Origin of the sequence: Leptospira ilyithenensis, assembly GCF_004771005.1 — a bacterium.
Taxonomy (GTDB): domain Bacteria; phylum Spirochaetota; class Leptospiria; order Leptospirales; family Leptospiraceae; genus Leptospira_A; species Leptospira_A ilyithenensis.
On record NZ_RQHV01000002.1, the window covers coordinates 57,672 to 115,342 of the forward strand.

56 protein-coding genes (2 of these 56 cut by a window edge) are annotated in these 57,671 nt (G+C 39.7%); 35 read left to right on the forward strand and 21 right to left on the reverse strand.

Features of this window, described 5'->3' with window-relative positions; translation table 11 throughout:
• The 3 genes in view from EHS11_RS00620 to EHS11_RS00630 are tightly spaced (at most 33 nt apart) and all read left to right on the forward strand, a layout consistent with a single transcriptional unit that may run on beyond the window.
• On the forward strand, nt 1-823 hold the 3' end of the coding sequence (locus tag EHS11_RS00620) for a protein meaA (RefSeq protein ID WP_135762486.1). Its footprint begins 1,196 nt before the window's first position; the window shows 823 of its 2,019 coding nt (coding positions 1,197-2,019); its start codon lies off the left edge, out of view; the stop codon is at nt 821-823.
• A 33-nt stretch (nt 824-856) separates the two neighbouring features.
• Nucleotides 857-1,981: a SpoIIE family protein phosphatase gene (locus tag EHS11_RS00625; RefSeq protein ID WP_210413598.1), complete on the forward strand. Its 1,125-nt coding sequence runs from the start codon at nt 857-859 to the stop codon at nt 1,979-1,981.
• Complete coding sequence (locus tag EHS11_RS00630) at nt 1,981-2,964, forward strand: P-loop NTPase family protein (protein ID WP_135762488.1); 984 nt, start codon at nt 1,981-1,983, stop codon at nt 2,962-2,964. Before EHS11_RS00625 ends, EHS11_RS00630 begins: the two co-directional genes overlap by 1 nt.
• Here the strand turns inward: EHS11_RS00630 and EHS11_RS00635 are convergent.
• The 7 genes from EHS11_RS00635 to EHS11_RS00665 form a co-directional block, all read right to left on the reverse strand.
• Nucleotides 2,957-3,379 carry an acyl-CoA thioesterase gene (locus EHS11_RS00635; RefSeq protein WP_135762489.1) on the reverse strand — a complete coding sequence of 141 codons (423 nt, stop codon included), beginning with the start codon at nt 3,377-3,379 and terminating at the stop codon, nt 2,957-2,959. The two genes, EHS11_RS00630 and EHS11_RS00635, sit on opposite strands and share 8 nt — an antisense overlap.
• Complete coding sequence (locus tag EHS11_RS00640) at nt 3,380-5,020, reverse strand: glycerol-3-phosphate dehydrogenase/oxidase (RefSeq protein ID WP_246047470.1); 1,641 nt, start codon at nt 5,018-5,020, stop codon at nt 3,380-3,382. It abuts the gene before it with no gap.
• Nucleotides 5,021-5,029: 9 nt separating this feature from the next.
• On the reverse strand, nt 5,030-5,947 hold the full coding sequence (locus tag EHS11_RS00645) for a diacylglycerol/lipid kinase family protein (protein WP_246047474.1): 918 nt from the start codon (nt 5,945-5,947) through the stop codon (nt 5,030-5,032).
• A 2-nt stretch (nt 5,948-5,949) separates the two neighbouring features.
• The gene (locus EHS11_RS00650; RefSeq protein ID WP_135762491.1) at nt 5,950-6,600 is read right to left on the reverse strand and encodes a TetR/AcrR family transcriptional regulator; all 651 of its coding nucleotides are present in this window, start codon (nt 6,598-6,600) and stop codon (nt 5,950-5,952) included.
• On the reverse strand, nt 6,601-8,220 hold the full coding sequence (locus EHS11_RS00655; RefSeq protein WP_135762492.1) for an FAD-binding oxidoreductase: 1,620 nt from the start codon (nt 8,218-8,220) through the stop codon (nt 6,601-6,603). It abuts the gene before it with no gap.
• 203 nt (nt 8,221-8,423) lie between these two features.
• Nucleotides 8,424-8,879, reverse strand: a complete 456-nt coding sequence (locus EHS11_RS00660) for a VanZ family protein (protein ID WP_135762493.1) — start codon at nt 8,877-8,879, stop codon at nt 8,424-8,426.
• Nucleotides 8,880-8,939: 60 nt separating this feature from the next.
• Nucleotides 8,940-9,248, reverse strand: a complete 309-nt coding sequence (locus tag EHS11_RS00665; protein ID WP_109022414.1) for an HU family DNA-binding protein — start codon at nt 9,246-9,248, stop codon at nt 8,940-8,942.
• A gap of 154 nt (nt 9,249-9,402) precedes the next feature.
• Between EHS11_RS00665 and EHS11_RS00670 the strand changes: the two genes are divergently transcribed.
• From EHS11_RS00670 to EHS11_RS00675, 3 genes are read left to right on the forward strand one after another with little or no spacing between them, the layout of a single operon-like run.
• The gene (locus EHS11_RS00670) at nt 9,403-10,326 is read left to right on the forward strand and encodes a diacylglycerol kinase catalytic domain-containing protein (protein ID WP_246047476.1); all 924 of its coding nucleotides are present in this window, start codon (nt 9,403-9,405) and stop codon (nt 10,324-10,326) included.
• 10 nt (nt 10,327-10,336) lie between these two features.
• Complete coding sequence (locus EHS11_RS20045; RefSeq protein ID WP_246047478.1) at nt 10,337-10,702, forward strand: STAS domain-containing protein; 366 nt, start codon at nt 10,337-10,339, stop codon at nt 10,700-10,702.
• 3 nt (nt 10,703-10,705) lie between these two features.
• Entirely contained in the window at nt 10,706-11,212 is a 507-nt protein-coding gene (locus tag EHS11_RS00675; protein ID WP_135762494.1) for a hypothetical protein, read from the forward strand.
• On the opposite strand, the gene EHS11_RS00680 is transcribed toward EHS11_RS00675, so the two are convergent.
• A complete protein-coding gene (locus EHS11_RS00680; RefSeq protein WP_135762495.1) occupies nt 11,163-11,696 on the reverse strand; it encodes a hypothetical protein in 534 nt (177 codons plus the stop codon). The genes EHS11_RS00675 and EHS11_RS00680 overlap by 50 nt on opposite strands.
• An 86-nt stretch (nt 11,697-11,782) precedes the next feature.
• On the opposite strand from EHS11_RS00680, the gene EHS11_RS00685 reads away from it, so the two are divergent.
• Together EHS11_RS00685 and EHS11_RS00690 are read left to right on the forward strand one after the other, a co-directional pair.
• Complete coding sequence (locus tag EHS11_RS00685) at nt 11,783-13,285, forward strand: HDOD domain-containing protein (protein WP_135762496.1); 1,503 nt, start codon at nt 11,783-11,785, stop codon at nt 13,283-13,285.
• Nucleotides 13,286-13,294: 9 nt separating this feature from the next.
• Nucleotides 13,295-13,546: a hypothetical protein gene (locus tag EHS11_RS00690; protein WP_135762497.1), complete on the forward strand. Its 252-nt coding sequence runs from the start codon at nt 13,295-13,297 to the stop codon at nt 13,544-13,546.
• Here the strand turns inward: EHS11_RS00690 and EHS11_RS00695 are convergent.
• Entirely contained in the window at nt 13,543-13,989 is a 447-nt protein-coding gene (locus EHS11_RS00695) for a Crp/Fnr family transcriptional regulator (RefSeq protein ID WP_135762498.1), read from the reverse strand. The two genes, EHS11_RS00690 and EHS11_RS00695, sit on opposite strands and share 4 nt — an antisense overlap.
• Before the next feature lie 110 nt (nt 13,990-14,099).
• Between EHS11_RS00695 and EHS11_RS00700 the strand changes: the two genes are divergently transcribed.
• Entirely contained in the window at nt 14,100-15,167 is a 1,068-nt protein-coding gene (locus tag EHS11_RS00700; RefSeq protein ID WP_135762499.1) for an acyltransferase family protein, read from the forward strand.
• Here EHS11_RS00700 and EHS11_RS00705 read toward each other — a convergent pair.
• The 4 genes from EHS11_RS00705 to EHS11_RS00720 are packed head-to-tail and all read right to left on the reverse strand — an operon-like array spanning nt 15,133 to nt 18,011.
• The gene (locus tag EHS11_RS00705) at nt 15,133-15,738 is read right to left on the reverse strand and encodes an NADPH-dependent FMN reductase (protein ID WP_135762500.1); all 606 of its coding nucleotides are present in this window, start codon (nt 15,736-15,738) and stop codon (nt 15,133-15,135) included. The genes EHS11_RS00700 and EHS11_RS00705 overlap by 35 nt on opposite strands.
• Nucleotides 15,735-16,385 carry a DUF1569 domain-containing protein gene (locus EHS11_RS00710; protein WP_135762501.1) on the reverse strand — a complete coding sequence of 217 codons (651 nt, stop codon included), beginning with the start codon at nt 16,383-16,385 and terminating at the stop codon, nt 15,735-15,737. The genes EHS11_RS00705 and EHS11_RS00710 overlap by 4 nt, the downstream gene beginning before the upstream one ends.
• A 14-nt stretch (nt 16,386-16,399) precedes the next feature.
• Nucleotides 16,400-17,101: a ParB/RepB/Spo0J family partition protein gene (locus EHS11_RS00715; protein ID WP_135762502.1), complete on the reverse strand. Its 702-nt coding sequence runs from the start codon at nt 17,099-17,101 to the stop codon at nt 16,400-16,402.
• Nucleotides 17,085-18,011, reverse strand: a complete 927-nt coding sequence (locus EHS11_RS00720; protein WP_135762503.1) for a ParA family protein — start codon at nt 18,009-18,011, stop codon at nt 17,085-17,087. Before EHS11_RS00720 ends, EHS11_RS00715 begins: the two co-directional genes overlap by 17 nt.
• A gap of 129 nt (nt 18,012-18,140) precedes the next feature.
• On the opposite strand from EHS11_RS00720, the gene EHS11_RS00725 reads away from it, so the two are divergent.
• The 4 genes from EHS11_RS00725 to EHS11_RS00740 are packed head-to-tail and all read left to right on the forward strand — an operon-like array spanning nt 18,141 to nt 21,668.
• Nucleotides 18,141-19,181 carry a putative porin gene (locus EHS11_RS00725; protein WP_210413599.1) on the forward strand — a complete coding sequence of 347 codons (1,041 nt, stop codon included), beginning with the start codon at nt 18,141-18,143 and terminating at the stop codon, nt 19,179-19,181.
• Between the two features lies 1 nt (nt 19,182).
• A complete protein-coding gene (locus tag EHS11_RS00730) occupies nt 19,183-19,893 on the forward strand; it encodes a M48 family metallopeptidase (RefSeq protein ID WP_135762504.1) in 711 nt (236 codons plus the stop codon).
• Between the two features lie 6 nt (nt 19,894-19,899).
• A complete protein-coding gene (locus tag EHS11_RS00735) occupies nt 19,900-20,400 on the forward strand; it encodes a low molecular weight protein-tyrosine-phosphatase (protein ID WP_135762505.1) in 501 nt (166 codons plus the stop codon).
• An 11-nt stretch (nt 20,401-20,411) separates the two neighbouring features.
• Entirely contained in the window at nt 20,412-21,668 is a 1,257-nt protein-coding gene (locus EHS11_RS00740; protein WP_135762506.1) for an NAD(P)/FAD-dependent oxidoreductase, read from the forward strand.
• Between the two features lie 15 nt (nt 21,669-21,683).
• Here EHS11_RS00740 and EHS11_RS00745 read toward each other — a convergent pair whose 3' ends face one another.
• Both EHS11_RS00745 and EHS11_RS00750 read right to left on the reverse strand, forming a co-directional pair.
• On the reverse strand, nt 21,684-21,869 hold the full coding sequence (locus EHS11_RS00745) for a hypothetical protein (RefSeq protein WP_135762507.1): 186 nt from the start codon (nt 21,867-21,869) through the stop codon (nt 21,684-21,686).
• Nucleotides 21,870-21,937: 68 nt separating this feature from the next.
• Nucleotides 21,938-22,372, reverse strand: a complete 435-nt coding sequence (locus tag EHS11_RS00750) for a hypothetical protein (RefSeq protein ID WP_246047480.1) — start codon at nt 22,370-22,372, stop codon at nt 21,938-21,940.
• A gap of 96 nt (nt 22,373-22,468) precedes the next feature.
• Here EHS11_RS00750 and EHS11_RS00755 point away from each other — a divergent pair, with 96 nt between their 5' ends.
• The 11 genes from EHS11_RS00755 (at nt 22,469) to EHS11_RS00805 (ending at nt 36,333) form a co-directional block, all read left to right on the forward strand.
• On the forward strand, nt 22,469-23,317 hold the full coding sequence (locus EHS11_RS00755; RefSeq protein ID WP_135762508.1) for an alpha/beta fold hydrolase: 849 nt from the start codon (nt 22,469-22,471) through the stop codon (nt 23,315-23,317).
• Nucleotides 23,318-23,367: 50 nt separating this feature from the next.
• The gene (locus EHS11_RS00760; protein WP_135762509.1) at nt 23,368-23,910 is read left to right on the forward strand and encodes a PaaI family thioesterase; all 543 of its coding nucleotides are present in this window, start codon (nt 23,368-23,370) and stop codon (nt 23,908-23,910) included.
• The gene (locus tag EHS11_RS00765) at nt 23,907-25,226 is read left to right on the forward strand and encodes an LIC20035 family adhesin (protein WP_135762510.1); all 1,320 of its coding nucleotides are present in this window, start codon (nt 23,907-23,909) and stop codon (nt 25,224-25,226) included. The genes EHS11_RS00760 and EHS11_RS00765 overlap by 4 nt, the downstream gene beginning before the upstream one ends.
• On the forward strand, nt 25,217-26,197 hold the full coding sequence (locus EHS11_RS00770) for an AAA family ATPase (protein WP_135762511.1): 981 nt from the start codon (nt 25,217-25,219) through the stop codon (nt 26,195-26,197). Before EHS11_RS00765 ends, EHS11_RS00770 begins: the two co-directional genes overlap by 10 nt.
• Before the next feature lie 6 nt (nt 26,198-26,203).
• On the forward strand, nt 26,204-27,028 hold the full coding sequence (locus EHS11_RS00775) for a DUF58 domain-containing protein (RefSeq protein WP_135762512.1): 825 nt from the start codon (nt 26,204-26,206) through the stop codon (nt 27,026-27,028).
• Nucleotides 27,025-27,879, forward strand: a complete 855-nt coding sequence (locus tag EHS11_RS00780; protein WP_135762513.1) for an LB_053 family protein — start codon at nt 27,025-27,027, stop codon at nt 27,877-27,879. Before EHS11_RS00775 ends, EHS11_RS00780 begins: the two co-directional genes overlap by 4 nt.
• A gap of 4 nt (nt 27,880-27,883) precedes the next feature.
• Entirely contained in the window at nt 27,884-28,837 is a 954-nt protein-coding gene (batA, locus tag EHS11_RS00785; RefSeq protein WP_135762514.1) for a VWA domain-containing protein BatA, read from the forward strand.
• On the forward strand, nt 28,834-30,516 hold the full coding sequence (gene batB / locus EHS11_RS00790) for a VWA domain-containing protein BatB (RefSeq protein ID WP_135762515.1): 1,683 nt from the start codon (nt 28,834-28,836) through the stop codon (nt 30,514-30,516). Before batA ends, batB begins: the two co-directional genes overlap by 4 nt.
• Nucleotides 30,491-32,092: a BatD family protein gene (locus EHS11_RS00795; RefSeq protein ID WP_135762516.1), complete on the forward strand. Its 1,602-nt coding sequence runs from the start codon at nt 30,491-30,493 to the stop codon at nt 32,090-32,092. Before batB ends, EHS11_RS00795 begins: the two co-directional genes overlap by 26 nt.
• 12 nt (nt 32,093-32,104) lie before the next feature.
• Nucleotides 32,105-33,940, forward strand: coding sequence for a molecular chaperone HtpG (htpG, locus tag EHS11_RS00800; RefSeq protein WP_135762517.1), 1,836 nt, complete (start codon nt 32,105-32,107; stop codon nt 33,938-33,940).
• 68 nt (nt 33,941-34,008) lie between these two features.
• Nucleotides 34,009-36,333 (forward strand): sensor histidine kinase, encoded by a 2,325-nt coding sequence (locus tag EHS11_RS00805; RefSeq protein WP_135762518.1) that lies wholly within the window; start codon nt 34,009-34,011, stop codon nt 36,331-36,333.
• On the opposite strand, the gene EHS11_RS00810 is transcribed toward EHS11_RS00805, so the two are convergent.
• The gene (locus tag EHS11_RS00810; protein ID WP_135762519.1) at nt 36,320-37,126 is read right to left on the reverse strand and encodes a magnesium and cobalt transport protein CorA; all 807 of its coding nucleotides are present in this window, start codon (nt 37,124-37,126) and stop codon (nt 36,320-36,322) included. The genes EHS11_RS00805 and EHS11_RS00810 overlap by 14 nt on opposite strands.
• 89 nt (nt 37,127-37,215) lie before the next feature.
• Between EHS11_RS00810 and EHS11_RS00815 the strand changes: the two genes are divergently transcribed.
• Both EHS11_RS00815 and EHS11_RS00820 read left to right on the forward strand, forming a co-directional pair.
• Nucleotides 37,216-38,418: an AZOBR_p60025 family cell surface glycopolymer formation protein gene (locus EHS11_RS00815; RefSeq protein ID WP_135762520.1), complete on the forward strand. Its 1,203-nt coding sequence runs from the start codon at nt 37,216-37,218 to the stop codon at nt 38,416-38,418.
• Nucleotides 38,415-39,251, forward strand: a complete 837-nt coding sequence (locus EHS11_RS00820; protein ID WP_135762521.1) for a 1,4-dihydroxy-6-naphtoate synthase — start codon at nt 38,415-38,417, stop codon at nt 39,249-39,251. Before EHS11_RS00815 ends, EHS11_RS00820 begins: the two co-directional genes overlap by 4 nt.
• Here the strand turns inward: EHS11_RS00820 and EHS11_RS00825 are convergent.
• The 4 genes from EHS11_RS00825 to EHS11_RS00840 form a co-directional block, all read right to left on the reverse strand.
• Nucleotides 39,234-41,744, reverse strand: a complete 2,511-nt coding sequence (locus EHS11_RS00825) for a discoidin domain-containing protein (protein WP_135762522.1) — start codon at nt 41,742-41,744, stop codon at nt 39,234-39,236. The genes EHS11_RS00820 and EHS11_RS00825 overlap by 18 nt on opposite strands.
• A gap of 47 nt (nt 41,745-41,791) precedes the next feature.
• Complete coding sequence (locus EHS11_RS00830; protein ID WP_246047482.1) at nt 41,792-42,706, reverse strand: helix-turn-helix domain-containing protein; 915 nt, start codon at nt 42,704-42,706, stop codon at nt 41,792-41,794.
• A gap of 340 nt (nt 42,707-43,046) precedes the next feature.
• Nucleotides 43,047-43,871, reverse strand: a complete 825-nt coding sequence (locus EHS11_RS00835) for a ParB/RepB/Spo0J family partition protein (RefSeq protein WP_135762523.1) — start codon at nt 43,869-43,871, stop codon at nt 43,047-43,049.
• The gene (locus EHS11_RS00840; protein ID WP_109022446.1) at nt 43,855-44,607 is read right to left on the reverse strand and encodes a ParA family protein; all 753 of its coding nucleotides are present in this window, start codon (nt 44,605-44,607) and stop codon (nt 43,855-43,857) included. The genes EHS11_RS00835 and EHS11_RS00840 overlap by 17 nt, the downstream gene beginning before the upstream one ends.
• A 198-nt stretch (nt 44,608-44,805) precedes the next feature.
• On the opposite strand from EHS11_RS00840, the gene EHS11_RS00845 reads away from it, so the two are divergent.
• The 9 genes from EHS11_RS00845 (at nt 44,806) to pyk (ending at nt 56,925) form a co-directional block, all read left to right on the forward strand.
• Entirely contained in the window at nt 44,806-46,140 is a 1,335-nt protein-coding gene (locus tag EHS11_RS00845) for a helix-turn-helix domain-containing protein (RefSeq protein WP_246047484.1), read from the forward strand.
• Between the two features lie 2 nt (nt 46,141-46,142).
• Nucleotides 46,143-47,144: a hypothetical protein gene (locus EHS11_RS00850; protein ID WP_135762524.1), complete on the forward strand. Its 1,002-nt coding sequence runs from the start codon at nt 46,143-46,145 to the stop codon at nt 47,142-47,144.
• Between the two features lie 658 nt (nt 47,145-47,802).
• Nucleotides 47,803-48,171, forward strand: a complete 369-nt coding sequence (locus EHS11_RS20435; RefSeq protein ID WP_425460522.1) for a phosphatidylinositol phospholipase — start codon at nt 47,803-47,805, stop codon at nt 48,169-48,171.
• A gap of 848 nt (nt 48,172-49,019) precedes the next feature.
• Nucleotides 49,020-49,238 (forward strand): hypothetical protein, encoded by a 219-nt coding sequence (locus EHS11_RS00860; RefSeq protein ID WP_109022477.1) that lies wholly within the window; start codon nt 49,020-49,022, stop codon nt 49,236-49,238.
• Nucleotides 49,239-49,357: 119 nt separating this feature from the next.
• Nucleotides 49,358-50,875 (forward strand): MBOAT family O-acyltransferase, encoded by a 1,518-nt coding sequence (locus EHS11_RS00865; protein ID WP_135762525.1) that lies wholly within the window; start codon nt 49,358-49,360, stop codon nt 50,873-50,875.
• Complete coding sequence (locus tag EHS11_RS00870; RefSeq protein ID WP_210413601.1) at nt 50,875-52,413, forward strand: hypothetical protein; 1,539 nt, start codon at nt 50,875-50,877, stop codon at nt 52,411-52,413. Before EHS11_RS00865 ends, EHS11_RS00870 begins: the two co-directional genes overlap by 1 nt.
• 37 nt (nt 52,414-52,450) lie before the next feature.
• A complete protein-coding gene (asd, locus tag EHS11_RS00875) occupies nt 52,451-53,503 on the forward strand; it encodes an aspartate-semialdehyde dehydrogenase (RefSeq protein ID WP_135762526.1) in 1,053 nt (350 codons plus the stop codon).
• Between the two features lie 11 nt (nt 53,504-53,514).
• A complete protein-coding gene (locus tag EHS11_RS00880; RefSeq protein ID WP_135762527.1) occupies nt 53,515-55,485 on the forward strand; it encodes a hypothetical protein in 1,971 nt (656 codons plus the stop codon).
• 6 nt (nt 55,486-55,491) lie between these two features.
• The gene (gene pyk / locus EHS11_RS00885; RefSeq protein WP_135762528.1) at nt 55,492-56,925 is read left to right on the forward strand and encodes a pyruvate kinase; all 1,434 of its coding nucleotides are present in this window, start codon (nt 55,492-55,494) and stop codon (nt 56,923-56,925) included.
• A gap of 68 nt (nt 56,926-56,993) precedes the next feature.
• Here pyk and EHS11_RS00890 read toward each other — a convergent pair whose 3' ends face one another.
• Nucleotides 56,994-57,671: the 3' portion of a pirin family protein gene (locus tag EHS11_RS00890; RefSeq protein WP_135762529.1), read on the reverse strand. 30 nt of this gene lie beyond the right edge of the window; 678 of the gene's 708 nt are visible here — the last part of the coding sequence; its start codon lies beyond the right edge, outside the window; it ends in the stop codon at nt 56,994-56,996.

A 57,671-nucleotide genomic window follows, 5' to 3' on the forward strand; every position in this document is an offset into this window, starting at 1 on the left:
AAGGCTTTCTAAAATCAATTCGAATGAATTGATCATTGTAGGAAAGAACCGTTGGACTGAAGGAATCAAATCTCCTCTGATGACTGACGCAGACGGTGGTGTCTTTAAAGTAGATCCCAAATCAGCAGAACAAACATTAGGTGTTCTTGCGGAAGCAAAAACAAGAAGGGATTCAGTACTTGCCGAAAAAACTTTGGAAGATTTGAAACAAGCCGCAAAAGACGGAAAAAATCTAATGCCTTATTCCGTAGCATGTGCGAAAGCTCTGGTAACTACAGGCGAATGGGCGGATGCCCTTCGGGAAGTTTACGGAGAATACAATCCTCCCACAGGTGTGGAAGGCCAAAAACTTTTCTTATCGGAAGATAAAGTGGTGAATGTTCGTTCCAAAGTGGAAACATTTACCAAAACAAGAGGACATCGACCGAAAATCGTTGTGGGCAAACCGGGACTGGACGGGCATTCCAACGGTGCTGAAATGATCGCCGTATCTGCAAAACATGCAGGTTTTGATGTGATTTATTCGGGCATCAGACTTTCTCCGGAAGACATCGTTCAATCTGCCGTCGAAGAAAACGCGGATGTGATAGGAATCTCGATTCTTTCCGGGTCTCATAAGGAGATCGTCCAACAGTTGTTTGATGAACTGGCCCATTATAAGGCGAAAATCCCCGTTGTGATCGGAGGAATTATACCGGAGTCGGACTTTGATGAACTAAGAGCAATGGGAATTAAGGAGATCTTTACACCTAAAGATTATGATTTAATGTCTATCATGAACAAAGTGATCGATATTATTTCTACTGAACCAGCTCTCGCTTAAAACATCGTGAACCATAATGAGTTTAAAATTCTTGTGGTTGAGGACAACCTACTCAACCGCAAGATGATCACTCACATTCTCAAAAAAAATGATTACCAGGTAGATGAAGCGGATAACGGCAAGATCGCCCTGGAAAAAATAGACTCTTGGAAACCTGACTTAATACTACTCGACATCATTATGCCGGAAATGGACGGTTTGGAAGTTTTGCAAATCATCCGATCCAAACTCACACAAGTAGAACTTCCTGTTATTCTTGTCACTGCCATGCAAGATTCCGAGGATATAGTAAGAGGGTTGCAACTCGGAGCCAATGATTATTTACCCAAAAATTTTAATACGGAAGAACTCTTTGCAAGAGTGAATACCGCGCTCGAAATCAGAAGATACCACAACCTACTCAAACAACGGAACAAAACAATTGAAAGGGAATTGGACATTGCAAGGCTGATCCAAAAAAAACTACTTCCAACAAACGAACCGTCTATTCCCGGTTATTTGATCCATAGCACTTACGAGCCAGTTGACAAAGTAGGTGGGGATTATTACGACTTCAATGAAATGAAAGATTACTGCGATTTTTTTATGGCGGACGTTTCAGGGCATGGAGTCCCCGGAGCATTTATAGCCTCCATCTTAAAGATGACAACACAGTATACAAACCAATTCAATTATAACCTTTCCGAAATTCTAAGAATCATGGATCAGGCCGTCGCCGAACGGGGAGCAAATGGAATGTTCGCTACCGCAGTCATTTTAAGACTTTATCCCGAGAAAGCATTGATTCGATATGCAAGTGCAGGCCATCCTCCTATTTTAATTCACCGTCGTTCTAAGAACGAATTTATCGAACTAAGTACGAAAGGAGCCCCTCTCGGGATCAATTATGATTTCAAGAAAAAACCTTTTGAAGAAGGAGAATTCTCTCTTGTCAAAGGAGATAGAATCATTTTGTTTACGGATGGAATTACTGAAACGGAAAATGAAATAGGGATTCCCTATGAAAACACAGAATGGAAAAAATTTTTGATTCATAATAGAGAAAACCCGTTGGTATCTCTTTCTTTGCAATTGATTGAGAGTCTGAAAAAATTCTCAAACAAAAACAAATTTGAAGATGATATTACTTGGGTTGTGATAGATTACACGGGAACGTAATGGAAAAAGATTTATTAGAACTGATAGACTCCGCATATTTGGGGGAAAAATACCCGATCGCAAGGATCATTTCAAAAATCGAAACAAAGGAAAATTTAGAATTTAGGAAGCAGTTATTCTCCGAACTGACAATAAGAAACCAAGGAAAGGAAGAAGGGCTTACCATCGGAATTACAGGCACTCCCGGTGCAGGTAAATCTTCCCTACTCGGCGAGATTTGCAAAGATTTCCTTTCCGCAGCACCTAATAAAAAAATGGCGATCGTAGCTATAGACCCGTCTTCCAATATCAGCGGTGGTTCGATTCTCGGAGACAGAACCAGAGTGGTGCTGCCCCGTAGGGAAAATCGAATTTATTTCAGGTCGCAGCCATCACAACTGGAATTAGGTGGTCTAAACCCGTATACCTATCATGTGATTCGTTTCTTGAGAAATATATTTGATTATGTCTTTGTGGAGACCGTAGGAATCGGACAAAATGAAATCGCAGTGTCTCTGATTTCGGACGTATCCTTTTTGGTTATGCAGCCATTAGGTGGTGACCAGGTTCAGTTTATGAAAAGCGGGATTATGGAAGTACCGGATGCATTTATCATCAATAAGTGCGATGAAGAATCTCTCGCCAATTCTAGTTATTATATGCTGCAAACCACACTTGAGTTTATCAAAGATATACTTCCCGATCAGAACCTGCCTCCTATTTTCAAAACATCCGTTGTTAAGCGTACAGGGGTGAAGGAATTGCTTTCCTTTATTTTAAGTTATACTAAAAGAAAAGATAAAAACTACGAAATGAAAACACAATTGAAAAAATGGCTCATTGCCGAATTCGGACATTGGGGGCTTCGCGTTTGGAATGAAGCAAACAAATCTCCCAACCAAACCATTCGTTTGGGGAATATTTTGGAAAAAGCACAATCGAAGATTTTATATGAGGAAGAAGAAGATAAAATCTTACAACTGGTGCAAAGTCATATTAAATAAATCTTTTTAAAAAACCAGCGGGGACCTCGGCAGGTTTCCTATGTTCATAATCGAAAAAAACAATTCCAGTTTTGGCACAAGCGATTTCTTTTTCGTCCCCTACTCTTATGATTCGATAATAGATATCACAGCCTTTTTTGGTAAATTCCGTTACGGACAAATCGAAACGCAAAATATCACGAAAGAATGCTTCGTTCGAATAAGTAATCACCACATCAGCAACTACGATTCCTTTGCCTTCCACATCCAATTCTCCCCAACCGTTATCATGAAAGAGAAGAGCTCTCGATTCATGGACAAGGGAAAGAATTGCATCATGAGCAAGATGTCCAGCAAAATTAATATCTCCGATCCGAATGTTGATGATCGTGGAAAAATGCCAAGCTTCGGGAAGATCTAATTTAACCCGCGCCACTTAGCCTTTTGCCCAAATATATCTTTGAGCCACAAGTTTTGCTTCCAATGCGGTCCTCTTCTTATCCCAAGACAGTTGTTTGGCGATTCGAGCGAGCAGCAATAGATTGTCTTTTGGATCCAGTGCGCCTACTGTACCTACTCCTGATCTCCTGAAGTAAAAATCCGTAGCGGACACAATGTCATCATTTTCCAGAATATGGAATATTTCTTCTTCAAAGATCCACTCCCCGTTGGATAATTGGAAATTGGCACCGGACTTATTTTGTAAAATTTTAAAAGCCAATGAGCCGTAACGATTGGCAATCTGTTCAATCTTCAATCCGTCCGCCTTAGTAAATTTTTTTTCCAATGCGGATGTAAGTGTTTTCAAATTATCGTAATGCCCACCAAGCAACGGTTCCAAATGAGTGGAACATGGTCTGACCATATTTGGCAGATATTCGGCGATCTGATCGACTAACGATTCGGCTACGGAACGACTAGTGGTATATTTACCACCTAAAGCCGAAAAGAAACCGGGAAATCCTTCTCCTGCATAATGCATGATTTCCGATTTTCTCGAGGCGGAATAGGTTTCTGATTTTTCAGTAGGATCTTCCACAAGCGGCCGAAGTCCTCCGTAATAATAATCGACATCTTTCAGAGTCAATGTGGAAAATCCGAAACTACGGTTCACTTCCTCAAGTAAATCAAGGATTTCGGATTCTTTCACGGTAAACCTGTTCGGATCTTCCTCGTATTTCGTATCCGTAGTCCCTATAATAGTTTTATTCCTCCAAGGAATTACAAATAGATGTGATCCGTCTTTCTTTTGTAAGATGATACATTCTTTACTACAGATATTTCGGACAACAGCATGAATCCCTTTGGATCGGACTAATTTTTTTTCTTGAGTAACACCTGCAATGGATTCTATTAAATCCGCCCAAGGGCCGGCGCTATTAACTACAGTCTTGCAAAGAATCGTTTTTTCTTTACCCGTTACTTTATCATGAACTCCGATGATATAACCAGCTTTGTTTTGTTTTCTGATAAATTTCACTTCCGCATAATTAAAAGCCTGTCCGCCGCGTTCTTTGGCGGAAGAAATGAATTCGGAAGTGTGTCTTTCGGGATTTATATTCGCATAATCATAGTATTGATAAGAACCGATCAATCTTTCTCTGTTTGCGGATGGAGTTTTATAAATAGTTTCAGCAAGAGAATTCCAGTGGTATCTGGGAATAAACCGGTCATGACTGATATCGGAATTTCTATCATAAGAAAGCAAATTGTACAATTCCATACCCGCTTTTAGAATATAACGCGCTGTATGAGAATAAAGCGGAACAATAAATCCTAAAGTACGGACGGCATGCGGAGAAATCTTTGCAAGAATTCTCCTCTCTCTTAAAGATTCCCGAACCAAACCGAATTCCAGATTTTTTAAATAGCGGAGTCCTCCATGAATCAACTTGGAAGTAGCTTGCGTGGTACCGGACGCATAATCGTTTTTTTCGAGTAATAAAACTTTATAGCCTCTTAAGCTGGCATCCCAGAGAACATTGGCTCCTGTAATGCCGCCCCCGATAATGACGATATCATACTCTTCATCGCCAAGGACATCCGGCCGATTTTTTCTGGAGTTTACATTAACCAACGATTTTACCTAACATTTAACAGAGATTATAGACGGAATGATTCTGAAGCTCACGGGCAATTGACCCATATTTTCACCATCCACATCAATGAAAATATCCTCTTCGGAGCTCGCTTCCAAGCTGGAAGCTGTTTTAGAAATTATTTTCGGCTGTCCTTCTGCTTGGCCTTTGTAGAGTTTGCCGAATTTAGCCAGAGTTTCCAAACGACCGATGTCTTCGATAATGAGAAGGTCGAACAAACCATCATCTAACTTTGCCTTAGGTGCAAACCACATCCCACCTCCTGCGTATTCTCCGTTCGCACAAACGATGATCCTACTTGTACAATCAATAGTCTCTTTATTGTTGATTTTAAGATGTACTTTTTTGTTTTTATATGTAAGAAGGCAGACCAGAGTATATAGGAAAAAAACTCCCTTACCTCCGATAAAATTGGCAAGTTTGGAACGATTGACCCGGTAAACAACTTCTCCACCCATTCCGAAATCGGCAAGGTTAATACTCATATACTTTCCGGTAGACTTGTCTTCCTTGGTATAGATGGTCTCAATCACATCTATCTTTCTAACTTTACCGTTTAATATCTGTTTGAGCGCCTCTTCCGGTTTTTTATTCACACGGAGTGATTTGATAAAATCATTTCCTCTACCCGCAGGGATCGGACTGAAAACGGCATCTTTGGAAATCAATTTTCCATTTTCAAAAAATCCGTTTACAATATTGGAAAGGGTTCCGTCCCCCCCAATTCCCACGATCCATTTCTGTCCTGCTTTGATCGATTTGGTGGCAATTTGACCTGCAGTTAAAGATGAAGTTGTCTCTTCGAAATCGTATTCAATCTTTTGTTTGTCCAATTCCAACTTAATTTTTTTCCAAACCTTTCCAGATATACCGCCGCCGGAAACAGGATTCAAGATGATCTTCATTTTCATACGGATTCGCCTTTTGTATTTGAATTGGGAGAGAATAAGCCGAAAAAGAGAACATGTTCCAATGTCTCTATATATGATTTTTCGCTTTTGATTTCTTTCAAAAAATGACCATCTAACAAGACTTCAACTGCTCCTCGGATCATTCCCCATGCCACAGCGACATTGGGATAAGCGCCTTTGCTATTGATCAGATTTTCCGCTCTTGCTTGTTTGTATATTTTCTCGAGCACATTTAGACGATTGCTGCGCTCATGAAACAGTTTCTCTCTCATCTCTTCAGAAACATTATTCAAGTTCATGCTATCGCCGCACTGTTTTGCAACAAGATACATGTTTTTATCACCTAAACAGTGTTCTACATAAGCACGGACAGCTCTCCGCGCCATCTCTAATCCGGTCGGTTCCTTTAATGCAACTTCCAATCTCTCTCGAAGACGAAGATAGTCTTCATATTGAATCCTGGCCATCAGATCGTCTTTACTTTTAAAGTGGAGATATATGGTTCCCCTTCCGATTTCAAGCTGTTTGGCGATATCATCCATCTTAACGGAAGACGGATGATTGATCTGAAAAAGTCCGATCGCAGTTGTGAGAATATTTAATTCCCTTTTCTCGAACTCTCTTTTTTTACGTTCGGATACTCCCATCTACTTTAAACCCAAGGTACCGCCCGGATTCATAATTCCTTTCGGATCCAACGATTTCTTAACTGCTGTCAAGGCTTGAATGGTGGATTCGCCTACTTCGGATTTCATCCAAGGTGCAAGCATTCTACCGATGCCATGATGGTGCGAAAGAGAACCGCCATTTTTATGAATGGTATCGATAATTCCCTTGTGAAAGGAAGTGAAGGAACCGATTTCATTTTTCACATCCATAGGGCTGAGAAAAATAAAATACAAATTGGCTCCATTTTCATATGCATGTGAAATATGAACCATACAGGAAGTATTCGGAAAACTTTTGATATATTTCCTTGTATTATCCCAGAGACCATATAACTCTGACCAGGTGACTGCCGTTTCCAAAGTATCGATCCGAATCCCTTCATCCATAAGAGAATCTCTCAAATAGGCACTGGAATATCTTTGATCCAACCATTTTTGAACGGGCGAAGACCCTGTCGAAAAACCACCACGTTTCTTTGCTATTTTTTTAATTTTTTTGAAAACAAACGCACTATAGTCAGGATCACCGTCAACGATAACGTGCATCAACGAACGACTATTTGGTTTATATCCCAGGAAAGTCAGAGTCTTGTCTGCAAAGCTACCTTCTACTCCGCTCATTTTAAAGGAAATATCGGTTTCTTCAGGGTCCTGGATACGGAAAAAGTGCGGTTTGCCGAATCCGCCTTGCATGACTTCCCTCATTGTTTCCACGGCAGATTGAAAATCTTTGAATATAAAAGAGCCCTTAGTAGAATTTTGAGGATCAAATTTGCGAATCTTCAAAGTAGCTTTTGTAATGACTCCGAAAATTCCCTCGCTGCCTAAAAAGAATTTGAACACATCCGGACCGATGGACGCGGCAGGATAAGGCTTGCTTTCGATCTTTCCGCTTGGTGTTATAGCTGTTAGCGCAAGAAGTATGTCTTCCATCTTCCCATAACCGGTAGATGCTTGTCCTGCACCTTTCGCGGCAATCCAACCACCTACTGTTGAAAATTCGAAAGATTGTGGGAAATGTCCGCAAGTGTAACCTTTCTCGTTGAGAAACGCCTCCAAAACAGGACCTTTAATACCTGCTTCGACTGTCACAGTGCTATCTATCGTATTGAATTCTATTACCTTATCCAATTTGGAAAGGTCAATCGATATACCGCCATTAGGCGCTTGTAATGCTTTCGTAACGCTGGAACCCGCACCGAAAGGAATAATCGGAAGTTTCAATTCATTTGCAAGCAAAACTAATTTTTGCACTTCTTCTTCGGATCTTGGATAAGCTACTGCTTCAGCGACATCCTCGAACTTGCCAAAACGAGCGTTATATATTTCAGTATAAAATTTGCCGATCGAATGTTTTGCCCGATCCAACGGATCAAGTTGAAAGGAATTGGGCCCTAAGATTTTTTTGAACTTTGTTATCGCACTTGTAGAAAGTTTTGATTTCCGCAGAGGTTTGATTTCCGAAACTCCTTTTGGAAAAGCAGACTTAAAATCGGAACTTACATTGAATTGTGATTCGATAAAGGATCTGGTATGTGATGGTAAGGAATGTTCGACTTCCGCACTTCCCCATTTATAAATATTTCGCGTAATTGCCATCTAAATATCTCGGTGTTTGAATTTTCACTAATTCTTGAACCACGTTCATTTTTTGACAAGGACTTTTTGCAAAAAGGCGAACATATTGAAAAAAAACAAATCTTTAAGTATACAAACGTCTGTTTTGTGGTAAAGAAGTTTTTGCAAGGGTTTAATCCCACGAACCACGCCTCCCCACCCAAAAGGGTGGGGGAATCGACGATTCACACACCCAATTCCTTTTGGTATTCTGCCCTTACCTTCTCCACAAAATCCTGATTCAAGATACCTTCGTTGTCAAACAACCTTACCAATATGTTTACGATCATCTGATCGTCTTCATAACCGGTGATCATCCATTCCAGTAGCTCAAAGACTACATCTAATGCAGGCTTGTTTATCCCTTCGGATGTTCCCTGTCCGATTTGAAAAATAAGGCGGTTTAAAGATTCAAAATCTCTCTCATTGATATATTTACGGATCTGTTCCGGATAACGGACCATAATACTCTGTTTGATTGCATTCGGAGTAAAATAAAATTCTTCTGCGGAAAATTTTGCGGCTAACTGATGAATCAGTTCTTTTTCTTCCCTACCTGTCTGAATCCAGACTTGCAGAAGTTTTTCACCAAACAGAGAATCGACGAAAGGAAGAAACGGAAACGGTTTTTTTTCGTTCATACGAACTGAAGGAGATTCACAACCCAGGCTCGTGGAAATTTTCCGCCTGGGTAAAATGAACTATTTCTTTGGAGGAACGACTGCGTCTTTACAAGTTTTGGATAAATTGAACTTAACAACTGTTTTAGCAGGGATTTGAATTGCTTCACCGGTTGCAGGGTTTCTTCCCTTTCTTTTCGGACGATTACGTTTTACAAGTTTACCCAATCCTGGGATTACGAATACCCCGTTCTTCTTTGTTTCCTTATATGCAAGTTCTACAAATGTATCAAGAAAAGCCGCGACAGCTTTTTTTGTTAATCCGGTTGACTCAGCAAGTTCGCTAAGCAATTCAGATTTTTTCAAGGGGGTAGGGGTTGCAGTTGCCATACTATAATTATCCTTATGCACCAATAAAAGGTTACACTATATTTCAATGATTGATTGGTTGGTACAAGCTATATTTTTTTTGGATACAACTTTTCTTCAATTTTCTTAGGAAATTGAAAGATTTTTTAAAAAAACCTTTATTTTCTTAAGGAAAATGCAATTTTCACCTAATCTTATGAGATCCTCTCCATACAAAAAGGTCATCGTTGTACAAAAACGTACAAAATACGAGTTAGACTTAGAAACATATGGGACTTTAATCAAGTATAAGGATGTCGCGAAAGAGAACGAAGATGTCTTATCTCGTACTCTGGAATCTCATGAAAGGCAATTGAAGTCTCGTGAGTTTCTCAAACGAAAAGTATTCCCGAATGCCGACTTTGTCTTTAGGGAAGAGTTTGATAACGGCTTGCATCTTGGAAATTATGATCTGATCGTTTCCCATGGAGGGGACAATCACTTCACTTACGTAGCTCATCAAACCGGAAAACTCCACTTAATCGGTTGTAATTCGGATCCTCAGTCCTCTGTCGGAGCTCTTCTTGGATTCACTGCGGAAGATTTGGAAAAAGCAGTAAATACCCAATTCAAAGATACCACCGTTGAAAAATGGTCACTCATCAAAACCACGATCCAATACCCGGATGGGAAGATCGTTCAAACTGTTCCCGCGATTTGCGAACTTTCCATCCGAAATAACAGCCCGGACCTTACATCCCGGTATTGGATTTCCTATGAAAACAGGAAAGAAGAACAAAAATGTTCAGGACTTTTAGTTTATACGGGAGCAGGTTCCACAGGTTGGATTTCTTCTTGTTCGCCTAGAAAATTTTCCTCTTTCTCAAAACATGAGTCCTATTTTCATGTATATGCCAGAGAGATTCGTGCCAAGATTTCGGACAAAGAGTTTTCCTTGGCAGATTTCCGGGCTTTAAATGAAGTGGAAGTAATATCGGAAATGAACGGTGGAATTGCAGTGGATTCTCTTACGGAAAGACACTATCCTTTCCCTCCATATTCGAAAGCTATATTTAGATTATCCGATGAAACGCTCTCTGTAGTGGTTCCAAGTAAATAGAGGACAAACTATGCAAGAATTACCATATGAAATAGATCACATTAGAATTAATGGTGCCGTTATTGTTCAGATCAAAGGAAGAATGGAGTCTGGTCCCTTGGACAAGATTACACAAACCATTTTAGATGAGATGAACCAAGTGGACCGAAGATTTTTAATTTTAGATTTTTCCGAGCTTCGTTATATTTCAAGCTTGGGGATTCGAATGATATTAGATGTAAAGATGAGTCTTCAAAAAAAATCAAAAGAGATGGCACTAGTAGGTGTTACTAGTTCCATTTTTCAAGTTTTTCACTTATTAGGATTATCAAACGCATTCCAATTTTTCCCTGATCGGGACGAGGCTCTCAAATCCTTAGAGGACAGCTCTAAGTAACAAATGGTTTCCCGTATTCCAATCTGGGTTGCGAATACGGTCTTAACCTCTTTCCTGTTTTTCTGTATCATGTTTTTTGTAGTTTCCAATGAAAATCGGAAGCTCCATCTGGCTTACAACCGATTGAACGATCCTCATTATGCAAATTTTGCAACAATCCAGGAAATTATAAGAGTAAAGAACAAGTTCCCTATTCTATATCAATGTCATTATACTTTTTTTTTGGAAAACGGAACCTTGGTCGAATCTTCAGAATCAATTCCTTACGAAATTTACAAAAAACTCAAGTTAGGTGACTCAATTCAGATCGCCAGTATTGAAACCAGCTTTTTCGGTAGGAAATTGGCACTTTCAAAAATTAAAAACAATACTGAGACCCCTCCCCTATTGGAAAACCTGGAACGATTTTTCAGAGGCGGAGTGGCTTTGTTTGCTATCCTTTCCGGATTATCTCTGCTATTTAGGGCTTGGGGATTGAAATCTCGAACTTATCCTTCCCCTCAAAAATAAGCTGCGATTGCCTTGCTTCTTGAAGATAAGATTCGGGATTTACGTCAAAACTTACAAAGCACATATATTTATCATATTTAACGACAAACATAAAATCACGTGCAGTTAGATGAGGCAGTTGACCCATAAAACCACGAACCCATTTGCTTTCTCTATAAACTTTTTCGTATTTGATATTTGAAGTATCGATTTTTTTGATATTTTCTTTTGCTTCTTTCGTAGTATCACGACTGACAATTTCTTTTTTTAAAGCTTTGATTAGATTGTACTCTAATTTCGCTTTTTTAAGAGGCTGGCTCTCTGCAATTGTTTTATAATAGTATTCATAAAACTCTTTATCTTGTCCTTCTTTTGCATCATGACCTTCTTCTACGGCAGAAGTTGCCTTATTAGGATTAACCGCATCCTGAGCAATGAGGGAGCTGGTGGCCAATCCCAGTGAAAGTGCTGTAATAAAAATTAGGGTAAATTTCATTCGTTCCATTAATTCTATTATCGGATTTTTGCATTTAGAATAGAATTAAAATTTTCGGTTTCCAAAAAGAGAAATAACCCTCATAACAGTAAAGAATGCCCCTTCAACCCCTCATTTCCTTCCAGGAGGAGTTCCTTTCGGGAAACCCGATCAGAAAGGAGTATATCCATTTTTCCGAGATTAATTGCCATGACCTGGATGTATGGATTGGAAGGATTTCCAGAACTGTTTCACTGGAATTTTTACATGAAATCCTATTTACCATCTTAAACGAGCTATTGGTCAATGCATGTAAGGCAAATGCAAAGAGAGTATTCTTCAAAGAAAGAGGCTTGAACATCCATCTAGAGACCGATTATTCCAAGGGAATTCCCATGTTTAAGGATGCTTTCGGCCACAACCGGAAAAGTATCTTTGCATTGTTGGATCATTCTTCTTATCAAATCTCTCTCGAAGCACAAAATTTTCCCAACTTTATAGAATTCAAAGTTCGAAATAACGCAAAAATTTTAAATGAAGAAAAAAACAGGATTGAAATCCGGGTTCAATCCTCGAGCAAATACAAGAACATCAACGATGCCTATAAAGAATCAGTGGACAACGAAGAAAGTTCGGGACTCGGCATCGTTCTAATTCATATACTTCTGCGCAATTCCGGTTTAAAAAATCAATTCTTCGAATTGATAACAATGGATGATTACACGGAAGTTATCATACGAATTCCTAAATTGTTGATTCCTTTGGAACAACAAAATCAAATTCGTAGCCTACTTCTCAAAGAAGTGGACGGCCTCCCTCCCCTTTCTCCTCAAATTCAGAAATTAATCCAACTTTCCAAAGATAAGGATGTGGATTGGCCGAAACTTGCTGCGGAAGTACAGAAGGAACCGGCGATCACTGCGGAAGTCCTGAAGATTGCAAATGCAGCTTTTTTCGGAGGACATACAAAAGTTACCCTTGTAGTAGACGCACTGAAACGGATCGGTCTTAAGAATATTGAAACCATATTTCTCGCATTAGGTGCCAGAAAAATAATGAATTCGCGTTATGCGAAACAAAAATCCGTTTGGGCCCACTCATTCAAAACCAGTTTATATTCAAGATTTCTCGGACAATCTGTGCACGATTTTGTAAGATATTCGGAAATAGCCCCGATTTGCGGATTATTGCATGATTTGGGTAGAATGGTATTGCTTTCTCTGGATCTGTCCATTATTCAACAAATCCGTGTTTTAAGAAGTGACGAAGCAAATGAAATATCCGAATGGGTGGAAGAATTCACATTAGGAATCACTCATTCCGACATCGGATATCTAATAGCAAAAAAGTGGAATTTCCCAGAAGAAGTAATCGACGTTATACGCTACCATCACAAACCCTGGCAGTGCAAATCCTCCAATTTATCCATTTGCAAAATGATTTATGTCAGTGACATTCTTGCAAATACGAATAGAGGTAAAGGGAACTACTATACGATTGAACCTGAAATACTTGAAAATTTTGGGATTCAAAGCGAAACTGAATTCAGATCTCTTCTTGAGCGCTTCAAAAACAAGTTTGAAGAACACAAAGATGAATTCGAAGAACTTTTCAACTAGGAGAATCTTATGTTTTGGAAAGAATTAATCAATCAGTCTGAAGAATTTCTGCAAGACCCGAACAACATCCGTCATTTCTCGCTAAAGGATCATCCTGAATTTCCTTATATCTCCGAATTGGAAGAAGAAGAAGTATTGGAGTTACTGAAAGAATTTCTAAGTTCGGAAAATCAAAAACTATCCATTGCAAATATGATGAGTTATGCGCCCGTTCTTGAAATAATGTTGATTAAAAAAAATCTACCTTCGATATTTGGCTAAGAATTTTCAAAATCCGTAACATTACTTTCTCCGTCCGCCCCCTCCCCGTCCAAATTCGTACTAAATTCGATTTTCTTAGCTACGGAATTTTCCATACTGGTAATCAATAGTTCATTTGTTTTTGCCAACCGATCTGCCATAATCGAAACCATCTTCGCAGCAAACTTCGGATTTTTGACTAAAAAATTCTCAAGCTGCTGTTTGCTTTCAATGGTCGCGAGCTCTGAACTCGTAACCGCTCTTGCTGTGGCACTTCTCGGGTTGGAACTGAAAAGAGCCATCTCACCGAAGAAGTCACCCGGTTTCATAAGAGCGAGTCTTGTCTGACTGTTGTTGACAGTAAAAAATATCTCAACATTCCCCTTGAGGATGATGTACATTGCATTATTCATCTCTCCTTCTTTGAAGATTCTTTGTCCGGCAGGAATGCTAATTTGACTCATTCTATGGAGACTCCTATATACATTTTTGGCATCTTTCCCCGAATTCTGAATTCATTTTCCTTTCTTTCTCCGACAGATTACCGGAATAATGAGAAAAAAGGAAGATTTTAATGTTTGAATGGGAATTATTCGGAATAGTACTAACTGGTTTTTATGCATTGCAAGTTTTGATTTTCAAAACTCCTTTTCAAGTCCCCGACTTTATCAATCAAAATACTAGAGATACAAGACTGGATCAAATCCGCGGATTCGCCATGATAGGAATTGTAATGATCCACATTCATTCTTATTTCTATTTCTTTCATCCGAAGGAACCGAATGTAACAAACTGGACCTTGCTCTTATCAAACTTAAGCCGTTTTTCTGTTCCCGTCTTTATATTCGGGTCTTCCCTTTATTTGAAGATCAAACCCGGCTACTGGAAAACGAAATTTACCAGTCTCGTTCTACCTTATACCTTCGCATCCGCCGTTGGCTATTTGATCAAATACAAAGAGTGGGCATTTTTGGATTTCGCTCTTAAACTGATAACCGGCCAAGTCTTTGCCCCTTATTATTTTGTCCCCTTACTCTTCCAATTTTACATTCTATTTTTCATACTCCCCTCTTTTTTAAAAGAAGGCAAATGGTTAACAATAACGGTAGTCCTGTTTCTATTTCTTAATTTTCTATCGAATATTAATGTTTTTAACGGGTTACTTCCGACTTGGTACGGACCTATCTCTATTTTAAACTACTTAGGTTTTTTCGGTCTGGGGCTTCTCCTCAAACAGGGAAGTTTTTCTCCAAAACACCTTCCCTCAAACCGATTTCAGATACTATCGGTTTCTATCGTTCTTTGCATTTCCGTATTGATTGTAGGATCACTTAGTTTTAATGGAATTGAGATAAAGAACCATCACCTTTTTTATCCGATCGCAATGGTGATTATTTTTCATTCGGTACTTTCAAATAACGAGAACTTACTCCTTGTCAAATTGGTCAGTTTTATCGGCAAAAACAGTCTTTTTATATTTTTAATTCATCCCTTCGTAATTCATACAATGCATTCTTGGGATCCGTATAGTTTTGGAGGACCGATACTAGGCTATCTGGTAACTTTATTTTTAAACCTTAGCATACCCAGCGTGATTGCTTTAATGATCAAAACCCTGCGGCAAAGGTTTTCAAATCAATGACGCCGCTTTCGCGAACTGATTTTAAAGCTTTAACATATTCTAAAAATACAGCAATTGAATACTGAAGCCTTTTCCTGATTCTCTCATCATCTTTGCTTTCAGGAATATCTTGGTTTAAAACCGCTTCAACGTGTCTTACAATCACATGATCGGGAATGTATACGATCCTGGAGTTTTTATAACTGGATGTTCTCAATTCATTATTAGGATATGCACCGCCCAAGCCGGAGGAAACGGTAATAATGATCCCCGGTTTATGAGCTAAATCGGTATTTGAAAAATATAAAAACATATTTTTCAAAGCAGGACTTGCCATTCCGTTGTATTCCGGACAAACCAGAACATATCCGTCCGAGTCCGAGATCCCTTTAGAGTATTCTTGCCATAAGCTTTTAAGATCTGATTCCTTTTCCCACATGTCAGGATTCCAAATGGGAAGAGGATTTTCACCTAAATCGAATAATAATGATTCCGTTACTCCGACTTGTTTTAATAGAAAATTGCAATAATTGGCGACTTTAGTTGATTGGGATTTTGTTCTTTGGCTTCCCGAAATCAACGAAATCTTCATTTAGTTCCGCCTTTCCCACCGTTTTTATTGCCTTTATAATTATTTCTTTTCCTACTTTTCCATTTTCTATTCGGATGATGCTGATTACCATGACCTTCCTTTCCATCACGATGTTTATTATGTTGGCTCTCGATTTTTTCCTGTGCAAACTTTTCCCGTTTGGCTTCTTTCTCTTTAAAGAACCGAATCTTCTCATCACCTTCGAGAGCAATGTATCCGAAAAGATAACCTGCAAGCAGACTATGTAATTTTTCCCATTGTTTCTTATCCAGATCACCGTATAAGGGATGGAATCCGAAGGGACCTGAATGCAATTTGAAAGCAGTGATTGCTGTTTTCAATCTGGTCTCTGCAAGTTTTTCTTCGCCTGATTCTTTCTTCTGAGGAAATCCGAAAATCTGATTTGCCTTTGTGAAACTTCCCGAAGTCAAAAGTTTTGCAAATTTATATTTACCGATAAATCTTGCAAATAAGCCCGCACGATTTGAATCAGTAGCTGATTGAATGGACGATTCTATTTGAGCCGATATAAAATCAAAAATCTGAAAAACAGTTAAATCATATTTAGGTTTTCGATCACACGCAAGTATGATTCCCAATTCATTTTCAACATCACCAAGTTGTTTAAATTTTAGCAAGGTTTTCATTAAGCCGCCTTAAGTTATATTATTCCGTACTTTTTTTTCAAACCGTTTAGCTCACGATGAAAGCTTTCCCGTGCCTTGACGGTCAGCCCATTGAGATCCACAGTTATCTTGAGTTTAGCGGAGACGGGTGAAATCATTTCACCCCCCCTATTCTCTTTGTTTTTCAAAACCGATTCTAAATTTTTCACTGAAGTCGGCTTACCTGCAATAATCATTTCCATGACTGTTTTCTGGTCAAGCCTGGCAATGGAACTCAATTGTTTCACATACCTTTCAGTGTAACCGAGAAGTATGGAGACTTCCTCGGCCGTTTTCTTTTTCTCTTTTCTCAAATATTGGATCGCTTTCCCGACTTCCCATGGATTGAGGTTTTTACGTTTTTCGTTTTCAGCAAGAGCCATCTCGTAACAGATTTCTTCATCGGCATCGGTTACAGTAGCCTGAATTTCCTTCCATCCGAGTTTAATTGCCGCACGATATCTTCTTTCTCCGGCAACAATCCAGTATTTGTTCTTATCCTTACGAATTAAAATCGGTTCAAGTAACCCCAACCTATCCATAGATTGGACGAGATCTTCGACATCTTCCTTACCGATAATTCTCGGTTGAATCGGATTTGGGAAAATTTGAGCTAACTCGAAGAAAGAAGGATGTTTCTTTTTCTCAGTGTAAGCCGAGATTAAATCCAAAGCTTGAAATTCAGTTTTTTTCGACATGAATTCTCCCCTTTACTTCAGAAGCGAGTTCTTTAAAATTCTTTAGAGTGGCGCTATCTATCTTTGAAAGAAGAGACATTTTTGCCTGAGCCTGCGGAATGGATTCTCTTCTATAAATAGCAGTTTCAAAAACAGGGAAATATTTCTTTATTCCTTCAGCCAGACCGGACAATGCCTTCTGACCCTCATATTGATTCAAGACAGCTCCCAATAATTTGAGGCGAGGATTCGCCTTCTTTTGAATCTTTGTTATGGTTTCATGAAGATCCTTGATTCCCTGCAAACTGAATGCCCGGGTCTGGATAGGTACCAATATGAAATCTGCGCATAATAACGCATTCTCTAAAATCAACCCTAAAGAAGGAGGGCAATCGATAATGATATATTCATATTCGGAACGAACAGGGAGCAAAGCCTCCTTCAAAAGCTCAAAATCATCTCTTTCATAAGGTGTCGTCAGATTTGCAAGTTCAAGTGCGGAAGGGACCAAATCGAAATTTGCTGAAATATTAAATATGATATTTTTAATGGAAATTTTCTTTCTACCTCTGTATCCCAAACATTCCATAATGGAAGGAGCGTCTTCTTTTAAAAAAAGCTGAGTCGCATTCGCTTGCGGATCCCAATCAACAAGCAAAACCTTATGATCTTGAGAAAGTGCTTCGGCAAGATACAAACTGATAGTAGTTTTCCCCTCCCCTCCTTTCTGATTTGAAATCGCAATGATATGCGAATCAAAATCTTCACTTTCAGATCCATTAAAATATTTTTCAAGATTTCCCAACTTGAATTTTCCGGTTTTCCATCCCGGAATTTTTAATCCTTCGGCTTTCTCTCTGAATTTTGCCAAGCTTAGCTTGGCAAAAGAGGCTGCCTCTTCCCAAGAATATTCTCTGTTGCTACCGGACATCGTTTACCTTTCTAAAATTCATATTGTTGATCCCTGCTGTCAATTTAATTATGTCTCTAAGGGGTGAAACCATTTCACCCCTTAGAGGATTTAGGAATTTACAGTTTAGTAGGTTTTAAAAACATTAAGATGGTGCTCCGAAATCGAAATATATTTGTTTTATTTTTAATTTTATTCACCTTTTCGCCAATTAAATCGGAAGTCGTTTGGGGACCTAGTTTAGAAAGAAACGGCGGAGAGTTTATTTTCGAAACAGGAAATAGATTTCCGAATCTTTCCGGAATCAGAGGTGGTTCCCGGATCTCATTTCCGAGAAATTCAACGATGTTCGGGATCTTCGGAGCTTACTCTGAAGGCAAATGGGAAATCAGAGGAGCACTCAAAACAACCGGATGGACTCAAAATTCAGGACAAGCGAGAGACGAAGATTTCCTTTTGGCAACAACTGCGCAGGAACAAACTACAAATGTTGCAACAAGGGAATGGAGTTATCATGACTCTGCAAGCGTATTCTCCGGTTCCAGAAACTTTGCCGACGGAATCGGAAAATCAAGCATTACAGAAAACCGAGTAGAAGCTTTTGCCAGATATTATTTTCAAACCGCAAGCCCGAATTATTGGACCCAAGGAAGCGGTTTCTTTTTGACTGCCGGTGCAAGATACTCTTACTTCAAATATATATTTTACGATGTAAATCAATTCATTGATTCAAGACCCGTATTCTATGCTCCCATCGGTCTCGGCTTAAGTTATTCAAATAATCTCAATGAATATTTTTACGGATTCGGGTATAGGAATTCGTTTGAAAATTTTTATTTCGATTTTTCTTTTATGCCGTCAATCGGAAGGATCACCACCAGAGATTTTCATGTTCAACGTTCCATCAATTTTCTATCGGATAATATAGGCGTGGGATTTCAAATGAGTAACGAAATAGGTTACAAATTCAACGATTCCTGGCTGACCTACATACGGCTGACTCATAGAAGATTTTTTTCCGAGGGAAAGTTTAAAGCCCGGGGAGGATTATCTTATGACGATGTACTTTCCAATTTCGTAGGAGGGTTTAAATCACATATCAATATCAAAGATTTTTCCATTGAAATTGCAGCGCTCAATCGGGTGAATTGGAGCATTCCCAGAGAGGGGGCATCTCCAAGCAGTGAATAAAATGCTGAAACAAGACACATTCAACTATCCAGGTTTAGACATTCCTTATGAATTGAAACAGATTAGAGGAAAAAATGTTTCCATTACGGTATATCCGAACAATAGAGTCGTGGTCCGTCATCCCAAAAGAGTTTCAAAAACTTTTCTCGGGAATTTTATGGAAGAAAGAAAAGCCTGGGTATGGGATCAGTATAAAAACAATAAGGCGAATAATCCCCAAAAGACCAATTTTCAAACCGGTGAAATTCTTCCCATTTTCGGACAAAACAGAAAGATAAAATGGTTTGAAGATAAAGACTCAAAACTGATAGATACTGAAATCATCTTTAGCAATAAAGGATTTAGAAGTCAAAAAGGAAAGGAAAACAAAGCTAAATCCTTTCTAAAACAAATTCTGCTGGAGCAGATAACTCCTATCGTAGACAAAACCGCAGCGAAATTAAGCACAAAAAAATACTCGGTCAAAGTAAGAACGATGAAATCACTTTGGGGAAGCTGTTCTCCCGACAACGATCTTACTTTTAACCTAGGTCTGGTTCACTGCCCGGACTTTGTAATCAAATATGTTGTCATCCATGAAGTCTCACATACGAAAGAACACAACCATTCGAATAAGTTTTGGGAAATTGTAAACAAACTCGATCCGGAGTATACAAAGGCTGAAAAATGGATAAAAACCAACGGTCCTAAAATGTTGTGTTACTTAAATTGATCTTAAGTGAAAGAAGATAAAATAAAAATCCTTTTCGTTTGTCTCGGAAATATCTGCCGTTCCCCCGCAGCAGAGGGAGCTTTTCAAAACCTAATTCATAAAGAAAATCTTAGTAATCTATTTATCATAGATTCCGCAGGAACAGCAGGCTACCATGATGGAGAACTTGCTGATCCAAGGACACGAAAAGTGGCAAAAGCCAGAAATATACAATTAACCCATATCTCTCGTAAATTCATTAAGCAGGATTTTCAAAGATTCGATTATATTCTGGTGATGGATCATGGTAATTTTAAGGCCGTTCGATCACTCGCAACGGATGAATCTCATAATCAGAAGATTCATTTCTTTCGCTCTTTTGAAGAAGGCCAATTCAAAAATGCGGAAGTGCCCGATCCGTACTACGGAGATTTGGAAGCATTTGAAAATGTACAGAATATAGCCGAAAACGCTTCGGTCGGATTTCTAAAATTTCTGAAATCAGAGCATCAAATTTTATCTAATTAATAAGAGGCAATATGTCAGACAAAAAAAAAGTAATTATCGTCGGTGCCGGATTCGGTGGATTACAGGTAATTAAATCTCTGAAAAATCTTCCTGAATTCGATATAACCGTTATCGACAAAACCAATCATCATCTCTTTCAGCCTTTATTGTACCAAGTAGCTACCGCAGTACTTTCTCCTGCCGATATAGCAATTCCGTCCAGATCGATCACTACCGATTATAAAAATGTAAAAATTCTCATGGGTTATGTGGAAAAAATCGATTTCGAAAACAAAAAAGTCCATTTTAACAATAAATCGGAATCCTATGATTATCTCGTCCTATCATTGGGAGCTCAAACAAGTTATTTCGGCAATGATGACTGGAAAAACTACACTCTAGGTTTAAAGAATTTGAAAGACGCATTGGAAATCCGACATAGACTGCTTCTCTCTTTTGAAGAAGCCGAACTGTCCGGAGATCCCGAAGTTGCAAAAAGACTACTCAATTATGTTATCATCGGTGGCGGACCGACTGGCGTAGAGTTAGCTGGTTCGATAGCAGAGTTGTCCCATAATATAATCAGAAAGGATTTCAGACTTATAGATCCCGCCATGTCCAAAGTGACCTTAATTGAAGCCGGACCCAGACTCCTCTCCAATTTCGACGAATCTTTGAGTTTGTTTACAAAGAAAAAATTGGAAGCCAGAGGAGTGGAAGTTCTTTTGAATTCCCCGGTCGAGTCCATCGACTCGGAAGCAGTTTACCTTCTGGATAAAAAAATAAAATCCAAAACAATCATCTGGGCGGCAGGCGTGGAAGCTGCCTCTCTGACAAAAACTTTCCCATTTGAAAAGGATAGGGGAGGGCGGATTTTCGTGGATCAGAATTGTCTGGTCAAAGGTCAGGATTCCGTTTTTGCCATAGGAGATGTTGCCAATTTTTCCGAAAATCTGCAAAGGCCTTTGCCGGGAGTTTCGCCCGTTGCAATGCAACAAGGAAGATATGTGGCCAAATACCTGCGAAACGTACTGCAGAACAAAAAGACAAAAGGTTTCAAATATACCGACAAAGGTAATATGGCGACAATCGGAAGAAAAGACGCCGTTGCAGAGTTAGGTGTCATAAAGATGAAAGGATTTATAGGATGGCTCGGATGGCTTTTTGTTCACCTTGTCTATCAGGTCGGATTTAAAAACAAATTCAGCACACTCACCAGCTGGGTATGGAGTTATCTGACATTCAGAGCAGGCGCGCGCCTCATTCAGGAAGATATCAAAACAAAATAAACTAACCGAAAGTAATCAATTTGAACGGAGATTATACTGGTTTTTTTTTGCCTCCGCTTCACATCTTTTATTCGTAATCTCCGTAACAATCGCATACGAAACAGGCGCATCTTCTTTAACCGTCGGTTTATTGTACAAATTCAGCAGAGGAACCATATAAGTATAAGCTCTCTTTCTTTGAGATTTACACTCTTCTAACATCTGCTCTTCTTTAGATAACATACAGGAAAACAAAAAAAATACAAATAATAACAATCTCATCTGAATGATTAAGGATTCGGGAAATTGATCTCTGATTTCAACGATTCATATAACGTTTGCTCGTTTGTATTCAAAAGATTCAAATTTGCCTCAATCAAATTCAAGTCCTCTCTTGCTTTGTCAAACTGTTGCTTTTTATACTCCGGCTTATGAGTCACCTTTAAGGCGATTTCACCTTTATAACCGGTATCACCGCTTGCCTCTTTGATAATCGAATTGGCGCGTTTGAGCAGAATGGAAATTTTATTTTTTTCACCGTCAGAGGACTTGAAATTTGTAATGGCTTCACTATAAAGTTGGATTTTTTTTCTATGAATGTCCGTCTTTTCCGCTTTAGAAGAACAATCCGTAAAAGATGAACAAAGTTTTTTGGCGTTCCCATCCTGGGCAAAAAGAGAAAGCCCAAAACATAAACTGGCAACGAATATCCGGATTTTTTTCATAGCGATATTCTTCCTTGCTCATCATTACCTAGCAATCATTTTTATTAAATCTAGTTTGCAGTTTAGATTAGGTTTGTAAAAAAGAGAGAGATACCTATGTCTCAAATTACCATCCATACCAAATTTCATACAATCGAAGGGCGAGAGTGGGGCAACCCGCAAGGCAAACCGATTCTTGCATTTCACGGATGGCTTGATAATGCAAATTCATTTGAACCATTGGCAAAATACTTTCCTGATCACAGATTTATCGCAATTGATTTTCCCGGACATGGAAAATCCAGCCATAAACCGGTAGGAGCATTATATCATTTTGCGGAATACGCAATGGATATTGTTTCCATTGCAAACAGTCTCGCTTTGGAAAACTTCATTCTATTGGGACATTCAATGGGTGCCGCCGTATCAACGTTAGTTGCAGGAACCGGATTACTTTCCCTTGAAAAACTAATTTTGATTGAAGCGATCGGCCCGATTACGAATCCGAATGAAACTGCTCCTGAAATACTTACGGAAGCGATCAAACAAGTCCTCCATCCGAGAGGAAAAAAAGAAACCTATTTCCCGGATTGGGAGTCTGCCGTTGCCGTAAGGATGCGGGCGGGAGATATGTCCAAAGAATCTGTAGAAAGACTTATGGAAAGGGGACTTGAAAAAACCCCGAAAGGACTAAAGCCGAGAAGGGATCTCCGTTTGCATTACAATTCCTTCTTCCGACTGACAGATGACCAGGTTGTTTCCTTTTGCAGAAAAATCCCATGTCCAACTTTGTTGATATTAGGCGACAAATCCGTTTATCCGCTTTCGGAGAGATTTACGGCAAGAAAAGAAGCGATTCCGAATTTCAAACAAATCATTCTGCCCGGAGGTCATCATCTTCATATGGATAACCCGGAACCAGTATCTAAAGAAATTTTGGATTTTTTACATCCCCGAACACCATGAAATCATTTCACCCCCCCCAAAGAATAATAAAGGATTAGACTAAAAATAAAATGGAACATTCTACTTTAAACCCGTCGAGACACGGTTATGAAATTCATCATGACACTTGTTTCGGATGCGGAAAACAAAACCCCATCGGACTCAGCGCAGATTTTACCTTTGACGACGCAACAGGAGAAGTAAGATTCATCTACAACTTCAAACGGATGTTTAACGGTGCGCCTACATTCGTTCACGGAGGGATTTTATCCGCACTCCTGGACGAAGCGATGGGATCTTTATGTTTTCATTTGGGCTTTATTGTTATGACGGACACTATGGGATTCAAATTCCATAAGGCTACTCCTGTAGAAAAAGATTTGCTTGTGAGAGCGTGGCCCGTCAAAAAAGCGAAAAGGAAAGTATTGTTGGAATGCGAACTCACTTCCATCGATGGAAGCTTGTTATTTGTAAAAGGGGAGGGAGCCTTTCATGTTTTGCCCCCAAGATTTTTTTCCGAGAAACTCACTGGCGGAAAAATCTCAGTTGCAAGCGAACTATTGGAAGTTAATAAATTGAAACGCGCACATTTCTTTGATAGGATTAGCACATGAAAAAAATACTCTTAGTTTTCTTTCTACTGGGACTCACATACTGTTCTTCTCTCTCCAACAAGCAGGGGGATACCGGAACGGATGAATTCGCACTTATTATTAAAAACGGCAAGGTGATTCGAATCGAAAGATTCAAAAATTCAGGAGCATTGAAAGCTCAAGGCGAAGTTAAGGCCGAATGCGGAGGTGCTACGTGCAAGGAAGATCAAATATCAAAATTTGCTCCTGCAAAAATAAAGTCTCTTTCGAAGCAAGGAATCTGGGAAGAATACATTCAATTCGAACAAGAAGGCTCTACGAAAGAAAAACCGATCTTCAAATCGAGCCTAGATGCAACCGGAGAATATGTTGACGGAAAGAAAATCGGAATCTGGAAAAAGCCGGATTCGGAAAATCCATCCAGAGTTATCGCCGAGACACCTTGGGTAGACGGAAAAAAAGAAGGAATCGCCAAAACCTATGATAAATCGGGAAACGTTTCCAGTGAAATGGAATACCACGAAGATCAAAAGAACGGAAGTTATTGGAAAAAAAATAACAAAGGGGAATGGCTTGAGAAGGGGGATTTCAAAGATAATGAGGAAGAGGGGACTTGGAATTATTATTTTACAGGAACAGACGGAAACGGAATCAAAACCACTTCAAATTTCAAAACCGGTAAAAAACACGGAATCGAATCCAACTTTTACAAAGACGGAAAATTAGAGTCACAAGGAAATTATACTTTGGATGCAAGGACAGGCTTATGGAAGTTATACGGTCCGAAAGAGAATGTGATTGCGGAAGGAAATTATTCGGCTAAAGAAAATGCAGCCGAATCGGATGTCAAATACGAACGAACCGGTATTTGGAAAGAATATTATTCCGACGGAAAAGTTTTCGGAACAGGTCCGCGAAAGCATACAAGAACCGGTGATTGGAAATACTACTATAACAACGGCCAGTTGGCCTATGAAGGTAAAATGGCAAATGAAGCGATGCTTGAATCCGCCAAAATCTATGATAAAACGGGGAAAATTTTAGGTGATGGCAAACTATTCTTTTCTCTTGTGAAAATCGATGAGGAATCTCAGGATTTGAAATTGAATTACAAATCATCCATTCCGTTTATATATTTTTACCCGTCAGGCAAAAAAAGAATCGTAATCCGCTCGGCGGAAGATGCAACGGAATACAGTGAAGACGGAAAGGAAACAGGAAAGGGCGGAGTCGATCCGAGCGGACGAAAGATGGGCTGTTGGACCATCGCAGGCAAAAAGGAATACTATCTATTAGATAAACCGAAACCTAATTTAACAGCAACACAATGTCAATAAGCGAACCGATATTAAACGAAACAAAGACCAAGATAACTCAAATCAAGTCCGAACTGGCGGAAGGGATTTCCGGGATGAATCATGTCATCCAACCTCTGTTGGTTGCTATGATTGCAAAAGGCCATGTACTTCTGGAAGGTATGCCGGGTCTTGCAAAGACTCTTTTAGCAAAAACTCTTGCCGCGTGTATAGATGCAAAATTCAATCGAGTACAATTCACCCCGGATTTACTTCCTGCTGACTTGACAGGAACGAACATATTCAATCCCAAAACCACTTCCTTTGAAGTGAGGAAAGGACCAATATTCACAAATGTTCTGTTAGCTGACGAAATCAACAGAGCTCCTGCAAAAGTGCAGTCGGCATTATTGCAATGTATGGAAGAGAGACAGGTTACGATCGCAGACAATACTTTCGATCTGGAGCCTCCGTTCTTTGTGGTGGCTACGCAGAATCCAATCGATCAGGACGGTACATACCCGTTGCCGGAAGCTCAATTGGATCGTTTTCTATTTAAAATAACAGTTGAATACCCGAATGAAGAAGAAGAAAAAAACATCTTACTCATCCATGGAAATTTGAAACTCACTTCTCCGAAAATCAACAAAGTCATCAAACCGCAGGAATTATTGAAAATATCGGAATCGGCAGATGATGTTTATATCGATCCAAAACTTCAACAATTTATTGTTAGGTTAGTCAGAAATACCAGACCGGAAACAACGGAAGCGAAGGATATCGTTGATTATGTGAAACACGGTGCAAGTCCCAGGGCCAGCCTTTCTTTGTTAAAAGTCGCAAAGATCAATGCACTTTTGGAAGGAAGAGATTTTGTTTTACCGGAAGATATTCTAAAATTCTTTACCGAAATCATACGACACAGAATCCATTTGTCAATGGAAGCGTTTACGGAAGAAGTCTCCGCCGATTCGATTATCAAAAGAATTTTAGGTATAACAGAAGTTCCATAGACAACGATGTTAGATCCGGATCTCAAGAAATTACTCACAGTTTTAGATTGGGAAACAAATCAAAAATTCAAGTCCGTCCGTTCAGGTGGATTCTTTCACTTTGCAAAGGGAAGGGGACTTGAATTCAAAGAAGTAAGACCTTACTATTTCGGTGATGATACAAGATACATAGACTGGAATGTTACTTCCCGCACGGGAGAAGTGCACGTAAAAGAATATTATGAAGAACAGGATCTTTCTATTATGATATTGGTTGATGTTTCCGAATCGATGCGAGGCAAGAAAAAAAAAGCAGCTCTTCAATTGGCATGTTTTTTATCTCTTTTTCATGTCCGCATAGGCAATAGAGTCCGAATCATTTTATTCTCAGATAACGTTTATCATTCGGGAAAAGAATTGAAGCGCAAGGAAGAAGTGGATCTGGAATTCAAATCCATTATTAAAAATGCGTACTGCCGAAGTTCGAAAAATACAAATTATAACAAGGCTTTGGAGAAAACCTATCAGATTTCATCCAAATACAGTATAGTTTACTGGCTTTCCGATTTTACCTATTTTCAAGGATTTGAATCCAGAAAAGGATTATTCCAAACCTGGGACGAGTATGCCATCTGGATCGAAGAAGAATCTTTTGAAATCCAATTGCCTTTTTGGTTTCGCATTTTTTCCATATCGGACTCGGAATCGGAACATTCCCTATCCTTCCAATCCAATTTAAAACAAGACCGTGCAAATTTCAGAAAAACATTCGGAAACAAAGGGATTACCGTTCGACCGGAGCAGAAACTCAGCAAACAAATATTAGGTTTATTCAAAGGAATCCGAGTTTGAAACGAAAAGACCTTATACTTCTAATGCTGTATGCAATTCCTAGTATGATATTCTCCAGCCCTAAAGAAAACGTACATCCGAATGAAATCTTTGTCGGAGACAAAGTCGACTACGAAATCACATTCCATTCTTCGCTTCCGAACGATCTTTCTTTTCCGGAAGGAGAAATGTACGTAGAGACATCTCCCGATTTACCCTCATATAAAATACTTTCAGCGACAAAAACAAGTAACTCACTTCGTCTTACAATTCGTTTTTACGAGGCAGGAAACTACAGTTTGCCGATTACATGGGAGGACAACGGAAGCATTGCCAGCGCTCAAACGATCATTAAAGTAAAATCCCAATTAACCGGAGAAGAAAAAGATTTTGAAGACATTGAACCTCCCATTTCTTTTTCAGGTCCTTATTTACTCAGGCTAATATTTTTTTTATTTCTATTATTCCTTATCTTCTACCTGGCCTATGCATTTTATCTATATAGAAGAAAAAGCGGAAAGATCATGAATGCAACTTGGGAAGAAATTCCTTTTTTAGAAGAGAGACTCGCAAAACTTTACTTAATCGAAGGAATATTACAATCGGAAACTGTGCATTTAAAAGATTTTGTTTATCTTATATCTTCTTACTGCAAAGAAGAATACTCTTATAGATTATCTCATAATCTTTTGGCTTTTACAGATGAGGAATTTTTAGCATATCTTTACGACAGAAGCAGCCTTACCGATCATAAGTTAAGGGAAATCCGTTTCTTCTTTCGGGAATCCAAATACACGGACAAAAACGAAACACTAACCGGGGAAGAAGCCAAACGACTCTGGACAGAATGGAAAGACAAATTAGGGCTTTAATAAAATGGATTATTTTGAACGACCTTTGACATTAATTTTATTTTTACCTTTGTTTTTTCTTCTGTTATTCACTTGCTGGAAAGGTAAATTGAATCTCTCACTTGAAGGAAAATGGGATAGAAACACAAAACTATTGAATGATTTTAAAACCGATTTCCAATCCATTCTGAAAAAAATAGTCGGTATACTTCCTTTTTTATCACTTTCTTTTGTGATTTTGGCGGCTGCGGGTCCAGGCGCCAAACATCGGTTTATCCCGGACGAAACCTACGGAATCGATATCATGATCGCCTTGGATATATCCGGTTCCATGGTAAATAGTTATGATTTTTTACCAAACAACAGGCTTTCCGTTTCGAAAAAACTACTACAGGAATTTATCAAAAAAAGAGAGTCGGACAGGATAGGACTTGTTTTGTTTGCCGGAGCAGCTTATCTGCAAAGTCCATTAACAAGTGATAGGTTGGCATTGACCGAACTTATCGCAGAAGCAGAAGATTCCAGCATAGACGAACAAGGCACTGCAATCGGAGATGCTTTGATTCTTTCAACCTATAGACTCAAAAAATCAAAGGCCACATCAAAAATCATTCTCATACTCACCGACGGAGTCTCCAATACGGGAAAACTGGATCCGGAAACTGCATCTTTCGCCTCGAAAGCATATAGTATCAAAGTTTATTCCATCGGAATCGGAAAAGAGATGGGTCAATATGAGATCAATTATGATTCCTTACGAGCCATCTCCGAACAGACAGGCGGAACTTTTTTTCGGGCGGAATCCCCCGAAGATCTGGAAGAAATTTTAAAAGAGATAGACGATCTGGAAAAAGATCCGTTGCCATCAAAACCGATAGAGCTGGTTCAAACGCATTTTCCTGATTACCTATTTTGGTCGTTTGTCTTACTTTTGTTAGATGGATCTTTTAAAATCTGGCCCTTGAAGGAAATGTTATGACGGAAACAGATTTTAATGATTCTATTTTTAAATGGATTTCCCTGCTTTCCATTTCGATAACTCTAATGTATGGTATTGGAAAAATATTTTTTCTTTTCAAAATCGGAAAATTTCAAAACATACATCCTTCTTTGAAAGAGAGATTTGTTCTTCCCTCAAAATTGTTTTATGCCTTGGGGATCGGTTCTTTGATCTTGGGACTCACTTTCGCCATTATATCGTTGTTTCATACAAAAGCGAATGAAATGGAATTATCCAACTCACAAAAGTCAGTCGACATACTCTTTCTTGTCGATGTTAGTTTGTCCATGAACGCAGTGGATGTAAACCCTACCCGTTTAAAACGGTTCCAGGACATTATCATCCGAATCCTTCCCGATTTGACAGGAAATCGTTTTGGAATGATCGTATTTGCGGGTTCCGCATTTTCCTATTGCCCGATGACTACGGATACGACTGCTTTTGCCGATTACGTAAACGCATTAGGTGTGGAAATGGTTGGCAAAAAAGGAACCAACTTCGGACTTGCCACGAAGAAAGCGGAAGAAGTCCTATCTTCTTCCAAATTATTGAGGAACAAAATTGTGGTTTTGGTCTCCGACGGGGAAGACAACGAAGAATCAAGCCCAGGGAAATTGGACGCTGAACTTGTAGTATGGGGTTTGGGAACGAAACAAGGAGGCCCTATTTATTATTCGGATTCTCAAACTTCTTCTCATGGCTATGTAACCGTTTCAGGGGCTTTAAATCCGGATCAAAACGGAAGCGATGTGGTCATATCAAATTTAAATGAGGAAAATTTAAAATCATTTGCTTCCCTAAACTCGGGAGAGTATTATAATTTATCTCAGGACTCTTCAGGTGCTTATCAATTGGTTGATAAAATCGATTCCATGAAAAAGAACCAGACACATATTCTTCAGAAAATCAGAAAGGAAGACGGCGCAAACATATTTCTATACTTGTCACTCGGTTTCTTTTTTTTGGAAAGGATCATTCGCTTAATCTACATTAGACGAACAATAGTTGTATTACTCCTGATTTTATTTTCCAATGCATTTCAAACGTATGATTTGTATGCTTGGGGTTTCGATCCGGGTGGCTCCGTCATCTCGGAAGGGGTAAACGATTATCGCACCGAAAAATACAAAGAGAGCAAAGAAAAATTCCAGAAAGCAGAGGAATTCATTGCAGACGATCCCAGACTCAAATTCAATAAGGCGGCTTCCGATTATAAAATGGGAAATTTTCAGGAGTCCATCGAACAGAATAATGAAATTATAAAAGATCCAAAATCTTCACCCGAACTGAAATCAAGAGCTCATTATAATAATGGGAACGCTTATGCAAAAAAAAACGATTATCAAAATGCGCAAAAATCCTATGAAAAAGCTCTCTCCATTGATCCCGATTTACTTTCTGCAAAGAAGAATCTGGAACACCTAAGAAAGAAAAAAAACGGAGGGTCTTCCAATCCCCAAGAAAAAACGGAAGAAGATCAGAAAAAATCAGAGTCCGGTGAGGAAAATAGCAAAGCAGTTGGAAATAATTCCGCTAAAAATAAAAAGGATTTATCCAAAGAACATGCAGACAGAATGATGGATTCTTTTTCCCCGGATTCCATTCTGAAAAAAAAAGCGGATCGTTTTCCGAATGTTGATAATGAAAAGTTTTGGTAGTATAGGATTTCTTTTTTTAGTTTGCGTATATTTTCCGATTGCTTCATTATTCGGCGAAGAAGTCAGCTTTCGATTATCGCAGGATCAGATTTTAAAAGGGGAATCTCTGGAGCTGGTAATCCGCCTATCAGGCGATAAACCATTAAAACTTTTAAAAAACAATTATGAAGCAAACGGTGTAAAGGCGATATATTCCGGCTCCGGCTCAGAAACTCAGATTGTCAATTTCAAAGTTTCCAAAAGTAAAATCTTAAAATTCCGGATCCTAACTGAAAAACCAGGCAAAAACAAAGTACCTCCGGTTCAAGTAAGCGTAGGAACGGACATCATGACTTGCCCGGAGCTCTATTTCACTGTAGAAGCTAAAAGACCATCTAACAATACTAAGAGGAACGGGTCTTTGTTTGATCGGATTTTCGGCGATCCCTCCGAAGAAGATGAGAAAGCGGAATCTCCGGAAGTGGTCTTTCACACAAACAAACAAAAAGTCTACATAGGAGAACCGATTGTAGGTTATTACGTTCTATATTATAAAGGCTTTAAGCAAGCATATCTGGAAAGGGATCCGAACCTATCTATCTCCTTTCCTTTTTTTCTTGCGGAAACCTTAAAGCAAGTAACCGTTCAGATAGATTCTACAGTCATTCGCAACGGTAAGGAAAAAAACACTCTGGTATTCGAAAAGGAAATCTACGGACTCACTCCGTTGAAATCAGGCAATTTCACGATCGGATCAACTAACTTTATAGTAGGTGACAGTATGAGATTCGGGGCACTCCAGGAATCCATTCCCGTTCATACGGAAAAAATTACAGTTTTGGATTTACCAAAGGGGAAACCTGCGGATTATAAAGGTGCAATCGGAGATTATCTTCTTTCCGCAGATTATCAGAGCGCAAAAATCAAACTTGGTGAAACATTCTATTTTAAAATCAAAGTCTCAGGTCCCGGCGGAGGAGTCGGATTGGATCACCCTCTCGAAGCTAAAAAAGAAGGACTTCATTTTCTATCCTCTCAAAAATCAAAAACTTTCCGCCAACTTTCCTTAGGGGAATACGGATTTTATTCCGAGATAGAGTATCTCTATAGCTTTGAGCCCCGCACCTTGGGAAGAATATCCATGGGAGAAGTAGCGATTCATTTCTTTTCTCCGTCATCACAATCCTATCAAACAAAAACTTTAACTCTTCCCGACATTTCTGTTTTACCAAATTCCCTGTCAAAACAGTCTGACTCTTGGAAGGCGACAAAAAAAGCAAATACGGATTGGACAAACAATTCCTACCTGATCTGGTTTGTTGTTCTATGTATTTTTATCGGAGTAGGGACCAAGATAACTCTCCGTTGGAAAGAAAATACCAGAGCTGGCTTGACCATTTTGGATCAAAGAGTAGGTTCCAAAAAAAACCAAATCCTAAATGACTACCTTATTAAAAAAGGTGTCGTTCCCAAGGATGCTGAAAAGATCGTAGAACTAAGATCCGCTTTTGCGGAAAAATCATTTTCAGAGATATTCAGGTACTGCGACAAGCCGACCAAAAGAATGTTAGTAGAAACAAGTAAATTAATTCGATAATTGGAGATTCAAATGAGCGAACAAGAAAAAGGTAAAATCAGCGTAGAGACGGAAAATATTTTCCCAATCATCAAAAAATGGCTCTACTCGGAAAAAGACATTTTCATACGTGAATTGGTTTCTAACGCTTGTGATGCGATTAGCAAATTAAGGAAAATATCCTTTTCCGAAGAATTCGAAGGAGGAACGGATTATAAAATCGAACTCAGTTTTGATAAAGACAAAAGAGTTCTAATCATAGAAGACAACGGAATCGGTATGACTACCGACGAAGTGAAAAAATACATCAATCAAATCGCTTTTTCGGGTGCAACCGACTTCGCCAAACATTATCAAAACGCAGAGAATAAAGCGGAGATCATAGGACATTTTGGTTTAGGTTTTTACTCATGTTTTATGGTATCGAACAAAGTCACAATCGAAACCAAATCCTATAAAAAAGAGGAGAAGGGTGTTCTTTGGGAAAGTGAATCGGGAACCGACTTTGCAATCTCGAGCATCGACAAAGAAATCAGAGGAACAAAAATATCACTTTTCCTGGATCCTGACTCTGGAGAGTATCTGGACAAATGGAAACTGAAAGATCTGATCAAAAAATATTGTGATTTTTTACCGGTTCCCATTCTCGTAGACGGAGAAAAAGCAAACAGGGAAAAACCTCTTTGGTCGGAAGAACCTTCCAAAGTAAAACCGGAAGATTATAAGGATTTTTATTCCTATCTGTTTCCTTTTTCAGGCGATTCCTTATTTCATATTCATTTGAATGTGGACTTTCCTTTCAGACTGCAAGGAATACTATACTTTCCAAAAATCACGCACGAGTTAGACGCCACAAAAAACGGCATCAAATTATTCTGTAATCACGTATTCGTAAGCGATAATGCGAGCGAACTCATCCCTCAGTTTCTAACTACTCTTAAAGGAACTATCGATATTCCCGATCTTCCTTTGAATGTATCCAGATCCTATCTTCAAAACGATCCGCTCGTAAAAAAGATTTCCAATCATATCATTAAGAAAGTAGCGGACAGGTTGTCTGATGATTTCAAAAAGAATAGAGAAGAATTTCAAAAGAACTGGAACGATATTTCCATCTTCGTGAAATACGGAATGCTGACGGATGAAAAGTTTTTCGATGCGGTAAAGGATGTTCTTATCTTTAAGAACTCGGAAGGATTGTTCTGCACCTTAAACGAATATTGGGAAAAAAACAAAGAGAAAAACGGAAGCAAAGTTTATTATGCAAATGAAACCGAGATGGGTTCGGTATATATGGATCTTCTCAAGTCACAGGGGCTGGAAGCATTGCTCGTTGACTCCAGAATTGATTCTCATTTGATCCAACATCTGGAAACAAAAAATACGGAAATGAAATTCCAAAGAGTGGATGCGGAACTTGCGGATCAAGTTGTAGATAAAGACGCAAATCCGGGAGTAGTGGATGCCAACAACCAAACGGAGGCTGATCGGATTTTGGAATTTTTCAAATCCACCATCACCAAAGAAGGTGTGGAGATCAAAACGGAATCCTTGAAGTCGAACGAAGTTCCTGCAGTAGTTCTTATGCCTGAGTTTATGAGAAGAATGAGTGAGATGAATTCCATGTTCAACAGGGAAGATGCCAAAAATCTATTTCGAAACCATACTCTTCTGGTAAACACCTCTTCTCCTCTGGTCAAATCCGCATTACGTGAGTATGGTGGAGCGAACAAAGAGAAAGGAGAGAAAATTGCACAAGTAATTTACGACCTGGCCTTACTCTCCGCAAAAGCAATGAGTGAACAAGAAATTTCCGACTATACAAAAAGGACTAGCCAGTTCCTCGCGGACATTCTTTCCAAAAATTGACACATTAAACCTTTAGAAAGATTTTGCAACGATTCCTATTACAGGAATCGTTGGTCTAAAGGTTCTTTGTGATCAATATCTGTATTACCAGCCGACTCTCCTCCTTACCGATTGTAATCGCGTATAGAAAGGGATTTTTTGAAGAATTTGACATAAAGGTCTCCCTCCATGTCAATACGCATCACAAAGGAGTGCTTGCTCTTTTGGAATCAGGAAGGATCGAAGTAGGAGAAGTCCCGACCATTTCCTACTTACAGGAATCCTTTCTAAAAAAGTCAAAAATCAAACGAATCTACAAAGGACTCTTCCTTTATCACTCCCCCCTTTCTTTTTATTCGAGATTTCGATTCCGACCGGAGGATCTGACACGCAACAAGGCTTATTTTATTCCGGTTCCCCATATCAATTCCGTCGAAAGGTTGTTTGCCGAAAAATTCCTGGAAGAATATGCTCCTTATAACCCTGTAAAAATCCGATTTATGGATACTCCCGGATTTTTGGAAGAGAAGGAATTTCAGAAACCAAGTTGCCTTGGAATATCTTCCGATCCGTTCCTTAGCCCTTTCTTAAAAAACTATCACGACTTCAAAGAAGACACCCATTTGTCTTTATTACAACCGAAAGACCTGGTCCCCTCCACCTTACTTGCATTTAGCGGCGATTGCATTCTCAAAACTGGAAGGAATGCTTCCGGTGTTCTTTTGGCGGTCAAAAAAGCAATTGATTTCATCAATGAAAATACCAAAAACAATTCTCCTAAAATCTGGGAAGACCTAAACCTAACACAGTTTTATCCTCATCTCCGCGCAGGAGACTTAAAATCGATTTTATTCCCCCATCCATTGATTGAGAAGGGAGTCTTTTCCTATCAAGGCAATATAGAGTCCATGTATCCTCTTCTGAAAGATACATATTTTCGTGTCATCCGAAGAGTATTGACTCCCGAAGTAGTAAAACCTGTTCTCGATTTTTCGGAAATTTTAGAAGCCCTTGAACCGAAGAAATTATTCGACGTAAGAAAACTTACAAGCTTTCAGAACGGAGGAGCGGACAAACAGTATGCTCCCGCGCCGATCAACTATCGCAAGCTAAATGCGATTCGACATTTGATAGTGGATGTAAATTCCGTAACCCTGGACATCTTACAAGGGAATTTTTCCTCCAGGCTCAATACGGACGAAACATTGCTTCTGGACAATCGGGTCAAATATCTCATTAACTCAATGTTAGATTCTTTCAATTCAACACTTGAATTGCAAAGAGAAGAAATTGCAGAATTGGAAAATTTGATTTCCATCCTGGAGATCAAACTGGATAGGTCGGCAGTTGATCTTCAGTATTCGGAAGAAAAATACCGCTATCTGTTCGAGTTTTCCCGTGAAGCAATCGCACTTGTAGACGCGGAAACCGGAAATATATTGGAAGGGAACCATCAATTCAGAAGTCTGACAGGGTATACTCGAGGTGATCTTACAAAGACGACGATTGAAGATATCATACTCGGAGACCAAATAGCACCTCAACTCAAATTCAGAACCAATCTATCTCAAGATGCAATGTTGTCCCTACCGGATGTAGACATTCTTCTGAAAGACGGGTCCAAGCTCAGTGTGGATTTGAGCTTTACTTCCATTTTACTGTCTCCTAAAAAAAGATACCAAGTACAGTTCCGACCCAATCAGGAAAGAAAAGAGCAGGAAAGACTTCAACATGAGTTTATATCCAATATCAGTCATGAACTAAGAAGTCCCATGACAAACATCAAAGGGTATTTGGAATTTTTCAAAACCGACAAGACTCTGGCATATAACAACGAACATAAAAACATGTTGGAAGTGATTGAAAAAAACGTAAAAAGACTTAGCTTTTTAATTGAAAATATGCTCAAACTCACCACCTCAAGAGAGAAGGATGCTCCGGAAGAAGTAGTGGAAATTTTCGATCCGGTCCCTGTGATCGAAGATGTCATTCATATGAATTCGCATCTTGCAAAAGGCAAGGCAATCGAATGGGAACTTCGTTTGAAGAAAGGATTGTATTTAAAAGGGATCCGATTTGAGTTCTCTCAAATCATCACGAACTTATACATCAACGCACTCAAATACACGATGAAAGGCAAAGTTTCCCTGTCCCTTGAAGAAATAAACGGCAAGATAGAAATCATAGTCAAAGATTCGGGAATAGGAATTGATCCGAATTACAAAAATCAGATCTTCGATCGTTTCTTCCGAATTCCTTCAGCTGACAATAAAAAAATCGGAGGAACAGGCCTTGGTTTATCAATCGTTAAATCATTAATAGAAAAGATGAATGGAGAAATTTTCATGGAAAGTAAATTAGGGCAGGGGAGCACGTTCAAAGTCATACTCCCGAAAACTTCTATTTCTTCTTAGAAGTTTTCTTCGCTTTTTTCTTCATCGGAGGTTTCGTTTTAGATTTATTTTTTGCAAGCGAAGAAGCGCCTGCTCGTTTAGTATGAATCACTTCAGGAATTTTCTTTTGGCTAAGCTCCATCTTAGAAATCACAAAAGACAGTTCCAACATCTCTTTGGTTCCTAGTAAGTGAAGCAATTCCAAAGCTTTTACCATTCCCAGTTTCCCAAAAATAGAAAGAGTATTTTCAACACCGAAAAATTTCATAATCACCGGAAGTTCTTCCAAACCTCTAGTTTTGATCCAACGTTTGCAATCAGCAACAGTCATTTCACTGACAAGAAGAATTACGGAATGCACATCAGTTTCTTTCACAAGCCAAAGAAATTCCTTCATAGAAATTTCTTTTAAAAGCGATATGGCTTTTTCAATCCCCAAACTCTTGAGAATTTCGACACTGGTCTCTTTTCCCAAAGTAACCGCAAGTAGACTAACGTCGGCAGGTGGAATACTCCTTGATACAAGGGCCAATTCCGTCATTGGTAAAGAATGGATAAAATAAACCAGATCTTCATCCGCATTTTCTCTTATCATTTCAACCAAGATTCTTTCAGGAATCTGATTCACTAATTCGACTACAGTATCTTCGCTTAATTTTCTAGTAAGCTCGATCAATCTCTCTTTCGGAACCTTACCCGTCAGAGAAAGAAGTTTTTCATAACCCAAGCTCTTCAAAATCTGGAAGGATTTTTTAGGACCGAGTTTTTCTAAATACTGATAAACGTTTTGAATGGTAACTAGAACTTCTTTCATAAAAGGAAACTGTGACACAAGTTTAAGGAAAGGGAAGGGAATTCCAGAGAAATTCCTTGCTTCTTTATGAATTTTTTTAAAATGGAAGAGTGAAACGATTCTGGTTCCCCATCTCTTTTTTAGCATTCCTCGTTTTGGAAATTTTGCTCATTTTGATCAAAACCAAGCCCTATTATTACTCACTTTCCTCTCTCATAGGCATATGGGACGGGTTTGCAGAAATCAACCCGGGAGCTGTAGATTCCGACTTTGTTATCTTTCGGGCGGGAGGATACGACGGACAGTTTTTTTATTTAGTCGCCAAATCCTTGTTTACCGAGTTAGATTGGAATTTGATCGTGGACTCCTACTTTTTTCGACTGCACAGGATAGGATTTTCATTTATAGTCGGTTCTTTTTCTTTCATAATCGGATTCGAATATTATGCATTGATTGCCATTTTCGTTTTAAATATCGTTTTTTTAGCTTCTTATTATGCTTTGCATTCCCTTCTTCCTGACGGCAAAAAGCAATATTCTCTATTATATCTATTTTCTCCTTATTCTCTGAATTCAAATCTATTGCTTGTAGCCGATGGTTTTTTCGCCTCTTTGGTTATTCTTGGAGTTTTCTTTTATTTAAAATCGAACAAGACCTATCTTGATGAAATTCTATCCGTTCTGTTTTTTACATTGGCAATCTTTACGAGGGAGCTCGGGATATTTCTTCTTTTGCCAATCGTATTTCAATCGATCCTTGCAAAAAACCGAAGACAAACTTCAATATTTCTATTGCCGTTATTCGGCTTTGTCTTTTTTCTCATTTGGACATGGAGTATCTCCCCAAATCATTTGGGAACCAATCCTTTGGGATTCGGAGATATGACGGATTTTCCTCTCTACGGTTTTATCAAAAGTTTTTATGACAACGGAAGGTTTCATTTATCCGCAAAGGAATCCGTCAAACTTTTGTTATTTGCACAATATTTTTTGCTTTTTGTTTATATTTTAAGAAAGATTCGGGATCTTTTTCAAGCCTCAGAAAGTCTAAGTCATACAAAGGAGCTGTTGTTTATCCTCCCCATTCTTGCCACCTTGGGAATCATCTCCATAGCGGAAGAAGGTTATTGGCGCTCATTTGACAATTTATCCAGAATGTTCACTTTACCTTTGCCACTAGTCATCTACCTTCATACCCGAAAACCAAATCGGATTTCCGGAATCTTCTTAGGTTCATCGCTTTTACTTTTTGTTTTTCTTATTTTACGAATTGCCTTGCTCACCCAAGGAAAGGATTTTTATCTATCACCATGATTTCCATTGCTTATTCCCCTTGTCCGAACGATACATTTCTTTTCTATCATCTGGTCCGTGACAAATCTCAAAACCAGGAAGTGAAAGAGGAGTTATGGGACGTGGAAAATTTAAACGAGTTCGCAAAACTTGGAAAATACCCTGTTACCAAAATTTCCTTTGCTGCTTATTTTTCTGTAATTGACAAATACATCCTATTGGAAACCGGTTCGGCACTGGGAAGAGGGTGCGGCCCTTTGGTAGTTAGAAAAAAAGGCAATAAAACAGAATTGAAAGAAGGTTCGTCCATTTTGGTTCCAGGCCAGCTTACAACCGCTAATCTTCTACTTTCCCTATATACCAACGGTACTCAAGTTTCCAAACCGCTCCGTTATGACAAAGTCATTCCGAGCCTACTTTCAGGAGAGGCGGATCTGGGAGTGATCATTCACGAAGAACGATTTACTTATGAAGCAAGAGGACTAGAAAAAGTGATCGATCTGGGGGAATGGTGGGAAACTTATACAGGATCTCCCATCCCGCTTGGTGCGATTGCCATTCGCAGGGATATTCCTAAAGAGGATGCATTTCTATTCCAAGATAGATTGCGTGATAGTTTGAAAATGGCTTATACTGAACCGAAAGAAATGTTCGATTATATAAGAGAGAACTCGCAAAACAAAGAAGATGCGGTCATCCGCTCCCATATAGATCTTTATGTAAATGAATACACAAAGGCACTTGGGAATGAAGGGCACAAAGCAATCAGCTCTCTATATGAGAGAGCCATTGCCGCCGGTTTTTTACCAAAGGAAAAAAACGGTTATCCTCTTTTTTTAGGAGAGAGAAATTAAACAAAGAATCGATGCTTTTTCTTTTTTACAAGGCTCCAATGCTTTGCCGACCAACATTCCCGGTTTGATTCGATTCGGATCTGCCTTGATAGCGTGACCCGAGGCTAGTCCCGATACGAGCAAATCTCCCGGAGAAATAGAACCTTGCGATGCATCCACATGCAGTTTTGCAATTCCTAAAAAAGCTACCAAAGCATACTCAAGACCTTTACTTTCCTTTCCAAACACAAAACCGGCACTTCCCACACAAATCCCGATTACATTGGTAGAGTAGGGGTGTTTTGATCGGGCCAGCACCAAAGGCTCGTCGGTTCCCACAAGCAAATCTCCGGGAGTGACAACGTCTTTCTGATCCAGTCTGAAAAAGCGGGCGATACATTCTTCTTGTCCGTCTCTTGATACTCTTACATTTCCGTTGAAAAAAGAATCACCTAATGCGTGTATTGCCTTCCCCGAGCCGGCCCATTCTTTTTCCAAAACACCGGTACCGTTTGCAAAAACAGCATAGCCCGATTGGGAAATAAATTGTCCGCCGGGAGCGGATCCTCCGATACCGAGTATGCCTGCATTGCCCGAGCCGTCTTTTCCTTTGGAAAGTCCGATCACCCCGATTTTTTCCGAAAATCCGAATATTCCCTGCCCATTGGAAATTCCAACTACCGCCGATCCTTCGGCATTATTTTTTCCGAAGATGATAGCATCGTTTTGCGGAGGAGGAACCAAACCTTTGGAAGGAGAGGAAGTCTCCCCGTTGATTCTAAGAAGCCCCGTATGAGAATTAAAATCATGTTCTTTTGCCGCATAATCATGCGTATGTGGTTTTGGATTTCTTGCATCGGATAACCTCGGATCATCAGCCAAGACCACACGCCCGGATACATTCTCTCCCAGTTTCGAAAGAGTTACGATTCCGGCTCTCTCAAAGTCAGCAGGTAACAGTCGTTTGTCGTTACCTTGAACAACAGCACCAGATTTGTTTTCTCCCGAGTGGGCAAGCTGAACAATTCCGTATTCTTCGGTATTTGCACGGCGAAGTCGTTTGTCCGTTGCTTGTACCACAGTGTCCGGTTCTTCTCCTCCGTTGGAGGATAATCTTACAATTCCTTTTGCGGTAGTGGTCGCATCTTTCAAACGAGGATCGTTTCCGGTCACCACTTTATCATGTGCGACCTCACCCGACTCTGCCAATTGTACAAGTCCTGTCGCTTTTTTAGTAGCAACTCTTAGTCTTGAATCATTCCCTTGCACGGCAACTCCCGGTCTTGTTTCCCCATCAAGGGCCAACTCGACTATCCCTGCATGATCGGTCGATGCTGTTCGCAATCTCTCATCATCCGATTGTACAACAAGCCCGGGTCTGGATTCGCCAGTTCTTGCCAAACGAACCAGTCCGTGAGTGATCTCCGTTGCGATTTTTAATCGCTTATCATTTCCCTGAACAACAACACCTGCTTTTTCTTCACCGTCTGATGCAAGTTCTACGATCCCGCGGTATTCCGTTGTTGCATCCCGCAATCTTCTATCATTTGATTGAACAACTACGCCTTCCTTTACTTCTCCATCCACAGCCAATCGAATGATCCCGGAACGAAGCACCGAGGCGTAAGGAAGAGGTTCCCTCGCCGGCCCGCCGTAATCTTTTTTGTCAGGGCTTGAATAGAATTCAACTTCGATGACTTCGGTTACATATTCCTTTTTGGTTTGGACTTTTTCCTGAATGAATATCAATTTCAAAAAACGCAAATTGACGGGAGAAAATCTCCACTTGTACCACATCCCCGGTTCAGACAAAAAGGAGTTCTCTTCGTGTAACTGATGCCAGGTGAGATCATCTTCACTGTAGTAGGCTATAAATCTTTCCGGAAAATTCGTGATCGGATCGTTTTTGGTTAGCATCCGGATCTCTTCCACCCGGTTGACTGTGCCCAGATCAAATACTAAATATTCTTCTTCCGGCTCTTCCTTTTTCTTCGAACACCATCCGTAATCAGGTCTTGTATCAATTAGGTTTTCTTTTACCCAAAGCCGATCCAGCTCGGAGCTCGCCTGAATTTTGGCAATACCTGTAATCAGGATTCTCAAATTTCCAAAACTGATCCTGTTTTTTCCGTTATTGGCTTTTCTGGAAATCTTGGAAACGAATTTCACATAACGGGCGCTAGTTAACGAGAACAGCCATTTGGCAGAAGTTTTGAATGATTTTCTGAATGCAGATTCCTGTAAAATCGGCTCCCAATATTTTCCATCATGAGAAAGTTCAAAACGGAAAGAGTCGGGAAAATAATCCAAACCTTCGCTTCCGGGTAAAAGTTCGATCCCGTTGAAATAAACGGGTTCATTGAATTCGAAGATAATGGATGATAATCCAGCTTGGTCTTTTTCTTCAAAAAAAGAGAAAAATTCGTCGTTTTTAAGCTCAAAACGACCCGTAGTTTTTACGGATCGGATTGGCAACGAGTAGGGGTGACTGACTCGGATAAGGTTGTCTTTCATGAATGCTAACTTGCTTCCTTCCAAAAATTCCTATTTTTCTACCAGGTCTATCGAATTTCGGACAGACGTGATCCTTCTTCTTCGCTTGAAAATAGCACAAGCAGAGATGGTTTTGATTTTTCTGTGAAGTATTTTTGGATAATCTGTCTGGAAAACCCGGATACTTTCGATTGAACGATTAAAACTTTTCCATCAACATTGATTTTTAATTTTTCCAAATCTTGCCAAGTAGATGGGGACAACTGATTGCTTGCCCAATCTAAAAAACCGAGCCAAGACGCCGGATGGGGAAGGGAAGGATCCATTCCAACATTTTGCTTAAAATCAAGCACTTCCTTATTTCTTTCTGCAACTATCTTTTTACAAGATCCTTTTAAGTATTCAAAGTTTCCTTCCATCTGAATTGTCTGTGCATGTGCGTATGCTTGGAAAGCAATCTCTGTTCCGAAAAGTCCAATCAATTGTTCCAAAAATCCGCTGGTTTTTTCTTCCTTGTTTTTCGGCAGGGCCTCGGGTTTATCCCATTGGTTTGTATTAGATATAGTTATATTAATATGGTTTGGGGGTAAATTTTCACCCCTCCCATTGACGGTTTCATTCCCCTCAGAGGCATACGATCCCATCCCGGAGAGAGGGACATTTTGATCCCCCAGAGGGGTAATTTTGGAACCCTCGTAGTTGAACGAAAAATAGTATTTTGTGGAAGTTCTTCCTTTACCGGGAACTTGAAACAGCAACCCTGCTTGGGTGAGTTCTTTTTTTGCATGCACTATGGATTTTTTGGTTTTGAAACCAGTAAGGCGCATCAATGTTTCTGTATTTGGCCAAACTGGTTTGAATGTTTTATCGCTGAACTTTAAAAGCACAGGGTATAGGGTCTTAGCAGCACTGGACAAATCAGCCCAGACGCCAGAGTCTATTATATCCGTCATTAAACGGATATAAGGATGGTATTCGTTCATCCTCTTCCCCCTTCGAAAGAAAAATCTGCAAAAACCGAACTAAATTTAAGCAAAAATTCGAAGGGAGTTGACTTTATTTGACATAATGTTAATTATGTCTCATCCAACAACATTCCTTCGGGAAAGCCCGACCCCCTGGATGACCAGGGGATTTTTTTATTTGGTCGGATACAATTCCACCTAAGTCCTCACTCTATTTTTTAGAGAACCTAGTACTTAAAGTTCGTTTACTATATTATGTCACATTGTCAGCACTTCTGATCCAATGTCAAGTTTGTACCCAAACTTTCCCAGAATTCCTGAAATTTTTTTCCTCAGTACTTGACAAGCAAGTACATGTTTAGGTGATGGCGGAGTCGCCGAATTTTTTTGAGATTTCTTTTCGAATGAATTTTAAGATTTCGCCTAAAAGAATTTCGTCTTCGGATTGGATGATGATGGAATTTCCGGATCGTTTCAATTTATAATGAGAGGGGAGTTTTCTTTGGGATTCAATCGGTTTTTCAGTAGATTGTTTATTGAAGTCTTTGGCATCCCGGACTGTTTTCAATTGCCCTTTGCTGTACAAATCCAAGAAATCGGAAAGAGCTCCTTTTTTAGAAGCTTGGGCGGCTTGGACCAATAGGTTTTTGTTTTGGATATCAAGAGAACGGCAACGATCCAGGTCTTTTTTTTCCATGCCTGCGATGGACAGAACTTCGGACATATAACTTCTGCTTTTTCCGAACATATCTCCCAGGTCTGCATCCGTATAATTGTGGGCAGATTTCAAAAAGACCAATGCCTCTACTTCTTCATAGGGAGATAGATTTTCTCTTTGCAGGTTTTCAATAATTGCTAATTTATAAATTTCATTCTGAGGACGATCCAGAATTTTACATTCTATTTCCAGCCATCCTAAGGATTTTGCCGCATGAAATCTTCTTTCACCCGCGATGATTTTGTAATTACCATCGCCTCTTCCTTTGGAGACAACGATCGGTTGCAATAGTCCGTCTGCTTTTAAGGAGGCGGCAAGCTCATCGATTCCTTTTTTTCTTTCTTGTCTGGGCTGATGCTCGGAAGGTTCGATTCTATCTAATTTGATTGTTCGAATGGTGCCGTCTAAATTTTCCGATTGATAGATATCGGCAAGTGTCCCAAGTCTTTTACTTTTTAAGCTCACGTAATACCTCCTCTAAAAATCCTTCATACTCTTGCGATTGGCGGGAAGATTTATTATAATCGTAAACTGATTTTTTTGCCAAATGACTTTCTCCGATAGCTACTCCGTCGGAAATCGTATGGTCAAAAATTCGAAAGTATTTTCCAAGGACGGGTAAAATCGTTTTGGTAAGCAGGGTTTGCGGTTTCAGTTGGGTGATAAGTGCCCCAAGAATTTCCAGATCAGGATTAATTCTTTTTTTAATGGAGGAGATTGTTTGTTGAAGTCCCATAATTCCATCCATGGAAAATTTTTCCGCCTGAAGTGGAATGAGTACAAAGTTGGAAGCGACCAGGCTATTCACCGTGAAAATGGAAAGGGAAGGAGGGCAGTCAATGATGATAAAATCAAATTCGCCTAACCCTTGCATGGCGTCCCTTAGAATATAGGGCGCCTCCACTGAATTTACGGAAACTGTTTCCATCTCCGCCAAGCGAAGGCTAGACGGAGCAATCCACATATATTCGTTATATGCAGGTAAAATAATATCTTTCAGTTTTACGGAATTTTGAAATAAATGCGCAAGATCTTTGTCTACGGATTCCGGATTCACAAAAATTCCTGTAGAATTTGCCTGTGGATCCATATCGACTAGAAGGGTTTTGAAATTTCTTCGCGCAAGACCCATTGCGAGATTCAAGGATGTGGTCGTTTTTCCTTCTCCTCCCTTTTGGTTTGCCACTGCAATCGTTATCATTTTACTAAAATTTCCTTCCGTTTTGGTATCGTTTCTTGAGAAAAATAAGCTAGCAATTGAATTTTAAAATTTATCTAAAAAAATAAAAATCACTACTCACTTGCATTGTCGGACATCCGACATACCAAAAATTAGTAAAAACTATCTCGTGGATTCTTGTCGGACGTCCGACATTCAAAGCGGTACGTACTTGACAAAGTGATTAAATTTAAACAGTTTCATAAAATGTCCCCAGGGATTCAGGCAATATTATTCTCAAAAATAGAAGGTAGAAAATGGATAGAAACTATCCTTCCTTTTGCATGGGGAGAGCTTTGCCAAGTCTTGGAAGCAAGGGCAGGGATTGTAGTTTTAAAATCTCCCGAAGAAGATTCTTATTATGAAAGTGCGTCATTTGGTTACGGAGAAGACGGGTTCTTTTATTCCTTTCTGACCAGGGAAGGAAAACATTGGGATGAGGTAATGAGCTCTGATTTGCCTTGTCATTTTCCAGGAAAAGAATTCGAACTTTTTGGAAAAAGCGGAGATGCAAAAGTATTTAGGATTCAGTCCTCCGGCAAATCGGTCGGATTCCTTCTCATGGAATGGGAAGAAGAAAAGGGCGAAATCATAGACACTTTCTTTTATTTGTTTGCTGAAAAAATAGGAAAGGAGTGGGGTAATTTTCCCTCCCGTTCTGCCGAGCCGGTCCAGGTTCAAATTTCATCTCAACCGGCTGTTTTAAAATTAATTCCTAATTGGGAAGAACGGATTCTTTCCCTAGGATCTAAAAAAATTATCACAATCTTGGGGCCAAGCGGGAGTGGAAAAAAAACACTTTCTAAATGGATTCATTCCAGACTCCAACCCGGGTCTCCGTTTTTGGTTTTAGGTTCTTTGCCGGAAAATTTAGGTAAACTGGAAAAAGCGTTATCTGATTGGGGGAAGGAAGCAAGCCGGGGAAGTCTGGTATTTTTATCACCAAAATCCTGGAGTCTCGGGCAGCAGAAAATTGTTTTGGATTGGTTGGATTCCGGTGGATTCAATGGATTGGTTTTCTTTATCGATAGAAATGACGCAAAGGAAGAAATGCTTCCCGCTTTCGAGAGAATGATTTTGAAAGATAAAATACTTCTTTCCGGATTTGATTTTTTGCCAAAAGAAATTCTTTTGGAAATTGCAAACTTACTCTTTCAGGAATTGGCAATTAGCCAAAACCGAAATGGAATTTTACTCAGTTCGGAAGCGCTTTCATCAATAAAGTTGCGTGATTTTCCGTCTAATTTTTCTGACTTAAAAAACTTGTTTTTATCTTCAATTTTAAGATCGAAAACCAGGGAAATCAGCCTCACTGATTTGGGTGAGGAGAACGTGGATGTGCGGATTTTGGACAATGAAGATTTAGACTTGCGGAGGGGAATCCAAGCCTTAGAAAGGCAGAAGATACTACTCGCAACCAGAATATTTTCCGGAAACCAGATTCGAATGGCAAAAGCACTCGGGATTTCTAGAGGGTCGTTGCAATACAAAATGAAACAACTTGGTCTTTTATAAATATGGATGATTCGGTCTACGAGGAAAGAAAAACACCGGGTGGATATTTGGTAAAGGTTCGCCTTTCCAAGATGACCTATGTAGTTTTCACAGATCTAGGGCCGGAAGTTCCCAAGGGTTCTAAAAACAATTCCATAGTCGTTCTCGTCCCGAAAGTAGGTTTTTTTGGAGAAGACTTCGATCTTTCCCATTTTCATTCCGGAGAGCTTTCCTTTGTAAATGTGAAAGCCGGGAAAATGGTCATTCCCTACCAACATGGATTTTCCAACGAAATCAAAACTATATTTTTAGGAACTGGCAGCCAAAGCGACGCCCTTCCCGTAATTATTTATCATTATCGAAATAAAGAAGAATTAATGTATGCCTGGGAAACAGGGGAGCAGGTTCAGTATCTGGTCGTAGACGAAGAAATCCCAAGGTCCGATATGGTGACTTTCAAAATTCGTTACCCAAGTTTGAACATCCTGGTGATCAAAAAAAAGATCAACACAGCGGCGACGGAAAGCCAAAATTCTACAGGCTCCACAGAAGATAAAGGAATTGTAGATTATGAAAAGGTCCGTGCCACCGATGTTACCAAAAACCAGAACTTAAATATGTTTAGCGAAAATCCGGTTTTCCTAGCTCGAATTCATTTGAGAACTATGGAGCTGGATAAGGTAAAACAACTTCTCTTGGATTTCCATCTTTCCTCTCAGGACGTTTCTTTCATTCGAACTTTCTTGGATGTAATGATTCGAAACGAATACAAAAATGAGGAACTGGATGCCGCCAAAGAAAAATTGAAAGCAATGAACGAAGCTTTCCGACTCGCCGTTCTTATTTTGGAATTCAAAGTAGAAGAATTTGAAAGAGAACTGGATCGGATTTTCTCGGCAGATATTTCCAGTATGATTTATGCACTGCTCGCCAAAGAACAAGAGTCGGCAACGGACATTGAAAAGGAAATTGTGCTCTGGGAATGGAAACTCAGATCCAAAGCTCTTATGCTGATCAGCAGATAAATTCCTCGAAAAACACAGAAAAAAGCTTTCTTTTTTGGTAAAATAGGGGATATTTGTGACAAATTCCTATGTTTTTGCAGAAAAAGAATACAAATTTGGCACAGTTTTTGCTTACGAAATTGGCTTTCGCTAGTTTCCTGGCAATTGTATTTGTACCCTCTTTTTCCCTCTTTGCGTTTGATTCATCTTCACCAATTATGATCCCTGCGGACGAACTTCTCACGCCAGTGCAACTTGTGGATGGCGTGGTTTCTTTTGTAACTGTTTCTGATGCGGAGGAGTCTCTGAGTCTTTCTTCCTCTTCTTTGCCTTGCGAAGAATTACAAACTCTCTATGAAGAAATAGTTTTAACGGACCGAAGCCTCATTAAGAAAAATTCCGATCCGGATCTGGCGATCATTTCGGCAAATCGGCTGTCGCCCGGTAAGATGTTGATGGAAGGCAAGGGATTACATCTATTGAGAACTTTCGAGGATCCAACGGATTACAACAGGATCAAAAATGCAAATCCTCTCATTGTTTTCTCCGGGCTATCTTTGCAAAACGAGGGTGTACCTGAGCAATTCTCCTTAAATTCGATTGCCAATCTAAGTCCCGTTGCTTTTCTGGGGATATGTCTCAACCAAAGCGAATTGCCTTCCAAAAATTTACCAATGCAATGCGGAAGCTTTCTGTCGAAGTCAATGATACAGAAATTTGTAAAAGACTCGATATCCTTATGGCAACGAGCAAAGACGACCTCCCTTTGGCCCAGGTCAATCAACTGCTTGCCGATCCGAAATCCTTTGATCCAAGAGCAATACCTGAGCCATACACACAGTACGTCCGACATTTCATTTATATGGTTAAGAGAAATGGCAGGCTCCCCAGTGAGTCCAGGGTCAGTTTTGGAGACGGGGAAGAAGAAAGTCACTCTCGCATCAAAGCCGATAGCCTGACCAAAAAAAGCACTCTATCCTCCAAAACTTCAAAAAGTACCTCGCCTCGCAAAAAATCAGCCTTCAAAAAGATCGCAAAAAAGAAATAAATTAATCTAATAGATTCCTCCTGTGCACTCTACAGGAAGAATCAACAAAAATAGACATAATCGTTCATTTACCCCCTCACTCCTCCAAAAGACACCAAAATATCCTGATTTGCCTAATTTTAGGCATTAATTAGGCTCCAAAAAGCAATTGGGCATCTGCCGGTTGTTGAACTTCTACTTTCGCCTAAATTTCAGCAGTTATGCAGAAATCTGTCAAATATTCTATTGGCCGAGTAGGGAGCAAAAAAATAGGGCAGATAATTCATTTGCCCTATTTTGGTCGGAATTTTAGATGAGTGACCTTCCCTCGTCAGACAGATTAAAGGCGGTTGAAGCAATTATAAAAGACCGCAAAGTGTTGTTTTTGGGGATTAATTCGACTCAAAGGAGAGGGGGACCCAAAAGCCCGAACTGCCCTTCGAAAACAGATAGGAAAGTCGGGACGGAAGGAGAAAAAGGGCGCGGGAATATCGGCAGTTAGTGAACCGCCCGTCCTTGGTCTGTAGCTCAAAGAAAACAGTTAGGAATGCGTAATTCCTTAACAAATGCAGCAAAAAATAATAATAAATAACTCTGACTGTTTTGGAATGCAAATACTAAGATATCTTCTTTTTCCTAGTTTAGGAAGTTATCTTCAAAAGATTCAGCGCCGAAAAGACGTCATTTCTGAAAAATAACCCTGTAAGAAGCACAGGAAGGATCTAATAAAGGGTGAGCCTGAAAACATCCCAAAAAGAAAGATTTTACTGTCAAAATGGCATGTGTAGGAAAATTTCATTCCCCTGAAAAAAAGGCAGGCCCGCGGAAAAGGGCTTTACGGGCAGAATTTGCAAAGTTCTTTGCTTTCTATGGCTGAAACGATAAGATTGCGGGTGAAGTGCCACGCCTGCTCTAATTTGATAGAAGGTACAGCGAAATATGGTGCCGGGCATTACGTTCCGGAAGGCGTTTCTTTTGAATTTGTGGCTGTTGGTAAAGTAGAAGGTCCACAGGGGGGTCGCCGTGTTAAGGCAGAAGTCACCTGTACCTGCCCCAACTGTGGGGTAAAGTGTAAGTACAATGTCTAAATTAAAGGGATTGCTTAAATACAGGCAATAGAATGAACAAAACTAGGCAATTTTATTATAAAATTTGGCAGGTTATCTGTAATATTAAGTCACTTAATTGATTAGTATTAGGTAATAAGATGATTTTTACTACTCCGCTTTATGCTTTATTTTTGATATTGATTTTTATTTTGAGATGGTTGCTCCCGGCTTGTTTGAGAAAAATTGGTAAGTTTAAAAACGGGCAAGTAATTGATGAACTTGTGATCATTTTATTGCTTATTTTTAGTCTATTATTTTATTCTGCCTGGGACTCTCGCTTTTTACTACTTTTGATTTGGGTGTCGCTTGTTGACTTTGCTTGCGGCCAGGGTATGGGAAGATCTTTTGATCCTTTTCGTAGAAAGTTATTTCTCTGGGTTTCTTTAGGAAACGGTCTAGGGGTCCTTTCTGTTTTTAAGTATTTTGGCTTTTTCAGTGAAAATTATCGGACCTTGGCAGGGTTTTTGGGCTTGGAAGCTCATTTCTCATTGCTTCAGATCATTTTGCCCGTTGGAATCTCCTTCTATATTTTTCAGTCCATTTCCTACACCGTCGATGTTTTTCGAAGGGAAATTGAACCTGAGCCTAGTTATTTGCATTATTTGCTGTTTCTTTCCTTTTTCCCCCAGTTGGTAGCAGGGCCGATTGTCACCGCAAAGGAATTTCTTCCTCAAATTCGAAATTTGCAGCCCTTTTCTAGAATCCCCCTAGCCTTCGGTTTTTTTTTGATCCTCCTCGGGGCTTTTAAGAAATCGGTTTTGGCGGACCATTTGGCCATCACTTCCGATTTTGCCTTCTCACACCCTAACGATCTTTCTCCTTCTTTTCTATGGTGGGGGGTGCTTTCATACGCGGGGCAAATTTATTGCGATTTTTCGGGGTATACCGATATTGCCCAAGGTTCGGCACTTATCTTAGGTTTTCGATTGCCTGAGAATTTCAGGATGCCTTATCTTGCACGAGGGTTTTCCGAATTTTGGACGAAATGGCACATGTCTCTTTCCGGCTGGTTGCGTTCCTATCTTTACATTCCGTTGGGTGGAAACCGGAAAGGAGGATTCAGGACGAATTTGAATTTGATGGTGGTCATGTTGCTGGGAGGACTTTGGCATGGGGCAAGTTGGAATTTTGTTTTTTGGGGTGGCGGTCACGGGCTGCTACTTGTAATAGAAAGATTGTTTTCCAAAAAAAGGAAAAATACCTCTCCAGGTAATGATTCGGTCGTTTCACCTATCTCTGGTTACTTGACGATTGGGAAAGTGGTGTTTTTACGGTTATTTACTTTTTTTTCCGTTACCTTGTTATGGGTTTTTTTCAGAAGCCCCGATTTTACCGTCTCCCTGTGCTATCTACAGGGCCTTTTCTCTAAAAACGGGGCAATTGCCATTCCTCATGCAATATTTTTAAATACGACTTGGTGTTTATTTGCATTGTGTGCGGGACATTTGGTAGGACAAAAGTATTTTAAAACCAATGCGGAAATGGAAGAAAGATTCGGGAATTTATTTCATTTCGAGTCGAAAGCGATAGCGTTCGGAGCCCTATTTTCATTGGCTTTTATCGCTATCGTTTTACTTTCAGCCAAAGGTCAGCCATTTGTGTATTTTGTATTCTGATGAAATCATTAAAAACACGTTTTATACTCATTCTCTCGATCGTTTTTTCAGTATTGGTATTTGATTGGACTTTGTTTCGAAAGGGACAATTTCTTCTGCCGAACGAATCCCCTTGGAATACGAATCATTTTTTTAATTTTCTTTATGAATACAATAGAATTGCGAACGAACCGAAAACAAAGCCCAGGATTCTTATTTTAGGAAGCTCGATCGCTTATTATTCTTTTGATGCGGATTTACTTTCAAAAGAACTTTTGAAAAAAACGGGCAAAGAGTATGAAGTGATCTATCTCGCTTACGCGGGAAACAGTCCGCTTTACGTTTATTTGCTTTTAGATTGGCTTTTCCCTTTGCGGCCGGATTTGGTCGTATATCCGATCAATTTTATCGATTTACGACTCCACCGAACTTATGTTATGTTTCCTGACGGCTCGAACGAAACCGTGGACGAGGGGGAATTGATTCGGGATGCGCTTACATTTGAGGAGGCACCTCAATCTTTGTGGGTATTTCCCAAAGAAACTTTATGGGAAGTCGGATCATCCATGTCTTATGAAAAAAAAGCGCAGTATCTGGCTTCCTATTTGTTCGGGTTTTATCGTTACCAAGACATTTATCTGAACAATCTGAACAATCTTTACCAGCATAGATTTGGGAGAAATACAAGTTATCATGCTTATGCTGGGGTGCCGATTCCGGAAGGAATAGGTACTCTCGGTTGGACCAAACAATCTTTTTCTTTTTTGCCAGTATACAAAATGGAGCAAGGGAAAGAGGGATTTTGGATCGAAGTAACCACGTTTTTATTGGAAAATGGCCCGGTTTCGCTTCACATCCAAAACTCTTTAGGGAAATCCCAGACAGTGATTTTAAATCAAACTGGTTGGGTGAAGGTCGGGTTGTCTTCGGATTTTTATTCTCCCCTCTTGCCTGTGACTGCAAAACTCTCTCATGTCTGGTATGCGAACAAAGCAAACGGAGCCTACTTGGATTATCATTATGATCCTATGGGCGTTCGCCTTCAGCAAACATTCGGCTTGGAATTCCCCCTCCAAGGAATGCAGTATAAAAGAGAGCCGAGAAGTGAGGATGATCGTTACATTCATATGAAAGATAAAGAGTATGAATCTTATTTTTATTACCGGTTACTCGAAGGTTTGGACAAACGTCCGGGGATTGGCTACTTGGTGGCTCTGGAAAGAGCCAAGAAGAGGATTGCAAAGGAGAAATTTAAGCCGATCTTCCACTTGAATTATTTAAAAAAAATTGCAAATTGGTTTCAAGAGAGTGGCATTCCTATTTTAATTATCAATAATCCCGAAAATCCCATCTCCTTGGATTGGTACGAATCCTCAGAGTGGTATAACGATTATTTGGCTTACTTGGAATCTCTGTCTTCGGGGAATGTTTTTTTTAGGGATATGAGACGTGAACTTCCCATGCAGGGATTTTCCGACTTTCATCATTTTACTTATTTAGGAATGGAGCAAATGAATCCGATTTATGTGAGAGAGATCGGAAATATCTTTTCTAAATAGGGTCAATCCCAGACCTTACGAATAGGTAAGGAAATTTATGGAAAAAATAAAGGTAGGGGTTCTGGGAGCAACTGGCTCTGTGGGACAAAGATTCATTCAATTATTGGAGAATCACCCTTTTTTCACCGTGACTCATCTTGCTGCATCTGAGAAGAGCGCAGGAAAGACTTACGGTGAGGTGATGAAGTCGCGTTGGAAAATTTCAAGCGATATACCGGCGTATGCAAAGGACATCGTTATCACCTTACCAAAACCAACGGCTACAAAAGGCGTACAACTTGTGTTCAGCGGCCTGGACTCGTCTATCGCGGGTGAGGTGGAAGCTGAGTATGCACAAAATGACGTGATCGTAATTTCCAATTCAAAAAACCATAGAATGGATCCGCACGTTCCGCTTATGTCGGCAGAGGTAAACTCTGAGCATTTGGAAGTTTTAAAATCACAAAAGACATCCGGTAAGATCATTACAAATTCCAATTGTACGATTATGGGTGTAACTATTTCTCTCAAACCTTTGCATGATAAATACGGAATCGAGTCCGTGATGTTATTTTCCATGCAGGCTATTTCCGGTGCAGGTTATCCCGGTGTTCCTACTATGGACATACTTGGAAACGTAGTTCCTTATATCAGCGGTGAAGAAGATAAAGCAGAAATAGAACCGCAAAAATGTTTGGGAACTGTGGAGAACGGACAAATCAAGTCCGCATCTTTTGCGATTTCAGCTCATTGCAATCGTGTTCCTGTTTTCGACGGCCATACTGTTTGTGTTTCCGTTAAGTTTAAGAAAAAACCATCCAAAGAGGAAATACTGAAAACCTGGAAAGAATTTTCAGGGGAACCGCAAAAATTGGATCTTCCTTTGGCACCAAAGCAACCGATTGTATACCGGGAAGAAGACGACAGACCGCAACCCAGATTGGACTTGGATACGGGGCGAGGGATGGCTACTGTAGTAGGACGACTTCGAGAAGATAGTATCCTGGATTGGAAATGGGTTGTCCTTTCGCATAACACGATTCGAGGTGCTGCCGGAGCCGCAGTTTTGAATGCGGAACTTCTTTATAAAAAAGGATTAATTCCGTCGTAAGACAGTAAGCCATGTTAGATCCGAATCTCCCCGAATTAAGAGTATTTGATTACACTGCCTGTCTTCAAAAAGTGCAGGCAATGGATTCCCGGGGAGATTTTTCTTTTAAGGGGATTTACAAGGTTTTGCTTGTAATCTTCGAATGGACGGACAAATTTCTTCAAAATAAAGCTTTGCCGAATACCGAACAGATTGAACGGGATAGTTCCGTCGATCGGGACAGGATAGAGGCGTACGTAAATGATCTTTGTTTCAAACAAAACCCTCCTGTTTTAAAAAAATTAAACGTATTGGAATTTCACCCGAATGAACCGGGTGATCCTGAGAACGCACGGACCTATCTAAAACACAATACCGTATTTGCAAGACCGACTACTGCAGACGGAGGAACGGCCTTTCGTTATGCGTTAGGTTTGAACGAACATTCCGTAGTGGCAATCAAATCCTGGTTTGAAGAAAAGAGAAAATACTCTGGCAAAGAAAAGATGAAAAAAGTAATCAAAGCGGCGGTAGATGCAAACCGGCTCTTTGATACCTATGCCGCAACTGAAATCGGAAATTTATTTCAATGCCCGTATGATAAGACAAAACAGCAGAAGGATGCGACCATTGTGATCCATTTGAAGCCTGTTTTGAAACAATTGGTGGATGATAAAATTCTTTTCTTTTTCAGAAATGATAACGCAAGCCGACCCGGAAATAAATCCGTTTTTATTTATAATAAGCCGAGTGAGATTTCCGACAGATACGATGCCTATGTGGATTATGTAAAAAACACAATTTATCCCGCATTGCAGAAATTAGGTGTCGTGAACCCTCTTTCGGAGGAAGTATGGAATTCTCCCAGGGAGATTCTCGTCGAGATTTTGGGTTATATGAATGATTCCTACGGCGATCAGAAAACTCTTATCGAGGAGACCCTTGTTTTAAACGAGATTATCGAAAAAGACAGGGAAAAAGAAGAAAAACAAAAAAGAAAACAGCAAGTGGAAGAATTGATGCTCTTTTTGGAGCAGGCTGGCCGGATTATCGAGTTGAATCAACTTCGGGTCAGTGGCGAGCCGCTCAGCGATGAGTTTCGTTCCATCCTTATGTCACACAATGATTTGTTATACGCAGAGTATGCGGATCGTAAAATTTATAACGAATTTATCTTACATAAGGGCTGCATACTACAAGCGATCGAATCTGCAAAACGAAATTTTGCAGCTAAACGAAATGATTTGGAAATCAGAGTATTGAATGTGATGAATATAACGGTCCATCTGGTGGAAGAGGGGCCTAAGAGGATATTCGAAGAAATTGAAGCAAGAAGCCTATTCCAGTTTCTTCCGTTTTTGACCAAACTCTGGAGAATGATGATCGGTTCCAATGCTGTTCATAAACATGAAATCCCTGCGATCAAAGCCAGACTGCAGCAACAGTTGAGCAAGGATTTGGTGGCACAAAAGAATATTAAGATCGCACAGGAAAAAGAAAGAATCGTAAGAGCCAGACTCAAAGAAAAGGAAGTTCAGGAGAAAGAAGACGAAAAACAAACAAAGTCGTCTTCGGATAACGATTCTGATTCGGAACCGGTAAAACAGGGGACTCCCGAGGAAGAAAAAAAATGGAAGGAATCCATGGAGTCTATTGTCCGTATTTTGGATGAAGCTTGGGATTTCGGAATTTATCCGGATAGGGAATACGTCTTAACAAAGTTAAGTGGTGCTTATACGGAGGAAAATTTGATTTTTTTCCTTAAAAAATTCGGAGGAAAAGAAATCTATTCTTTTCCCGTTCGCAACCAAAGGGAAAAATTTCCATGGCCCATCCTGGTATCCGCCTCTTATTTGAAGCGCCAAGGAAAACGTCTTTTGGAGAAAGTAAGTGAAGAGAGCAATCGTCAGAGAAATGAAAAATTCCCAAACCAAGAAAAGTTTGACATTGCCGAATCTTTATTAGAATTTCTAAATAGAATATTACCTCGTCTTAAACCGTAACAAAAAATGCCCGCAATAGAAAATCTCAGAGCTAGAAAAACAAAAATCGTATGTACGCTTGGCCCGGCTTCTTCTTCCAAAGATGTGATTCGCCAACTTGCCGAAGCAGGAATGAACATCGCAAGAATCAACATGTCTCATGGGGATATTGAAGGTCATAGAAAAGTCATTCGTACCATTAAATCTCTTAATAAAGATGAATTACACAAACATCCTATTTCCATACTATTGGATACGCAAGGGCCGGAAATCCGAACCGGAGATGTAAAAAACGACTTACATCTGAAAGTTGGTGAGACTTTTACATTTCATATCATTCCCGGGATGGAAGCGGAAGCACAAAGCGTATTTGTAAATTATCGGGATATTGTAAAAGATCTGAAAGTAGGGGACAAGGTTACGGTTGATAACGGACTTATCAATCTGGCAGTGCAGGAGATCAGGGAAAACGAACTCATTTGTACAGTGTTAGACGGTGGAAAGTTGGGGTCTCGGAAACATATCAACTTACCAGGAATTCGGGTGAATCTTCCTTCCATTACTCCCAAAGATTTGAAAGACATTCTGTTCGGATTGGAAGAAGATATTGATTTTGTGGCTTTGTCTTTTGTACGTTCTCCCGAAGACGTAATACAACTTCGCGGAATTATCGAAGAAAAAAACCATCATGCGCAGATCATATCAAAGATAGAGGATCAGGAAGGACTTCGTAACTTGGACGAGATTATCCGTGAATCCGATGGAATTATGGTCGCTCGTGGCGACTTGGGTGTTGAGATTGAAATCGAAGAATTACCTATCGTTCAAAGAAGGATCATCAAACGTTGTCAGGAAGAAGGCAAACGTGTAATCGTTGCCACTCACTTGCTTGAATCCATGATTCAAAATCCTTCTCCTACTCGTGCAGAAGTGACGGACGTTGCCAATGCTGTTTATGAAGAAGCAGATGCGATTATGTTGTCCGGAGAGTCGGCGGTAGGGAAATATCCGGTTCGTTGTGTTGAGATGATGGATAAGATTGCACGCCGAATGGAAGCTTCGATTAATCTTGGTATGGCGGCAAACAGAAGACCTAAAGATAAAAAAGAAGAAATGGCAAAGTCCGCATCCAATCTTGCTGATTCTTTGCAGTCACCTGCGATTATCGTTATTACAAGAAGAGGGATTACTGCAAATAATGTAGCTTCCTTCCATCCGAAACATTCCATTATACATGCTTTTACCAATATGACATCTGTTAGACGTAAGCTTTGGATGACTCGCGGAGTGATTCCCTATAGAGTGGACTTTTCTTCGGATCCGGAAAAAACGATTAAACTTGCCATCCAGACTTTGGAGAATAACGGTTTTTTACGACCCGGTGAAAAAGTCGTAATTCTTTCCGATATCATCGCAGGGGAAGATAGAGTAGAGACCATTCAAGTTCGGGAATCCAAATAAGATACGTCCCCAGGTAAGATTTTCACTCAAGGTTACATCCTTGCCCGGCATTATGTATCTTAAGCTTTTTACCGCATGGGAACCTCTATTACTAAGAATTCACTCTCTTTCTCGGCTTTGAAATGAACTTGCTTCGTTTCCCAAAATCCTACTGCATCCCTCTTTTCCAAAGATTGATTCTCCGCATTGAGTTTTCCGTTGATCAGAAAAACATACAGTCCGTGATTTGGATTTTTCAATTCGTAATCCAGCTCTTTGCCTTCTTCCAGGATCGTGAGTGAAAAATGCGCTTCTTGATTGATCCAAACCGCACCAGAATGATTCGGCGAAACGATTGTTTGAAAGCTGTTTAATTTTCCTTCTTTGGCAAATGCCTTCTGTTCATAACGTGGAGAAATGTTTCTTTCTTTGGGAAGAATCCAAATCTGTAGAAAATTGACTTTATCCTTCAAACTGTGGTTGAATTCGGAGTGTCGGATTCCACTTCCAGCGGACATAATCTGCACTTCTCCGGTCTGTATCACTCCGTTTGTGCCGGTACTATCTTTATGGGCCAATTCGCCGGAAAGAGGAATAGATACAATTTCCATATTATCGTGGGGATGGGTTCCAAATCCCATGCCGGATTCTACAGTGTCGTCATTTAGGACGCGCAGTGCTCCAAATTGGATCTTTTCCGGATGGAAGTAGTTTCCGAAGCTGAAGGAATGATAGCTGTCCAGCCAGCCGAAATTGGCATGCCCTCT

Coding starts and splice junctions, on each gene's coding strand:
- EHS11_RS00665 (WP_109022414.1), bottom strand. CDS start 9,248: ATGGCAACTGCAACCCCTACCCCCTTGAAAAAATCTGAATTGCTTAGC.
- EHS11_RS00655 (WP_135762492.1), bottom strand. CDS start 8,220: ATGGCAATTACGCGAAATATTTATAAATGGGGAAGTGCGGAAGTCGAA.
- EHS11_RS00870 (WP_210413601.1), top strand. CDS start 50,875: ATGAAATCATTAAAAACACGTTTTATACTCATTCTCTCGATCGTTTTT.
- EHS11_RS00685 (WP_135762496.1), top strand. CDS start 11,783: ATGCCCCTTCAACCCCTCATTTCCTTCCAGGAGGAGTTCCTTTCGGGA.
- EHS11_RS00865 (WP_135762525.1), top strand. CDS start 49,358: ATGATTTTTACTACTCCGCTTTATGCTTTATTTTTGATATTGATTTTT.
- EHS11_RS00680 (WP_135762495.1), bottom strand. CDS start 11,696: ATGGAACGAATGAAATTTACCCTAATTTTTATTACAGCACTTTCACTG.
- EHS11_RS20435 (WP_425460522.1), top strand. CDS start 47,803: ATGCGGAAGCTTTCTGTCGAAGTCAATGATACAGAAATTTGTAAAAGA.
- EHS11_RS00840 (WP_109022446.1), bottom strand. CDS start 44,607: ATGATAACGATTGCAGTGGCAAACCAAAAGGGAGGAGAAGGAAAAACG.
- EHS11_RS00755 (WP_135762508.1), top strand. CDS start 22,469: ATGTCTCAAATTACCATCCATACCAAATTTCATACAATCGAAGGGCGA.
- EHS11_RS00880 (WP_135762527.1), top strand. CDS start 53,515: ATGTTAGATCCGAATCTCCCCGAATTAAGAGTATTTGATTACACTGCC.
- batB (WP_135762515.1), top strand. CDS start 28,834: ATGACGGAAACAGATTTTAATGATTCTATTTTTAAATGGATTTCCCTG.
- EHS11_RS00765 (WP_135762510.1), top strand. CDS start 23,907: ATGAAAAAAATACTCTTAGTTTTCTTTCTACTGGGACTCACATACTGT.
- EHS11_RS20045 (WP_246047478.1), top strand. CDS start 10,337: ATGCAAGAATTACCATATGAAATAGATCACATTAGAATTAATGGTGCC.
- EHS11_RS00810 (WP_135762519.1), bottom strand. CDS start 37,126: ATGAAAGAAGTTCTAGTTACCATTCAAAACGTTTATCAGTATTTAGAA.
- EHS11_RS00795 (WP_135762516.1), top strand. CDS start 30,491: ATGTTGATAATGAAAAGTTTTGGTAGTATAGGATTTCTTTTTTTAGTT.
- EHS11_RS00700 (WP_135762499.1), top strand. CDS start 14,100: ATGTTTGAATGGGAATTATTCGGAATAGTACTAACTGGTTTTTATGCA.
- EHS11_RS00710 (WP_135762501.1), bottom strand. CDS start 16,385: ATGAAAACCTTGCTAAAATTTAAACAACTTGGTGATGTTGAAAATGAA.
- EHS11_RS00750 (WP_246047480.1), bottom strand. CDS start 22,372: ATGAAAAAAATCCGGATATTCGTTGCCAGTTTATGTTTTGGGCTTTCT.
- batA (WP_135762514.1), top strand. CDS start 27,884: ATGGATTATTTTGAACGACCTTTGACATTAATTTTATTTTTACCTTTG.
- EHS11_RS00705 (WP_135762500.1), bottom strand. CDS start 15,738: ATGAAGATTTCGTTGATTTCGGGAAGCCAAAGAACAAAATCCCAATCA.
- pyk (WP_135762528.1), top strand. CDS start 55,492: ATGCCCGCAATAGAAAATCTCAGAGCTAGAAAAACAAAAATCGTATGT.
- EHS11_RS00715 (WP_135762502.1), bottom strand. CDS start 17,101: ATGTCGAAAAAAACTGAATTTCAAGCTTTGGATTTAATCTCGGCTTAC.
- EHS11_RS00630 (WP_135762488.1), top strand. CDS start 1,981: ATGGAAAAAGATTTATTAGAACTGATAGACTCCGCATATTTGGGGGAA.
- EHS11_RS00825 (WP_135762522.1), bottom strand. CDS start 41,744: ATGAAAGACAACCTTATCCGAGTCAGTCACCCCTACTCGTTGCCAATC.
- EHS11_RS00740 (WP_135762506.1), top strand. CDS start 20,412: ATGTCAGACAAAAAAAAAGTAATTATCGTCGGTGCCGGATTCGGTGGA.
- EHS11_RS00650 (WP_135762491.1), bottom strand. CDS start 6,600: ATGGGAGTATCCGAACGTAAAAAAAGAGAGTTCGAGAAAAGGGAATTA.
- EHS11_RS00690 (WP_135762497.1), top strand. CDS start 13,295: ATGTTTTGGAAAGAATTAATCAATCAGTCTGAAGAATTTCTGCAAGAC.
- EHS11_RS00645 (WP_246047474.1), bottom strand. CDS start 5,947: ATGAAGATCATCTTGAATCCTGTTTCCGGCGGCGGTATATCTGGAAAG.
- EHS11_RS00830 (WP_246047482.1), bottom strand. CDS start 42,706: ATGAACGAATACCATCCTTATATCCGTTTAATGACGGATATAATAGAC.
- EHS11_RS00745 (WP_135762507.1), bottom strand. CDS start 21,869: ATGTTAGAAGAGTGTAAATCTCAAAGAAAGAGAGCTTATACTTATATG.
- EHS11_RS00720 (WP_135762503.1), bottom strand. CDS start 18,011: ATGTCCGGTAGCAACAGAGAATATTCTTGGGAAGAGGCAGCCTCTTTT.
- EHS11_RS00695 (WP_135762498.1), bottom strand. CDS start 13,989: ATGAGTCAAATTAGCATTCCTGCCGGACAAAGAATCTTCAAAGAAGGA.
- EHS11_RS00760 (WP_135762509.1), top strand. CDS start 23,368: ATGGAACATTCTACTTTAAACCCGTCGAGACACGGTTATGAAATTCAT.
- htpG (WP_135762517.1), top strand. CDS start 32,105: ATGAGCGAACAAGAAAAAGGTAAAATCAGCGTAGAGACGGAAAATATT.
- EHS11_RS00775 (WP_135762512.1), top strand. CDS start 26,204: ATGTTAGATCCGGATCTCAAGAAATTACTCACAGTTTTAGATTGGGAA.
- asd (WP_135762526.1), top strand. CDS start 52,451: ATGGAAAAAATAAAGGTAGGGGTTCTGGGAGCAACTGGCTCTGTGGGA.
- EHS11_RS00770 (WP_135762511.1), top strand. CDS start 25,217: ATGTCAATAAGCGAACCGATATTAAACGAAACAAAGACCAAGATAACT.
- EHS11_RS00730 (WP_135762504.1), top strand. CDS start 19,183: ATGCTGAAACAAGACACATTCAACTATCCAGGTTTAGACATTCCTTAT.
- EHS11_RS00660 (WP_135762493.1), bottom strand. CDS start 8,879: ATGAACGAAAAAAAACCGTTTCCGTTTCTTCCTTTCGTCGATTCTCTG.
- EHS11_RS00725 (WP_210413599.1), top strand. CDS start 18,141: ATGGTGCTCCGAAATCGAAATATATTTGTTTTATTTTTAATTTTATTC.
- EHS11_RS00670 (WP_246047476.1), top strand. CDS start 9,403: ATGCAATTTTCACCTAATCTTATGAGATCCTCTCCATACAAAAAGGTC.
- EHS11_RS00850 (WP_135762524.1), top strand. CDS start 46,143: ATGGATGATTCGGTCTACGAGGAAAGAAAAACACCGGGTGGATATTTG.
- EHS11_RS00860 (WP_109022477.1), top strand. CDS start 49,020: ATGGCTGAAACGATAAGATTGCGGGTGAAGTGCCACGCCTGCTCTAAT.
- EHS11_RS00820 (WP_135762521.1), top strand. CDS start 38,415: ATGATTTCCATTGCTTATTCCCCTTGTCCGAACGATACATTTCTTTTC.
- EHS11_RS00675 (WP_135762494.1), top strand. CDS start 10,706: ATGGTTTCCCGTATTCCAATCTGGGTTGCGAATACGGTCTTAACCTCT.